This window comes from Kitasatospora sp. NPDC001095 (assembly GCF_053598615.1).
This window is the reverse complement of sequence record NZ_JBSFKQ010000002.1, coordinates 57,002-113,837: the sequence shown is the minus strand read 5'-3', so window position 1 is coordinate 113,837 and position 56,836 is coordinate 57,002. Positions and strand designations below refer to the sequence as shown.

47 protein-coding genes, 2 tRNA genes and 1 pseudogene (2 of these 50 cut by a window edge) are annotated in these 56,836 nt (G+C 73.2%); 23 read left to right on the top strand and 27 right to left on the bottom strand.

The genetic code is table 11. The annotated features are described in order from the left end of the window. Together ACWDBB_RS02390 and ACWDBB_RS02385 are read right to left on the bottom strand one after the other, a co-directional pair. On the bottom strand, positions 1-181 hold the 5' end (the start) of the coding sequence (locus ACWDBB_RS02390; RefSeq protein WP_449787858.1) for a hypothetical protein. The gene continues 755 nt to the left of window position 1, outside the view; 181 of the gene's 936 nt are visible here — the first part of the coding sequence; the start codon lies at positions 179-181; its stop codon lies beyond the left edge, outside the window. 214 nt (positions 182-395) lie between these two features. Beyond that, positions 396-1,292, bottom strand: coding sequence for a hypothetical protein (locus ACWDBB_RS02385; protein ID WP_449787857.1), 897 nt, complete (start codon positions 1,290-1,292; stop codon positions 396-398). A gap of 364 nt (positions 1,293-1,656) precedes the next feature. Here ACWDBB_RS02385 and ACWDBB_RS02380 point away from each other — a divergent pair, with 364 nt between their 5' ends. Together ACWDBB_RS02380 and ACWDBB_RS02375 are read left to right on the top strand one after the other, a co-directional pair. Continuing rightward, positions 1,657-2,889, top strand: a complete 1,233-nt coding sequence (locus tag ACWDBB_RS02380; protein WP_449787856.1) for a M64 family metallopeptidase — start codon at positions 1,657-1,659, stop codon at positions 2,887-2,889. Between the two features lie 191 nt (positions 2,890-3,080). Then, complete coding sequence (locus ACWDBB_RS02375) at positions 3,081-4,388, top strand: MFS transporter (protein WP_449787855.1); 1,308 nt, start codon at positions 3,081-3,083, stop codon at positions 4,386-4,388. Positions 4,389-4,436: 48 nt separating this feature from the next. Here ACWDBB_RS02375 and ACWDBB_RS02370 read toward each other — a convergent pair whose 3' ends face one another. Then, on the bottom strand, positions 4,437-5,258 hold the full coding sequence (locus ACWDBB_RS02370; protein WP_449787854.1) for a maleylpyruvate isomerase family mycothiol-dependent enzyme: 822 nt from the start codon (positions 5,256-5,258) through the stop codon (positions 4,437-4,439). Positions 5,259-5,432: 174 nt separating this feature from the next. On the opposite strand from ACWDBB_RS02370, the gene ACWDBB_RS02365 reads away from it, so the two are divergent. From ACWDBB_RS02365 to ACWDBB_RS02355, 3 genes are all read left to right on the top strand, one after another. Further along, positions 5,433-6,230, top strand: a complete 798-nt coding sequence (locus ACWDBB_RS02365) for a carbon-nitrogen family hydrolase (protein ID WP_392868598.1) — start codon at positions 5,433-5,435, stop codon at positions 6,228-6,230. Positions 6,231-6,380: 150 nt separating this feature from the next. Beyond that, a complete protein-coding gene (locus ACWDBB_RS02360) occupies positions 6,381-7,340 on the top strand; it encodes a GntR family transcriptional regulator (RefSeq protein ID WP_449787853.1) in 960 nt (319 codons plus the stop codon). 230 nt (positions 7,341-7,570) lie between these two features. Then, on the top strand, positions 7,571-8,218 hold the full coding sequence (locus ACWDBB_RS02355) for a hypothetical protein (RefSeq protein WP_392868594.1): 648 nt from the start codon (positions 7,571-7,573) through the stop codon (positions 8,216-8,218). Positions 8,219-8,303: 85 nt separating this feature from the next. Here the strand turns inward: ACWDBB_RS02355 and ACWDBB_RS02350 are convergent, their stop codons facing one another. Continuing rightward, on the bottom strand, positions 8,304-9,089 hold the full coding sequence (locus ACWDBB_RS02350) for an SLATT domain-containing protein (protein ID WP_449787852.1): 786 nt from the start codon (positions 9,087-9,089) through the stop codon (positions 8,304-8,306). A 367-nt stretch (positions 9,090-9,456) separates the two neighbouring features. Between ACWDBB_RS02350 and purD the strand changes: the two genes are divergently transcribed. The 4 genes from purD (at position 9,457) to ACWDBB_RS02330 (ending at position 15,741) form a co-directional block, all read left to right on the top strand. Next, positions 9,457-10,704 (top strand): phosphoribosylamine--glycine ligase, encoded by a 1,248-nt coding sequence (gene purD / locus ACWDBB_RS02345; protein ID WP_449787851.1) that lies wholly within the window; start codon positions 9,457-9,459, stop codon positions 10,702-10,704. A 632-nt stretch (positions 10,705-11,336) separates the two neighbouring features. Next, positions 11,337-12,929, top strand: a complete 1,593-nt coding sequence (locus ACWDBB_RS02340; RefSeq protein ID WP_449787850.1) for a hypothetical protein — start codon at positions 11,337-11,339, stop codon at positions 12,927-12,929. 228 nt (positions 12,930-13,157) lie between these two features. Further along, entirely contained in the window at positions 13,158-14,696 is a 1,539-nt protein-coding gene (locus ACWDBB_RS02335; protein WP_449787849.1) for a N,N-dimethylformamidase beta subunit family domain-containing protein, read from the top strand. Positions 14,697-14,841: 145 nt separating this feature from the next. Continuing rightward, positions 14,842-15,741: a phosphoribosylaminoimidazolesuccinocarboxamide synthase gene (locus tag ACWDBB_RS02330; protein ID WP_449787848.1), complete on the top strand. Its 900-nt coding sequence runs from the start codon at positions 14,842-14,844 to the stop codon at positions 15,739-15,741. 35 nt (positions 15,742-15,776) lie between these two features. On the opposite strand, the gene ACWDBB_RS02325 is transcribed toward ACWDBB_RS02330, so the two are convergent. The 7 genes from ACWDBB_RS02325 to ACWDBB_RS02295 form a co-directional block, all read right to left on the bottom strand. After that, a complete protein-coding gene (locus ACWDBB_RS02325; protein ID WP_449787847.1) occupies positions 15,777-16,400 on the bottom strand; it encodes a response regulator in 624 nt (207 codons plus the stop codon). Between the two features lie 14 nt (positions 16,401-16,414). After that, positions 16,415-17,644 (bottom strand): sensor histidine kinase, encoded by a 1,230-nt coding sequence (locus ACWDBB_RS02320; RefSeq protein ID WP_449787846.1) that lies wholly within the window; start codon positions 17,642-17,644, stop codon positions 16,415-16,417. Between the two features lie 112 nt (positions 17,645-17,756). Then, on the bottom strand, positions 17,757-18,596 hold the full coding sequence (locus ACWDBB_RS02315; protein WP_449787845.1) for an ABC transporter permease: 840 nt from the start codon (positions 18,594-18,596) through the stop codon (positions 17,757-17,759). Continuing rightward, positions 18,593-19,600 carry an ABC transporter ATP-binding protein gene (locus ACWDBB_RS02310; protein ID WP_449787844.1) on the bottom strand — a complete coding sequence of 336 codons (1,008 nt, stop codon included), beginning with the start codon at positions 19,598-19,600 and terminating at the stop codon, positions 18,593-18,595. The genes ACWDBB_RS02315 and ACWDBB_RS02310 overlap by 4 nt, the downstream gene beginning before the upstream one ends. 153 nt (positions 19,601-19,753) lie before the next feature. After that, positions 19,754-19,826, bottom strand: a tRNA-Gly gene (locus ACWDBB_RS02305). Between the two features lie 39 nt (positions 19,827-19,865). Beyond that, positions 19,866-19,938: transfer RNA gene (locus ACWDBB_RS02300), tRNA-Gly, on the bottom strand. Between the two features lie 144 nt (positions 19,939-20,082). After that, on the bottom strand, positions 20,083-20,400 hold the full coding sequence (locus ACWDBB_RS02295) for a histone-like nucleoid-structuring protein Lsr2 (protein WP_030056585.1): 318 nt from the start codon (positions 20,398-20,400) through the stop codon (positions 20,083-20,085). A gap of 466 nt (positions 20,401-20,866) precedes the next feature. Between ACWDBB_RS02295 and purS the strand changes: the two genes are divergently transcribed. From purS to ACWDBB_RS02275, 4 genes are all read left to right on the top strand, one after another. Then, positions 20,867-21,121, top strand: coding sequence for a phosphoribosylformylglycinamidine synthase subunit PurS (gene purS, locus ACWDBB_RS02290; RefSeq protein WP_049654013.1), 255 nt, complete (start codon positions 20,867-20,869; stop codon positions 21,119-21,121). Next, positions 21,118-21,795 carry a phosphoribosylformylglycinamidine synthase subunit PurQ gene (gene purQ, locus ACWDBB_RS02285; RefSeq protein ID WP_392868575.1) on the top strand — a complete coding sequence of 226 codons (678 nt, stop codon included), beginning with the start codon at positions 21,118-21,120 and terminating at the stop codon, positions 21,793-21,795. Before purS ends, purQ begins: the two co-directional genes overlap by 4 nt. Next, complete coding sequence (purL, locus tag ACWDBB_RS02280) at positions 21,795-24,050, top strand: phosphoribosylformylglycinamidine synthase subunit PurL (RefSeq protein WP_449787843.1); 2,256 nt, start codon at positions 21,795-21,797, stop codon at positions 24,048-24,050. Before purQ ends, purL begins: the two co-directional genes overlap by 1 nt. 67 nt (positions 24,051-24,117) lie before the next feature. Next, a complete protein-coding gene (locus ACWDBB_RS02275) occupies positions 24,118-24,933 on the top strand; it encodes a sterol carrier family protein (protein ID WP_449787842.1) in 816 nt (271 codons plus the stop codon). Positions 24,934-24,963: 30 nt separating this feature from the next. Here ACWDBB_RS02275 and ACWDBB_RS02270 read toward each other — a convergent pair whose 3' ends face one another. Continuing rightward, positions 24,964-25,743: a DUF3152 domain-containing protein gene (locus tag ACWDBB_RS02270; RefSeq protein ID WP_449787841.1), complete on the bottom strand. Its 780-nt coding sequence runs from the start codon at positions 25,741-25,743 to the stop codon at positions 24,964-24,966. A gap of 222 nt (positions 25,744-25,965) precedes the next feature. On the opposite strand from ACWDBB_RS02270, the gene ACWDBB_RS02265 reads away from it, so the two are divergent. Further along, positions 25,966-26,385, top strand: coding sequence for a DUF3151 domain-containing protein (locus ACWDBB_RS02265; RefSeq protein WP_449787840.1), 420 nt, complete (start codon positions 25,966-25,968; stop codon positions 26,383-26,385). Positions 26,386-26,502: 117 nt separating this feature from the next. On the opposite strand, the gene fbaA is transcribed toward ACWDBB_RS02265, so the two are convergent. After that, positions 26,503-27,525 carry a class II fructose-bisphosphate aldolase gene (fbaA, locus tag ACWDBB_RS02260; RefSeq protein ID WP_392868566.1) on the bottom strand — a complete coding sequence of 341 codons (1,023 nt, stop codon included), beginning with the start codon at positions 27,523-27,525 and terminating at the stop codon, positions 26,503-26,505. Between the two features lie 372 nt (positions 27,526-27,897). Between fbaA and ACWDBB_RS02255 the strand changes: the two genes are divergently transcribed. Continuing rightward, positions 27,898-28,617: a DedA family protein gene (locus tag ACWDBB_RS02255; protein ID WP_449787839.1), complete on the top strand. Its 720-nt coding sequence runs from the start codon at positions 27,898-27,900 to the stop codon at positions 28,615-28,617. 115 nt (positions 28,618-28,732) lie between these two features. On the opposite strand, the gene pyrE is transcribed toward ACWDBB_RS02255, so the two are convergent. From pyrE to ACWDBB_RS02225, 6 genes are all read right to left on the bottom strand, one after another. Then, entirely contained in the window at positions 28,733-29,269 is a 537-nt protein-coding gene (pyrE, locus tag ACWDBB_RS02250; protein ID WP_392868562.1) for an orotate phosphoribosyltransferase, read from the bottom strand. Positions 29,270-29,313: 44 nt separating this feature from the next. Beyond that, complete coding sequence (locus tag ACWDBB_RS02245) at positions 29,314-30,312, bottom strand: CoxG family protein (RefSeq protein ID WP_449787838.1); 999 nt, start codon at positions 30,310-30,312, stop codon at positions 29,314-29,316. A 213-nt stretch (positions 30,313-30,525) separates the two neighbouring features. Next, positions 30,526-32,172: a polyamine aminopropyltransferase gene (locus ACWDBB_RS02240; RefSeq protein WP_449787837.1), complete on the bottom strand. Its 1,647-nt coding sequence runs from the start codon at positions 32,170-32,172 to the stop codon at positions 30,526-30,528. Positions 32,173-32,326: 154 nt separating this feature from the next. Further along, the gene (locus tag ACWDBB_RS02235) at positions 32,327-32,857 is read right to left on the bottom strand and encodes a DUF2617 family protein (RefSeq protein WP_449787836.1); all 531 of its coding nucleotides are present in this window, start codon (positions 32,855-32,857) and stop codon (positions 32,327-32,329) included. Positions 32,858-33,358: 501 nt separating this feature from the next. Next, on the bottom strand, positions 33,359-34,519 hold the full coding sequence (locus tag ACWDBB_RS02230; protein ID WP_449787835.1) for a pyridoxal phosphate-dependent aminotransferase: 1,161 nt from the start codon (positions 34,517-34,519) through the stop codon (positions 33,359-33,361). A 120-nt stretch (positions 34,520-34,639) separates the two neighbouring features. Next, a complete protein-coding gene (locus tag ACWDBB_RS02225; RefSeq protein WP_449787834.1) occupies positions 34,640-35,197 on the bottom strand; it encodes a YbjN domain-containing protein in 558 nt (185 codons plus the stop codon). A gap of 427 nt (positions 35,198-35,624) precedes the next feature. Between ACWDBB_RS02225 and ACWDBB_RS02220 the strand changes: the two genes are divergently transcribed. Then, positions 35,625-35,903, top strand: coding sequence for a helix-turn-helix domain-containing protein (locus ACWDBB_RS02220; protein WP_449787833.1), 279 nt, complete (start codon positions 35,625-35,627; stop codon positions 35,901-35,903). Between the two features lie 106 nt (positions 35,904-36,009). Here ACWDBB_RS02220 and clpB read toward each other — a convergent pair whose 3' ends face one another. Together clpB and ACWDBB_RS02210 are read right to left on the bottom strand one after the other, a co-directional pair. Next, the gene (gene clpB, locus ACWDBB_RS02215) at positions 36,010-38,616 is read right to left on the bottom strand and encodes an ATP-dependent chaperone ClpB (protein ID WP_449787832.1); all 2,607 of its coding nucleotides are present in this window, start codon (positions 38,614-38,616) and stop codon (positions 36,010-36,012) included. A 72-nt stretch (positions 38,617-38,688) separates the two neighbouring features. Further along, positions 38,689-39,621: a LysR family transcriptional regulator gene (locus tag ACWDBB_RS02210; protein WP_392923073.1), complete on the bottom strand. Its 933-nt coding sequence runs from the start codon at positions 39,619-39,621 to the stop codon at positions 38,689-38,691. A gap of 70 nt (positions 39,622-39,691) precedes the next feature. Between ACWDBB_RS02210 and ACWDBB_RS02205 the strand changes: the two genes are divergently transcribed. The 3 genes from ACWDBB_RS02205 to ACWDBB_RS02195 all read left to right on the top strand — a co-directional run bounded on the left by ACWDBB_RS02205 (position 39,692) and on the right by ACWDBB_RS02195 (position 43,470). Then, positions 39,692-40,807 carry a TDT family transporter gene (locus tag ACWDBB_RS02205; protein ID WP_449787831.1) on the top strand — a complete coding sequence of 372 codons (1,116 nt, stop codon included), beginning with the start codon at positions 39,692-39,694 and terminating at the stop codon, positions 40,805-40,807. 730 nt (positions 40,808-41,537) lie between these two features. Continuing rightward, a complete protein-coding gene (locus ACWDBB_RS02200; protein WP_449787830.1) occupies positions 41,538-42,524 on the top strand; it encodes a LuxR C-terminal-related transcriptional regulator in 987 nt (328 codons plus the stop codon). After that, the gene (locus tag ACWDBB_RS02195; protein ID WP_449787829.1) at positions 42,514-43,470 is read left to right on the top strand and encodes a LuxR C-terminal-related transcriptional regulator; all 957 of its coding nucleotides are present in this window, start codon (positions 42,514-42,516) and stop codon (positions 43,468-43,470) included. The genes ACWDBB_RS02200 and ACWDBB_RS02195 overlap by 11 nt, the downstream gene beginning before the upstream one ends. Positions 43,471-43,963: 493 nt before the next feature. On the opposite strand, the gene ACWDBB_RS02190 is transcribed toward ACWDBB_RS02195, so the two are convergent. The 6 genes from ACWDBB_RS02190 to dnaK all read right to left on the bottom strand — a co-directional run bounded on the left by ACWDBB_RS02190 (position 43,964) and on the right by dnaK (position 50,720). After that, positions 43,964-44,581, bottom strand: a complete 618-nt coding sequence (locus ACWDBB_RS02190; protein ID WP_449787828.1) for a hypothetical protein — start codon at positions 44,579-44,581, stop codon at positions 43,964-43,966. A gap of 574 nt (positions 44,582-45,155) precedes the next feature. After that, entirely contained in the window at positions 45,156-46,148 is a 993-nt protein-coding gene (locus tag ACWDBB_RS02185) for a hypothetical protein (protein ID WP_449787827.1), read from the bottom strand. 194 nt (positions 46,149-46,342) lie between these two features. After that, complete coding sequence (locus tag ACWDBB_RS02180) at positions 46,343-46,873, bottom strand: heat shock protein transcriptional repressor HspR (RefSeq protein WP_449787826.1); 531 nt, start codon at positions 46,871-46,873, stop codon at positions 46,343-46,345. A gap of 7 nt (positions 46,874-46,880) precedes the next feature. Beyond that, positions 46,881-48,041 carry a molecular chaperone DnaJ gene (dnaJ, locus tag ACWDBB_RS02175; protein ID WP_449787825.1) on the bottom strand — a complete coding sequence of 387 codons (1,161 nt, stop codon included), beginning with the start codon at positions 48,039-48,041 and terminating at the stop codon, positions 46,881-46,883. A 223-nt stretch (positions 48,042-48,264) separates the two neighbouring features. After that, the gene (gene grpE / locus ACWDBB_RS02170) at positions 48,265-48,882 is read right to left on the bottom strand and encodes a nucleotide exchange factor GrpE (RefSeq protein WP_449787824.1); all 618 of its coding nucleotides are present in this window, start codon (positions 48,880-48,882) and stop codon (positions 48,265-48,267) included. Further along, positions 48,879-50,720, bottom strand: coding sequence for a molecular chaperone DnaK (gene dnaK, locus ACWDBB_RS02165; RefSeq protein ID WP_449787823.1), 1,842 nt, complete (start codon positions 50,718-50,720; stop codon positions 48,879-48,881). The genes grpE and dnaK overlap by 4 nt, the downstream gene beginning before the upstream one ends. Positions 50,721-51,065: 345 nt before the next feature. Between dnaK and ACWDBB_RS02160 the strand changes: the two genes are divergently transcribed. The 4 genes and pseudogenes from ACWDBB_RS02160 to ACWDBB_RS02145 form a co-directional block, all read left to right on the top strand. Then, positions 51,066-53,291, top strand: a complete 2,226-nt coding sequence (locus ACWDBB_RS02160) for a heterodisulfide reductase-related iron-sulfur binding cluster (protein WP_449787822.1) — start codon at positions 51,066-51,068, stop codon at positions 53,289-53,291. A gap of 342 nt (positions 53,292-53,633) precedes the next feature. Then, positions 53,634-54,707, top strand: a pseudogene (locus ACWDBB_RS02155) (sugar phosphate nucleotidyltransferase); the annotation flags it as partial. A gap of 197 nt (positions 54,708-54,904) precedes the next feature. Beyond that, positions 54,905-56,023 (top strand): YIP1 family protein, encoded by a 1,119-nt coding sequence (locus tag ACWDBB_RS02150; RefSeq protein ID WP_449787821.1) that lies wholly within the window; start codon positions 54,905-54,907, stop codon positions 56,021-56,023. Between the two features lie 94 nt (positions 56,024-56,117). Then, on the top strand, positions 56,118-56,836 hold the 5' portion of the coding sequence (locus ACWDBB_RS02145; RefSeq protein WP_449787820.1) for a metal-dependent hydrolase. Its footprint extends 172 nt past the window's final position; the window shows 719 of its 891 coding nt (coding positions 1-719); the start codon lies at positions 56,118-56,120; its stop codon lies beyond the right edge, outside the window.

Below are 56,836 nucleotides of genomic sequence, written 5' to 3'. Positions count from 1 at the left end.
CGTCGGTCGGGGCGTGGTACGCGCCGGAGATCCGGTGGTCCCCGCAGGCCCAGGCGGTGTCGGTGGCGAGGAACTGGACGCCGCCGGCGAGGACCGTGGTGGCGGCGAGGACGGCGATGCGGCGGCGGCCGGAGAGCGCGCGCTCGTTCTTCGCGAAACGGGTGATAACGGACGTACGCATGACGTGACTCCCCAGGGTCATGGTGCTGACGGTGTGAGTGGGTGAAGACGACCGGCTCCGCTCCTCCTGGGCGGAAGCGCCCCCCGGCTCTGCCGGTCTCGCTCTCCGTGCCTTCACCTGTATGGACGCGCATCCCCGTCGGGGGTTGCGGGTGGGTTTCGAGAAATTTTCGCCCGGTGGGGCCGAGGGCCGCTCGGCCCTACCGGGCGGCCGGTCAGCGCTGGTGGCGGAGCCGGCGGACGGCGATCAGGACGCCGGCTCCGAGGGCGAGGAAGAGGGCGGAGCTGAGGGCGAGGAAGGTGTCGGTGGCGGAGGAGCCGGTCTGGGCCAGCTCGGCGGTGGCGGTCGGCGCGGTGGCGGCCGGGGCGGCGTCCTTGGCCCGGTCCGCGGCCGGTTCGACGGCCGTGGTGGGCGCGGCCGTGGCGGGCGCGGGCTTGGCGAGGGTGGTCGGCTTGGCGGTCTTGGCGGGCTTGGCGCCCGGGCGGACGACCTTGACGGTGGTGCTCGCCGACTTGCCGGTGGCGGCCTCCCCGCTCCACGCGTTGGTGGTGAGCGTCACCGAGGCGAGGTCCTTCGGGGCCCCGGCCGCCAGGGTGATCCGGAACAGCGCGCGGCCGGCGTGGCCGTCCGCCAGCGGCTGGAGCAGCGGGGAGGTGTCGACGCGGACGGCCTCGCCGGCGCAGCCGTTGTCGGTGCCGAGCTTCGTCCAGGAGCCGCCGCGCATGACCTCGACCGTCACGTCCTTGGGGAGGAGGTGGGTCTTGCCGCCGGTCGCCTTCAGGGTGAGGCCCGGGGCCACCTCGTCGAACGCGGCCCCGGTGAAGTTGGCGAACTCCACGCCGAACTCGGTCTTCTCGCCGGCGGTCAGCGAGGTCGCGACCGGGGCGATGAAGGCGCTGACCGGGGTCCCGCTGTGCTGCCGGGCCATGGCCGCCTCGGAGACGACCGGGTTGTTCGCGGAATACGGGCCGTCGCAGGCCCAGGCGGTGTCGGTGGCGAGGAACTGGACGCCGCCGGCGAGGACCGTGGTGGCGGCGAGGACGGCGATGCGGCGGCGGCCGGAGAGCGCGCGCTCGCTCTGCGCGAAACGGGTGATAACGGACAGGCGCATGACGTGACTCCCCAGGGTCATGGTGCTGACGGTGTGAGTGGGTGAAGACGACCGGCCCCGCTCCTCCCGAGCGGAAGCGCCCCCCGGCTCTGCCGGTCTCGCTCTCCGTGCCTTCACCTGTATGGACGCGCATCCCCACGAGGGGTTGCAGACGGGTTCCGAGAAATTCTGGGTTCTGTCCGGCGGGCCTTCCAAGCCTCTCGCGTGAAGGTTGGTATGACCAGAATGGTCCGGAAAGTGCGGATCGTTCGGCCAGGTCGGTGACTTTCTCGCGGCCGTATAGGGGAGTCCCGGCCGCCCGGGTACGTCTCCGCTCCACCACCCGGGCGACGCCGGGTGACCGGATCCGGGAGGACGCACCCGTATGGCGCCTGGCAACCCTGGCCGTCTCGTCCGGAGTCTGGCCGCCCTCGTGCTGCTGTCCTCCGCCGCCCTCCCGGGCGCCCTGGAGCTGGCCGGCCCCTCGCCGTTCGCCGTGATCGGCCCGGGGTCCCCGGCCGACCGCGCGGTGCCCCCGCACACGGCCCTCCAGGCCGACCGGCGGGCATTCGCGGCCGCCCCGACCGTCGAGATACGCCGCACCGGCGACCCGGCCAACCGGATCACCCTGGTGCTGCTCGGCGACGGCTACACGGCCGCCGAGCAGGACCTCTTCCGGCAGCAGGCCGACAAGGCCTGGCACGCGCTGATGGACATCGAGCCCTTCCGCACCTACCAGGGCTTCTTCAACATCCGGCGGGTCGAGGTGGTCTCCCCGGTCTCCGGGATCGCCGAGACCGAGAGCCGCGGCCGCAAGCCCGCCACCCCGCTCGGCATGCACTTCTGGTGCGAGGGCACCGCCCGGCTGCTCTGCGCCGACGAGGCCGCCACCGCCCGGTACGCGGGGGACGGGGCCGGGCCCCAGTACCTGATAGCGCTGGCCAACTCCACCGAGTACGGCGGCGCCGGCGGCACCGGGGTGACCACCCTGGCGGGCGGCAGCCCGGACGCCGGGCGGATCATCCAGCACGAGATCGGGCACACCGTGGGCGACCTCGGCGACGAGTACGACAGCGCCCCGGACGACGCCGACTACCCGAACCTCGCCACCCTCAACGCCGACGACATGCGCAGGAAGCAGACCAAGTGGTGGCGCTGGCTGGGCGCCGAGTCCCCGGACGGGGCCGGCGTGATCGGGGCGTACCGCAGCGCCAACGGCCTCTACCGGCCGACCCGGGACTCGGTGATGCGCACCCTGGGCAGCGCGTACAACCTCCCCTCGCGCGAGGCGATCATCGAGGAGCTGTACCGCAGGGTCCGGCCGACCGACACCCCGGTGCCGCCACCCGGCGAGGTGTCCGGGCGGCCCCGGCTCGACGTCCGGCCGCTGCCGCTGAACGGCCCGCGGCAGCTGAAGGTGGAGTGGAAGGTGGACGGCGTCCCGGTGGCGCCGCAGTCCGCCGACGGCGCCTGGCTGGACACCGCCCGGCTGGAGCTGGCCCCGGGCCGGACGGTCACCGTGACGGCGACCGTCCGGGACACCACCGACTGGGTGCGGGACGAGGCCTTCCGGGAGCGCTACATGACCCGCTCGGTGTCCTGGACGCTGACCGGCTGAGGCGGGGCCGGGGCTGCGGCCGGGGCGCACGGGCCCCTGGTCCGAGCATCCGATCATGGGATGACTAGGCTGGTCGGACTATGACCGTGGAGCCCGCTCGTTCAGCCCCGTCCCCGACCGTCCCCGCTCCCCGGCCCACCGCCGAGCCCCCGGCCGCGCCCGCATCCGCTCGCAGCTCCGCGCTCGGCTCCGTGCCCGCGCCCGTGGCCGCGCCCGCTCCCGTGGCCGCGCCCGCTCCCGGGCTCGTACCGCCCGGCGGCCGGGCGGCCTGGCTGGCCTGGTCCGTCGGCGTCAGCGTCTACATCCTGGCCGTCATCCACCGCACCAGCCTCGGCGTGGCCGGACTGGACGCCGCCGACCGCTTCGGCATCGGCGCCTCGGCGCTCTCCACCTTCTCGATCCTCCAGGTGCTGGTCTACGCGGCCATGCAGATCCCGGTCGGCCTGCTGGTCGACCGGTTCGGGCCGCGGCGGGTGCTGATGCTCGGCGTCGTGTTGCTGAGCGCCGGCCAGCTGGCCTTCGCCTTCAGCTCGGCGTTCGGCCCCGCGCTGGCCTCCCGCGCGGTGCTCGGCTGCGGCGACGCGATGACCTTCATCAGCGTGCTGCGGATCGCCGCCTGGTGGTTCCCGGCGGCCCGGAACCCGTTCGTGGCCCAGCTGACCGGCCTGGCCGGGATGGGCGGCAACCTGGTCACCACCGTGGTGCTCGCCCGGGCGCTGCACAGCGAGGGCTGGACGCCGACCTTCACAGCGATCGCGCTGCTGGGCGTGGCGGTGTTCGCGCTGGTCGCGCTCCTCCTCCGGGACGCGCCGCCGCAGGCCGCCGTCCGGCCGGGGGCGCCCGGGGCGCGGCCGAAGGTCGGCCGGCAGGTGCTCGCCTGCTGGCGGGAGCCGGGTACCCGGCTCGGGCTCTGGATCCACTTCACCACCCAGTTCCCCGGCAACGCCTTCGGCCTGCTCTGGGGCCTGCCCTACCTGGTGCAGGCGCAGGGGATGTCCCGGGCCGGGGCCGGCGGGCTGCTGACCCTGCTGGTGCTCAGCAACATGACCTTCGGCTTCGTCTTCGGCCGGCTGCTCTCCGCCTCGGCGCGGGCCCGGATGCCGATCGTGCTGACCGTCGTCGGGAGCACCGCGCTCGGCTGGGCGCTGGTGCTGGCCTGGCCCGGCGGCCACCCGCCGACCTGGCTGCTGGTCGGGATCATCCTGGTGATGGGCAGCAACGGCCCGGCCTCGCTGGTCGGCCTCGACTACGCGCGCGCCCGCAACCCCGTCGAGCGGCTGGGCACCGCCTCCGGGATCGTGAACATGGGCGGGTTCATCGGGACGATGATCACCCTGTTCGGGATCGGCGTGCTGCTGGACGCGCTCTCCCCGGCCGGCGCCGGCGCGTACTCGGCCGCCGCCTTCCGCTGGGCGTTCTGCTGGCAGTTCGTCCCGCTGGCGGTGGGCACGGCGATGGTCCTGCGGCTGCGCCGCAGGGTCGCGGCGCAGCCGGGCTGAGCCCGGGGCCCGGGCTCAGCCCGGATCGCGGGCTTCGGGCTTCGGGCCTCAGATGGTGACCGAGAAGTTGGCCAGCACCCGTTCGGCCAGCTCCCGGTCGCCGTCGACGGTGACCGGGCCGGGGCGGCCGCGGCCGCAGGCGAGCCGCAGGTAGGTCTCCCAGTCCATGGTGAGCTGGACGTCCGGGGCCAGGCTGATCGACTCGTCCACGGTGCAGCGGCCGGTGGCGTCCACCCGGACGGTGCGCAGGAACTCCACCGGACCGGTGACGTCCAGCACCAGCACCGTCCCGGCCGGGGCCCCCGCCCTGTCGGTGACGGCCTTGGGCAGCAGCTCCAGCAGCAGGTCCCGGGTGATCAGGGCGGCCGGGGCGTCCAGGTTGCCCGGGACCTCCAGGGCCCGGCGCAGGTCCTGCTCGTGCACCCAGACGTCGAAGACCCGCATCCGCAGCAGCTCGTGGTACGGGAAGTCCCTGGCCAGCGGCCCGGCCGGCCAGCGCACCAGCTCCTCGGGCGTCTGCTTGGCGTTCCGCAGCGCCCGGGAGCGGCGGATGATCGTGTACTCCAGCTCGCTGGTCATCTCCAGCGCGGTGTGGCAGCGGCGCTTGTCCACCGGCAGTTCGATGTAGCGGGCGAACTCGGTCGTCACGTGACGGAGGTCACGCGGCAGCGAATGGATCGGGCGGGGGTCGCCGAGCAGGTCGGACTCGACCGCGATCACGTGCGAGACGATGTCCCGGACGGACCAGCCGGGACACTCGGTGGCCCGGTTCCAGGAGCCCTCGGGAAGGGGGGCGACCAGCTCCGATATGGACTCGATGCTCTGGGTCCACGCTTCGGTGTAAGCCTGCACGGTCTGGTTGTCCGTCACGGGAATCTCCGGCCCTCCGTCAGCTTCCTTGCCGCCTGTGCCCCGCTGTCACGGCCGACCGGGATGGTCCGGCTTTCCGGGCGCACACGCTAACCGCACGTTACGCTGCCGGGTGACAGCTGGGCAGCGCTTTCGGGTGACGATCGTAGGACTCTTGCCGTGGACGGTGGTACTGTGCGCGCTTCATTGATCCAAATCGCGGTCTCCGACGCGGAGCCGCCCGCCGAGCGGAGGGCTCGGGCGGCGGCCCTGGTGCGGGCGCAGCAGGGCGCCGATCTGGTGGTGCTCCCAGAGCTGTGGCCGCTCGGCGGCTTCGCCCACGACCTCTGGTCGGACGGCGCGGAGACCCTGGACGGGCCCACCTCGGACGCGATGTCGGCCGCCGCCCGGGCCGCCGGGGTCTGGCTGCACGCCGGTTCGATCGTCGAACGCGATCCGGACGGGCCGATCTACAACACCTCGCTGCTGTTCTCCCCGGACGGCGAGCTGGTGCACACGTACCGCAAGATCCACCGCTTCGGCTTCGACAGCGGCGAGGCGGTGGTGATGGGCGCCGGGCAGGAGATCGTCACCGCGCCCACCGACTTCGCCACGCTGGGCCTGGCCACCTGCTACGACCTGCGCTTCCCCGAGCTGTTCCGGGCGCTGCTGGACGCCGGCGCGCAGCTGCTGGTGGTCCCGGCGGCCTGGCCGGCGCGGCGGCGCGAGCACTGGACGCTGCTGGCCCGGGCCCGGGCGGTGGAGGAGCAGGCCTTCGTGCTGGCCTGCAACACCGCGGGGACGCACGCCGGGGTCGAGCAGGCCGGGCACAGCATCGTGGTGGACCCGTGGGGCCGGGTGCTGGCCGAGGCGGGGGCGGACGAGGAGGTCCTGACGGTCGAGTTCGACCCGGCCGAGGTGGCGAAGGCGCGCGAGGAGTTCCCGGTGCTGCGGGACCGCCTGCTGGGGATCCCGGCACCGGTCCAGCGCTGAGCGGGGGCGGGGCCGGGGCGCGGTGGAGGGCGTTCCGGGAGGGTTGGTTCGTACCTGGGTCGGTCGGGTTTGAGAAGATGAGCACTCGTCGTGTTCCCCGCCGGCCCGTACGAGGGCCGGCACGGTAGGCCGCCCGAGGAGATCGCGCCCATGCCTGACGACGGCGCAGGCGACACCCCCCGCCCCGTCATCCACCGCAACAGCCTGCGCGAGCAGATCGCCGGCGCGCTGCGCGAGGAGATGATGGCCGGCCGACTCGCGGCCGGCCGCAACTTCACGGTCAAGGAGATCGCCGAGCTGTACGGCGTCTCCGCGACCCCGGCCCGCGAGGCCCTGGTCGACCTCGGGGCGCAGGGACTGCTGCGGGCCGAGCACCACCGCGGCTTCACCGTGCCCGAGCTGGGGTGGGACGACTTCCTGGAGATCTTCGAGTCCCGGGTGCTGATCACCGACAGCTTCCACCGCCAGTACGCCAGCCGCCGGGCGCTGCCCGACCTCAGCCGGCTGCCCTCGCTGCACCGCCGGGCCGACGCCGCGGTGCGGGCCGCCCGGGCGGGGAACCTGGACGTGATGGTGGGCTGCGACCGCAGGTTCTGGCAGGAGGTCGGCGGGCTGCTCGGCAACCGCCGGATCGCCGACTACCTGGACTGGCTGCGGGTGCAGTCCTGGATGTTCGCCGCGCGCTACCTGCGGGAGCTGCCCGCGCTGGGCGGGATCTGCTGGGAGCGCCACTGCGACCTGGTCGAGGCGATCGAGGCCCGCGACTCGCTCGGCGCGCACCGGATCATCTGCGAGTACAACCTGTACACCGTCCGGCTGCTCGCCGGGCTGGCCGGGCAGCCGCTGGAGTCGGTGACCGTCCTGGAGCTGCTCACCGAGTTCACCGGGGAGGACCCGCCGCCGGTGCCGGTCGAGCCCCCGCCCGCGCCGCCGGTGCCGGACGCGCCGTCGGAGCCGGCCACCGGGCCCGGCGCCGACCCCGGTGCCGAGCGGAGCCGCCGCGGCGACGAGGTGGGCCGGGAACTCGGCCGTGAGCTGGGCCTCGGCCTCGGACTGGTGCCGCAGCCGCGCACGATCCCGCACGGTCGGTTCGGCCGACGACTTCCGTAGGGCGTGTCCGATCCCGAAGGGCGTGTCCGACGATTCGCGCCGGGCGGGCGTTGTCGGACACGCCTGGATCGGCACGCGAGGAGGGCCCGAGTCGCCCGCGGCGCCGGGCCGGTAGGGTGGGCGGTCATCGGACCGGGCGCCTGGTGAAAGGGCCGTCCGGGTACCGACCCAACCCCGTCGTCGCCCCGTCTCCGCGGGCGATCCACGCCTCCGGAGAGGAACTGCCGGCCATGGCCTGCGACCTCTGGCTCGTCCCGCTGGTGGACGTGCTGAGCCACAGCCCCGACAACCCCTTCCGGGACGACCTCGCGCTCTACAACTCGGTGCTGGCCTCGCGCGGGCTGCCCGAGGTGCCGGTCTACCGTTTCGTCCCGGGCATCAGCGGTGCGGTCGAGCCGATAGCCGCCTTCGACTACGACTCGCTGCACTTCCTGCGCCGCGCCTACCTGTTGGGCCTCACCGGCCTGGACATCACCCCGGTCGACGCGCTCGGCGGCGACTACGAGCAGCTGCTGGAGATGTTCGAGAGCAGCGCCGAACAGTCGCACCTGGTCTGGCACTTCGACCACGCGGGGGCGTACGTGCCGGTCGAGTTCGCGGCGCCGCTGGTGGACGACACGCTGCTCGCCTCCGGCGGACCGCTCGGCTCCAGCCACGGGCTGCTACGCGAACTCCAGGCCGTCGCACCGGCGCTGGGCATCGACCCGTTCAACCCGCCGGGCCCGACCCGGCCGCTCGGCCCGACCGGCCTGGAGCAGCCGTTCGGGCCGCCGATCGACGACGTCCACCCCTTCGCCAGGGAGCGGCACGCCTGGTCGGGCCTGTACGCGGCGGCGACCAGGAGCGTCTCCCAGGGCTCGATGATCGTCTTCGCCTGACTCCGACCCCGCCCCCGGCTCCGATCCGGCACCCGTCCGGGACCCCGCCCCTGTCCGGGCACTTGACCCTCCGTATCCCCGATCACTACCGCAGCGGCCCCTCCGGCGGCCGCTGGCGCGGCATGGTGGGCCGGGTGCCCGGCGGCGGCAGCACCCGCACCTGGGCACCCACCCCGGGCTCGCTGCGCCCGCCCCAGGCCCCGCCGGACTGGGTGGGCAGCTGGGTCATCGAGGCGCGGAACTCCAGCATCCACTCCGAGGTCTCGGAGCGGACCATGTCCGAGACGTCCTCGCAGAACCGGCGCAGCACGCCCAGGCAGCGCTCGGCGGCCTCGCCCGCGGTGCCCTCGGTCGGGCCGAGCACCTCGCGCACGCACTCCGACGCCCAGTCGAACTGGAACGCCTCCAGGCGGCGTTGCAGCGCCTGCCCGGTGGAGACGTCCCGCATCCAGCCGGAGGTGAGCCCGAAGACCCGGTCGGCGGCCAGGCTCGCGGCGGAGAGCGCGAAGCCGACGTAGCCCCAGCCGGTGCCGTGCGGGAAGGCTCCGGCCAGGCCGAGCAGCGGGGCGGTCACCCCGCCCACCGCGAAGCCGGCCGCGGCGAACCGCAGCAGGCGCGCCCAGCGGCGCTTCCAGACCCGGTCCCGGCGGTACCACTCGATCGCCTCGACCGCCCGCTCCTCGGACCACCGGTAGAGCTCCTCCAGCCGTTCGGCGGGCTCGCCCCAGTCTCCGAGCGGGAACTGGCGGGTGCTCAGATCGGCTCGGTGTCGGGTGGAGGCGCGTCGGACGACGGCGGCGACGGGCTGGTCCTCCTCACCGATCTCCTTGCCCCAGGCACTCTCCTCGGGCTGCATTTCCGGCTGGCTCACCTGTGGGGCTCCCTGTGGCGGGCGGACTGCTGGTTCTGTCGGCGCAACGGCTGACGTGGTGTCCGCCGGTGGTTCTCCAACAGCACTTCTTACCGCCAAATGGCTGACCGTGGGGGCGCTTCTCCGGTGATCGTTACCGGTTTCGGCCAACGGAACCCGAGGTGGGCCGGTTGCGGGAGGCGGCGAGATTTCACCCGTCCGAGCGAGGGTCCGGTTACCCGCCGTCGTGACCCGGCCACCGACCGCCGAACCGCCTCCGCCGCACTTGGAGGATCCTCCGACGCGCCCGGCGTACGGAGCCCTCCGCCTGGACGATCCGACGGGACCGGAGAGCGGCCGGAACAGGCCACCGACTACGCTGCCAGGCGTGAAGGTCCTCGTCATCGGCGGCGGCGCCCGCGAACACGCCCTGTGCCGCTCCCTGTCCCAAGATCCTGCAGTGACCGAACTGCACTGTGCCCCCGGCAACGCCGGGATCGCGCAGATCGCGACGGTCCACCCGGTCGACCAGCTGGACGGCGCGCAGGTCGCCGCGCTGGCCGGCCGGCTCGGCGCCGCCCTGGTCGTGGTCGGTCCGGAGGCCCCGCTGGTGGCCGGCGTCGCGGACGCCGTGCGCGCCGCCGGCATCCCGGTGTTCGGCCCGTCCGCCGCGGCCGCGCAGCTGGAGGGCTCGAAGGCCTTCGCCAAGGACGTGATGGCCGCGGCCGGCGTCCCCACCGCGCGCTCCTACGTCTGCACCACCGCCGCCGAGGCCGCCGAGGCGCTGGACGCCTTCGGCGCCCCGTACGTGGTGAAGGACGACGGCCTGGCCGCCGGCAAGGGCGTCGTGGTCACCTCCGACCGCGAGGCCGCGCTGGCGCACGCCGCCGCCTGCGAGCGCGTGGTCATCGAGGAGTACCTGGACGGCCCCGAGGTCTCGCTGTTCGCGATCACCGACGGCACCACCGTCGTCCCGCTCCAGCCCGCCCAGGACTTCAAGCGCGCGCTGGACGGCGACGAGGGCCCCAACACCGGCGGCATGGGCGCCTACTCGCCGCTGCCGTGGGCGCCGGCCGGGCTGGTCGAGGAGGTCCTGGAGACCGTCCTCCAGCCGACCGTGGACGAGCTGCGCCGCCGCGGCACCGAGTTCTCCGGCCTGCTGTACGCGGGCCTGGCGCTCACCTCGCGCGGCACCCGGGTGATCGAGTTCAACGCCCGCTTCGGCGACCCGGAGACCCAGGTCGTGCTGGCCCGGCTGCGCACCCCGCTGGCGGGCGTGCTGCTGGCCGCCGCCGAGGGGACCCTGGACCAGCTGGAGCCGCTGCGCTGGGACGAGGGCGCGGCCGTCACCGTGGTCGTCGCCTCCGAGGGCTACCCGGCCGCCCCGCGCACCGGAGACCCGATCGAGGGACTGGCCGAGGCCGAGGCGGACGGCACCGCGTTCGTGCTGCACGCCGGGACGAAGGCGGACGAGGACGGTCGGGTGCTCAGCGCCGGCGGCCGCGTCCTGTCGGTCACCGCGACCGGCGCCGACCTGGCCGAGGCGCGCGAGCGCGCGTACGCCGCGGTGGGCCGGATCTCCCTCAAGGGCGGCCGGTACCGCACCGACATCGCGCTGAAGGCGGCCACCGCCTGAGGCGGGCCCGTCCACGCCCTCCGCGGCCCCCGTGCGAACCGCTCGCACGGGGGCCGCGGTGCGCGGGAGCAGGCGGTGCGCGGGGCGGCCCCGGCGGGGGCGGGCCGGCTCCGGACGAGCGGGTCCGCCGGTCAACCCCAAGGGCGCAGCCTCCCGGGCGTTTCGCGGCTGGAGCGGCCGCGGGGGCGGACGTACCGTTCGGCCGACGGATTCCAGCCCATCGGGTGACAGCACCCGCATCCGGCTGACGCGACCGGCCGCCCGGCCTTATGGTGCGCTGGATCGCGGTGCGCGGGGCCCGCGCGCCGGGGTCGCCGCCGGGTAGCGGTGCTCCCACGGGGGGATGCTGGACGGCGTCCGGCCGGGCGGTCGTCCGGGTGCTTCGCACCGGACCGGTCGCCGGCGGCCGGGCGGCGTCACCGGAACAACCGGGCGGTGTCACCGGGACGAGTGGAAACCGGGGTGATCCGGAACATCCACCCGGACCGGGGCGTCGAAAATGTCAGTAGCGCCACGCAGCATGCACTACCGGGGATCGGACACCTCCGCTTCCCGGTCGGAACTGATCGTTTCGAGTCGGCTCAGGGCCCGAAGCCGGGCGCCCGAGGGCTCCGAAGGGGGTGCCGCACCGTATGGCCGCAGTCGACACCGCGCGCGCTCACGCCCAGGCGGTCCTGCGGGTCCGAGGCCTCGCCCGGGCCGCCGCCGCCCTGCCCGCCGCCGTCGCGGTGGTCCTGCTCGCGGGCCGGTTCACCGGCCGGATCGGTGCGCCGGGGGCCGCCGACGCGGCGGGCTGGGACGCCGCACGCTGGGCGGTCTGCGCGATCGCCGCGCTGACCCTCCTGGTGGCCGGGTTCACCGCCCGCGCCCTGCGCCGGGCCGTCCCGCCGCGCACCCCGGCCGTCCCGCTGGACCGGGCCGAGGCCCCCGAGCTGTACCGGCTGATCGACGAGCTGGCGGACCGGCTGGCCGTGCCGGCGCCCTCGGCCGTCGCCCTCACCCCGGACTGCGACAGCTGGCTGGAGGACCTCCCGCAGGCCCGGCGGACGGCCGCACCGAGTCCGCCGAAGGGCGCCCCCGGGGCGCCCGCTCCCGTCCTGGTGCTCGGCTCGCCCTTCCTGTGGTGGATGCGGGCCGGCGAACTGCGCGCCCTGCTCGCCCCCGTGGTGGCCGGCACCGCCGCCTCCGCCGACCCGGAGATCGCCGCCGCCCGGCGCTTCCTGCGCAGCCTGGACGCCTGCCTGGACTCCGGCGGCGGCGCGGCCCCCGGCCTCGGCGGCGGCTCCCTGGCCGCCCCGCCCCGGCCGCCCCGGCGCGGTCCGGCCGCGTTCGCGGACCGGGTCGTCCGCCGGATCGTCCGCCGCCTGCTCGGTGCCTGCCGGGGCCACTCCGCCGAGCTGGAGCGCTCGGTCGCGAGCTGGGCCTCCGAGCATGCCAGGACGGTCGACTACGGCCTGCGGATCGCCGCCCAGGAACAGGTCGGCCTGGCCTACGCGGGCTGGGACCGGCTGCTCACCAGGGTGGCGCTGCCCGCCTGGCGGCTCGGCCGTCACCCGGCGCACCTCAACGCCGGCGTGGTCTCCGCGCTCACCGAGCTGTCCCGGCGCGACCGGCTGGCCGACGGCTACGGCAGCAGGCTCGGTGACCGCCCCGCCTGCGACCTGCTGGAGGAGCCCGGCACCGTCGACCGGGCGGTCTCCCGGCTCGCCGCCGAACTGTTCTTCGGCCACCCGGCGGCCGGCGTCTGGCACGAACTGGAGTGGGCCGACTACCCGGCCGAGGCGGTGGACGCCGGCTGGCGGGCGGGCGCCGCCGCCCTGCAGACCGCCCTGGACCGGCTCGCCCCGCAGGCCCGCCCCGGCGCCCCGACCCTCACCCGGCTGCTGGGCCGGCTCGCCGAGGGCGACGGCGAGCTGCTGGCCGCCGCGCTCGCCGCCCAGCTGGCCCGCACCACCGCCCCGGCCCCGCTGCTCGAACCCGAGCGCAGCGGCCGCGACCTGCTGGTCGAGCACGTCACCGCGATGGTCTGCTGCGCCGCCGTGGACACCGCGGGCGGCACCCCCGGCCTGGACTGGCTGGACGGCCCGGTGCTGCTGCTCGGCGGGGTGCGCCGCACCGACCTGGCCGGCCCGGTCGCCCAGGCCGTCGAACAGGGCCAGGACGGTCCGCTGCGCGCCTGGCTGGACGCCGCCGACGTCCGTCTCGAGAAGCCCGTCCGCCTCTGACGTCCCAGGCGTCCCGGGAGGGCGCTCGGCACTCCCGTACGCGCCCCCAAATGGGTCGGCCGCCGGGAGTCTTCGCAGGCCGGAGGCCCTGTCCGGGAGGCGCGCGAGATTCCCTGCACCAATCGCTACCGGAGGGTGACGTTGCGCCAGCAGTCTGTGGTGTATTAGACCGCACGCACATCCGGGGGGCACGTGCCAACCGGGCGGAAGTGCACCTGGGAGGGGCGCGTGGGGACCGAACTCAACGGCCGCTGGGAGTCGGGGACGCACGCCTACAGCGTCTCCGACCCCTTCGGCCAGGGCCCGCTGCCCTGGCTGCGCAGCCCGGACCAGTACCTGGCCGGGGCGGAGGGCGCCGTCCCCTGGTACGTCTCGGTGGACGCGCCGGGCCAACAGCCGCTGGCCGCGGGGGCCCGGCCCAAGCCCACGGTCGGCAGCCCCCAGGGCGCCAACGACGTGGACCAGCAGATCAAGGGCTTCGCCTCGGCCGGGGTGGTCCGCCCCGGCGGCTCGGTGGACTTCCGGGTCACGGTGAACCCGCCCCGCGAGTTCACCGTGGACGTCTTCCGGATCGGCCACTACGGCGGCGACAACGCCCGCCACATGACGTCCAGCCCGCTGATCTCCGGCCTCGCCCAGCCCGCCCCGCTGGTGGTCGACCGGACGGTCTCCTGCCACCACTGGTGGCACTCCTGGCGGCTCCAGATCCCGGTGCACTGGAAGCCCGGCTCGTACGTCGCCGTGCTGACCACCGCCGACATGCTGCACCGCAGCCACATCCCGTTCACCGTCCGGGACTTCGAGGACCGGGCGCACACCGCCGAACTGCTCCTGGTGCTCCCGGACGTGACCTGGCAGGCGTACAACCTGTTCCCCGAGGACGGCCGCACCGGCGCCAGCCTCTACCACGCCTGGGACGGCCGGGGCGGCCTGGTCGGGGAGCCGGAGGCGGCCGTCACCGTCTCCTTCGACCGCCCGCACGCCACCGCCGGACTGCCGCTGCACGTCGGCCACGCGTACGACTTCATCCGCTGGGCCGAGCGCTACGGCTACGACCTCTCGTACGCGACCGCCACCGACCTGCACGCCGGCCTGGTGGACCCGTCCCGGCACCGGGCGCTGGTCTTCCCCGGCCACGACGAGTACTGGTCCGAGCCGATGCGCCGGGCCGCCGAGCGGGCCAGGGACGGCGGCACCTCGCTGGTGTTCCTCTCCGCCAACACCATGTACTGGCGGGTAGAACTGTCCGCCGCCGCTTCCGGCGAGCCCAACCGGCTGCTCAACTGCCGCAAGCGGCAGAAGGTCCCTCCCGGCAGCCCGGCCGCCGGGGCGCCCGGCGCGGCCAGCGCGCTGTGGCGGGACGCGGGCGAGCCCGAGCAGCAGCTGCTCGGGGTGCAGTACTCGGGGCGGGTCGCCGCGCCCGTCCCGCTGGTCGCCCGGCACACCGCGCACTGGCTCTGGGACGGCACCGGTCTCCAGGAGGGCGACGAACTGCCCGGGCTGGTGGCCGGTGAGGCCGACCGCTACTACCCCAAGGTGGCCCTGCCGGACCACATCGAGCGGGTGCTGCTGGCACACTCGCCCTATCAGGACCTGTCCGGCCGCACCCGCTTCCAGGAGACCTCGCTGTACCGGGCGCCCAGCGGCGCGTACGTCTTCGCGGCCGGCACCTTCGCCTGGTCGCCCGCGCTGGGGCGCCCCGGCCTGACCGACGAACGGATCCAGCGGGCCACCGCCAACCTGCTGGACCGGCTCTGCAAGAACTAGCGCGGCGGCCGGGGAACCGGTGGCCCGGGAACCGGCGGACGGTGGCCGGGGAACCGGTGTTCGGCGGCCGTGAAAGACTGCGGGGGCAGTGACCTCCCCTTTCGCGGTGCCCCCGCCCGCGAACGACCCCTGAGGACTGAACACCTTGAGCGGATTTGTCACCAAGCCCGAGCCGGTCCAGGTACCCGGCCTGGTCCACCTGCACACCGGCAAGGTGCGCGACCTCTACCGCACCGAGTCGGGTGAACTGGTCATGGTGGCCAGCGACCGGACGTCCGCCCACGACTGGGTGCTGCCGAACGAGATCCCGGACAAGGGCCGCATCCTCACCCAGCTGTCGCTGTGGTGGTTCGAGCGGATCGCCGACATCGTCCCCAACCACGTGATCTCCACCGAGGTCCCGGTCGGCGCCCCGGCCGACTGGAAGGGCCGCACGCTGGTCTGCCGCAGCCTGGAGATGGTCCCGGTCGAGGCGGTCGCCCGCGGCTACCTGGCCGGCTCCGGCCTGGCCGAGTACAACGAGAGCCGCACGGTCTGCGGCATCGCGCTGCCGGAGGGCCTGGAGAACAGCTCCGAGCTGCCCGGCCCGATCTACACCCCGGCGCTCAAGGCCGAGGTCGGCGAGCACGACGAGAACGTCTCCTACGAGGAGACCGCCCGCCGGATCGGCGCCGAGCTGGCCGCCCAGCTGCGCCGCACCACCCTGGACGTCTACGCCCGGGCCCGGGACATCGCCCGCGAGCGCGGCATCATCCTGGCCGACACCAAGTTCGAGTTCGGCCTGCTGGACGGCGAGCTGGTGATCGGCGACGAGGTGCTCACCCCGGACTCCTCCCGCTACTGGCCGGCCGACGACTACCAGCCGGGCCGCTCGCAGTCGTCCTTCGACAAGCAGCTGATCCGCGACTGGCTGGTCTCCCCGGCCTCCGGCTGGGACCGCCACAGCGAGCAGCCGCCGCCCGCGCTGCCAGCCGAGATCGTCGAGCGGACCCGCGCCAAGTACATCGAGGTGTACGAGCGGCTCACCGGGACCACCTGGGCCTGAGTCCGTCCGGACCGCCCGCGAGCGCCGGGGATCCCTCAGATCCAGCCGTGTTCGCGGGCGATCCGCACCGCCGCGTGCCGGTTCTCCGCGCCCAGCTTGGTGGCCGCCGAGGACAGGTAGTTGCGCACGGTGCCCTGGGAGAGCGAGGCCCGCTCGGCGATCCCGGCGATCGTGGTGCCGTCGGCGGCCAGCTCCAGGACGTCCGTCTCGCGCGGGGTCAGCGGGCTCTCGCCGGCGCTGATCGCGTCCGCCGCCAGCTCCGGATCCACGTACCGGCCGCCGGAGCGCACGGTGCGGATGATGCCGGCCAGGTCCGCCGCCGAGACGGTCTTCGGCAGGAAGCCGCGGATCCCGACCTCCAGCGCCCGCTTCAGGTAGCCCGGGCGGCCGTGGCCGGTGACGATCATGCAGCGGCAGTCCGGCAGCACCACGCGCAGCTGGGCGGCCACCTCGATGCCGTCCTTGCCCGGCATCTGGAGGTCCAGCACCGCGACGTCCGGGCGGTGCGCCAGCGCCATCGCCAGCGCCTCCGGACCGGAGCCGGCCTGGGCGACCACCTCGATGTCGTCCTCCAGCGAGAGCAGCGCGGCCAGCGCGCCCCGGATCAGGTGCTCGTCGTCGGCGAGCAGGACACGGACGGGCGCGGCGTTCTCGGTCATCGGGCGGGCCTTCCTCAGCGGGGGAGCGGGACGGTGGCGAGCATCCGGAAGACGCCCGCCTCGGCGGCCGGTACGGTCAGCTCGCCGTCGTGGGCGGCGAGCCGCTCGCGCAGCCCGCGCAGCCCGGTGCCGCTGCCCTGGGAGGGGAGCGGGACGTCGGGCACCCCGTCATTCTCCAGTTCCAGCACGGCCCGTCCGTCCTCGGTCCGCAGCCGGATCAGGCAGCGGCCGGCCTCGCTGTGCCGCAGCACGTTGGTGGTGGCCTCGCGGATCACCCAGCCGAACACCGACTGGACCGGGGGCGGCAGCTCGTCGGCGTGCTCGCCGAGGTCGATCTCACAGGCGACGTCGGCCGAGCGCAGCACCGCCCGGGCGCCGATCGCCTCGGCGTGCAGGTCGGCGGTGCGGTAGCCGCGGATGACGTCCCGGACCTCGCGCTGCGACTCCTGGGCGATCTTCTGCACCTCGACCATCTGGTCGGCGGCCTCCTCGCGCCCCCGGCGGGCGAGCTGGACGGCGAGCTCGCTCTTGAGCGCGATGGTGGTGAGGTTGCGGCCCATCACGTCGTGCAGGTCGCGGGAGAAGCGCAGCCGCTCCTCGGCGACGGCCAGCCGGGACTGGGCCTCGCGGGCGGCGTCCAGCTCCCAGACCACCGAGGTCAGCCAGGCGAAGCTGCGGCAGGTCCCGCCGAGGATGGGCAGCATGACCAGGCAGCCGATCAGCAGCCCGGCGGTACCGGCGAGGCCGTACCCGGCCAGCACCATCGCCGGCGCGGTCAGCAGGAACCCGCCGAGGGCGGCCAGCGAGGCCTGGGCGATCGACAGTCCGATGGACGCCGGGCCGAAGGCGACGGCGAGCAGGAGGGCCGCCATCGTGGAGGTGAACGCCATCCCGGACCGGCCGTCCGCCCCGTCGGCGTGCGTTCCGAGCAGCAGGACGGCCCAGGAGCCGGCCACCGCGAACGCACCGTTGACGGCCAGCCACCGCAGGTGGTCGGTGGGGCGCTTCAGGTAGTGGTCGAGCGAGGTGCGGCAGGCCCGCAGGCCCAGCAGCGTCGACGCGAGCGAGACCAGCAGGGCGATCCGGACCGTCCCGACGGAGTCCGGCAGGTCGGCCCGGGCCCCGGCGGAGAGCAGGGTGATCGGGAGCAGCAGCAGCGGCAGCGTGTAGAGCGACCAGCGGAAGTACAGCTCGGTGCGCCGGGGCTTGCTCAGGCTCGTCCAGCTGCGAAGCGGTGACCGCATTCTCAATTCTTCCGCCCCAGTTCGATCACGATCTTGCCGGTGTCTTCATATCAGAGGCACGGAAGGCGTTCATCCGTCGGATGAACGCCTTCCGTGCGTGGTGCCCTTCGGGTCAGCGGCGCGGCTCCCAGTGGAAGTAGCGCACCGCGCCCCAGACGGCCAGGCCCAGCCAGATGGTCCCGGTGACCAGGTGCGAGCCGGCGGCGCCCCAGGAGCCGGCGAAGCCGGTCGCGGCGGCCGAGCCGTCGGTGCCGAACCAGCCGACCCGGATCAGCTGGAAGGCGGGGGTGGTCGGCAGCAGGCGGCAGATGTCGGCCAGCTGCTTGGGCATGACCTCCAGCGGGACGAACAGGCCGGAGCCGAGCTGCATCACCAGCATGATCGGCAGGGTGGTGATGCCCGAGCTCTCCACGGTCTTGGTGAAGGCGCTGGACAGCGCGGCCAGGGCGATCATGGTGGCCAGTGCCAGCAGCAGGCCGACCAGCATCAGCACCGGGTTGACCGGCACGGCCAGGTGCAGGCCGAGGCTGCCGCCGATCCCGATCAGGGCGGCCATCATCAGGCCGAGCGCGAGCGAGGGGACGGCGGTGCCGAGCAGGATCTCGATGTCCCGGGCCTCGCCGGTGCGCAGCCGCTTGAGGACCAGCTCACCGCGCCGCCCGACGTACGCGGCGGTCAGGTTGTAGTACACGACGAAGGCCAGGATCATCCCGACCGAGCCGTAGACCAGCAGCGAGTCGACGTCCAGCCCGGGGTTGGACTCGGCCTGCTTCGACAGCACGCCCTGGAGGGTGAAGACCAGCACCAGCGGCAGCACCAGGGCGGTGAACAGGGCCGTGCGGTTGCGCATCAGCAGGGTGGCCTCGGCCCGGCCGAGGGCGAGCAGTCGACGGACGGTGGTGCTCTGCGGACCGGCGGTGGCGGTGGCGGCGGAGGGGGCGGCGGTGGTCATCGGGCGGATCCGATCAGGCGGCGGCGGGCGGGGCGGGTGGCGGCGGGCGCCTGCGGGGGGTTCTGGTGGGCGGCCTCGGAGGCGATCGCGAGGAAGGCCTCCTCCAGCGAGGCGCTGCGGGCGTCCAGGGCGCCGAGCGCGATCCCGTGCTGCCGGGCCCAGCCGAGCAGGTCGGTCAGGGTGTCCTGGAGCCCGAGGGTCTGCACGGTGACCCTGCGGCCCTCGACGCCGATCTCGGCCCCGGCCAGGACGGGCAGTGCCGTCCCGGCGAAGTCGGGGAGCTCGAAGCTGATCCGGGCGGGTCGGCCGGCGATCACCTCGGCGACGGTGCCGGAGGTGACGACCCGGCCGCCGTGCATGATGGCCAGCCGGTCGGCCAGCTCCTCGGCCTCCTCCAGGTAGTGCGTGGTGAGCAGCACCGTGGTGCCCTGGGCGCGCAGCTCGCGGACCAGCTGCCAGACGGCGGCGCGCGCCTCCGGGTCGAGACCGGTGCTCGGCTCGTCCAGGAAGAGCACCTCGGGGCGGCCGAGCAGGGCCATCGCGAGGTCGAGCCGGCGCTTCTCGCCGCCGGACAGCTGCTTGACCCGGACGTTCGCGCGGTGGCCGAGGCCGACCAGCTCCAGCGCCTCCGCCACCGGGCGGGCGCCGCTGGTCATCCCGGCCCAGGCGCGGCCGGTCTCGGCGGCGGTGAGCTCGCCGGGGAAGCCGCCCTCCTGGAGCATGATGCCGATCCGCGGGCGGACGGCGGCGCGCTCCTTGAAGGGGTCCCGGCCGAGCACCCGGACGGTGCCGCCGGTGGGGGCGGCCAGGCCCTCGATGACCTCCATGGTGGAGGTCTTGCCGGCCCCGTTGGTGCCGAGCAGGGCGAACAGTTCGCCGCGGCGGACGGTCAGGTCGACGCCGCGCACGGCGTGGTACCCGGAGGTGCCGCCGCCGTAGTGGCGGTGCAGGTCGGTGACCTCGATCACGTCGTCGCTGGGGCGGGAGGGCCGGCTCGTTTCCATGCCTCAAGCCTTCCGCCGACCGGGCCGCGCGGGCAGTGCGCGCCGTCATGACATCGCGGTGCGGATGCACGGGTCGGCGATGACAAATGTCATGGGTCGTTTTGCCGGGGAATGCCGAAGGGCCCCCTCATCCGAGGGGGCCCTTCGTATCGGAGCGGACGACGAGATTCGAACTCGCGACCCTCACCTTGGCAAGGTGATGCTCTACCAACTGAGCCACGTCCGCAGGTCAAACTATTGAGTTGTGCTGTGCTCGCGCACTGCGAGCGGACGACGAGATTCGAACTCGCGACCCTCACCTTGGCAAGGTGATGCTCTACCAACTGAGCCACGTCCGCATGGTGCCTGGTGGGGCACCCGCCGCCTCTTCGGATCTCTCCGTTGCGGCGACGAGGAATACTCTACAGCATCTTTCGGGGTGGTCGCCCCACCCTTTCGGTCCGGGCGGGCGGGGCGACCGGGGAGCGGTGTCCCCGCGGGGCTCAGTTCGCCTCGGCGAACGCCTCGTACACGTGCTTGGGGATGCGGCCGCGGGCCGGCAGTTCCATCCCGCGGGACAGCGCCCAGGCGCGGACGGCGGCCGGGTCCGGGGTGAGGGCCGTGCGGCGGAAGGACTTTCCGGTGCGGCTCTGGCGGCGGCCGGCGGCGACGAACGGCGCGAGGGCCTCCCGCAGCTTTTCCGCGTTGTCCACGGACAGGTCGATCTCGTACGACTTCCCGTCGACGCCGAAGTGGACGGTTTCCGCGGCGGCGCCGCCGTCCAGGTCGTCGGAGAGCGTGACAACTACACGCTGAGCCATGGGTGTCAATCCTCTCGGGCAATTCGGCCGCCGGTCCGAGGGGGTACCGAGGCCTGATGTGCACCAACTCGCGCAAGCACGTACGGGCAGGCCGGGTGGCCCGCCTGATACGCAGCACTTGCCGCGACAGGTGGCCCCTATTCTGCACCCGAAGGGGGCCGAAATCGAAGAGTCCGGCATTTTTTTCCGGATATTCACGTCTCTTCGCGGGACTGCGGGATACCGATGTGCGGGACGGGCGGATCTGTCCCCAAGTGCCGTATTCGGGTGTTCTCCCGGCGGCGTCGTTCCGGGGCCCGAATCCGGGGAAACCGGTCGGCCCGGGTCGGTGGCGAGGGGCCTGGATCCCTTGCGGCGTAAGGGTCTGGAGTCTACGCGCGTCGCTATCCCCGGCCAGCAATCCTGCCCGAAACCACGGGTAGTCTGGGGTTCCCCCGCCTCACCGAAGACACCACCGGGAGTGCCAGTGGCACGCGTCGTAGTCGACGTCATGCTCAAGCCGGAGATCCTCGACCCCCAGGGACAGGCGGTGCAGCGCGCACTGCCCCGTCTCGGATTCACCGGGATCGCCGACGTCCGCCAGGGCAAGCGTTTCGAGCTGGATGTGGAGGGCCCGGTCGACGACGCGGCGCTCGCCCGTATCCGCGAAGCCGCCGAGACCTTTCTCGCCAACACCGTGATCGAGGACTTCACCGTCCGGGTCGAGGAGGAGGGCAAGTGACCACCCGCGTCGGCGTCGTCACTTTCCCCGGCTCCCTCGACGACCGCGACGCCCAGCGGGCGGTCCGTCTCGCCGGCGCCGAGCCGGTCGCCCTCTGGCACCGTGACAAGGATCTCCACCAGGTCGACGCCGTCGTCCTGCCGGGCGGATTCAGTTACGGCGACTATCTGCGCTGCGGTGCGATCTCCCGCTTCTCGCCGGTGATGGAGACCGTCATCGAGCAGGCGAAGCTCGGAATGCCGGTGCTCGGTATCTGCAACGGCTTCCAGGTGCTGTGCGAATCGCACCTGCTGCCCGGTGCGCTCCACCGGAACGACTCGCTGCACTTCATCTGCCGCGACCAGAAGCTGCGCATCGAGAACGCCGGCACCGCCTGGACCCGGGATTACTCGGCGGGCCAGGAAATCGTCGTCCCGCTGAAGAACGGCGAGGGCCGCTTCGTCGCCGACGAGCGGGTGCTGGACGAACTGGAGGCGGAGGGCCGGGTCGTCGCCCGTTACCTCGACGTCAACCCGAACGGTTCGTACCGCGACATCGCAGGCATCACCAACGCCGCCGGCAATGTCGTCGGCCTGATGCCGCACCCGGAGCACGCCGTGGAGCCGCTCACCGGTCCGACCACCGAGGGCCTGGGCTTCTTCACTTCCGTCCTGAAGCAGCTGGTGAACGCCTGATGAGCCTCGACACCGTCAAGATCGCCGAGCAGACCCCGGACGCCGCCCAGCCCTGGGCCGAACTCGGCCTCAAGCAGGACGAGTACGCCCGCATCCGGGAGATCCTCGGCCGCCGCCCGACCGGCGCCGAACTCGCCATGTACTCGGTCATGTGGTCGGAGCACTGTTCGTACAAGAGCAGCAAGGTCCACCTGAAGCAGTTCGGCGAGAAGAAGCCGGATTCGGACGCGATGCTCGTCGGCATCGGCGAGAACGCCGGCGTCGTCGACGTCGGCCAGGGCTACGCGGTCACCTTCAAGGTCGAGTCGCACAACCACCCGTCGTACATCGAGCCCTACCAGGGCGCGGCCACCGGCATCGGCGGCATCGTGCGCGACATCCTGGCGATGGGCGCCCGCCCGGTCGCCGTGATGGACCCGCTGCGCTTCGGTGCGGCCGACCACCCGGACACCCGGCGCGTGCTGCCCGGGATCGTCGCGGGCATCGGCGGCTACGGCAACTGCCTGGGCCTGCCGAACATCGGCGGCGAGGTCGTCTTCGACTCCTGCTACCAGGGCAACCCGCTGGTCAACGCGCTGTGCGTGGGCGTCATGAAGCACGAGGACATCCACCTCGCGCAGGCCTCCGGCGCCGGCAACAAGGTCATCCTGTACGGCGCCCGTACCGGTGGCGACGGCATCGGCGGCGTCTCGGTGCTCGCCTCCGAGACCTTCGACGACACCAAGCCGGCCAAGCGCCCGGCCGTCCAGGTCGGCGACCCGTTCCAGGAGAAGCTCCTGATCGAGTGCACCCTGGAGATCTTCCGGGAGAAGCTCGTCAAGGGCATCCAGGACCTCGGCGGGGCCGGCCTTTCCTGCGCCACCAGCGAGCTGGCCTCGGCCGGCTCCGGCGGCATGCGGATCGAGCTCGACACCGTGCACCTGCGCGACCACACGCTCTCGCCGGAGGAGATCCTCATGAGCGAGTCGCAGGAGCGCATGTGCGCGATCGTGGAGCCCGACAAGGTCGACCGCTTCCTGGAGATCTGCGAGAAGTGGGACGTCATCGCCAACGTCATCGGTGAGGTGACCGACGGCGAGCGCCTGGAGATCTACTGGCACGGCGAGCTCGTGGTGGACGTCCCGCCGCGCACCGTCGCCCACGAGGGCCCGACCTACCAGCGTCCGTACGCCCGTCCGAGCTGGCAGGACGCGCTGCAGGCCGACGCCCCGACCGCCGAGCGGCTGGCCCGCCCGACCACCGGCGAGGGCCTCAAGGCCGACCTGCTGAAGGTCACCAGCCACCCGAACCAGGCCTCCAAGTCCTGGATCACCAACCAGTACGACCGCTACGTGCTGGGCAACACGGTGCTCGCCTCCGGCGAGGACTCGGGCATGATCCGGATCGACGAGGAGACCAACCTCGGCGTCTCGGTCGCCACCGACGGCAACGGCCGCTTCGCCAAGCTGGACCCGTACACCGGCGCCCAGCTGGCTCTGGCCGAGGCGTACCGCAACGTCGCGGCCGGCGGTGCCAAGCCGCTCGCCGTCTCCGACTGCCTCAACTTCGGCTCCCCCGAGGACCCGGACGTGATGTGGCAGTTCGCCGAGGCCACCCGCGGCCTGGCCGACGCCTGCCTGGTGCTCGGCACCCCGGTCACCGGCGGCAACGTCTCGCTGTACAACCAGACCGGCGAGGTCGCCATCCACCCGACCCCGGTGGTCGCGGTGCTCGGCGTCATCGACGACGTCACCCGGCGCACCCCGCTGGCCTTCGCCGAGGAGGGGCAGCTGCTCTACCTGCTCGGCGACACGGCGGACGAGCTCGGCGGTTCGGCCTGGTCGCAGGCGGTCCACGACCACCTCGGCGGCCTGCCGCCCAAGGTGGACCTGGAGCGCGAGCGGCTGCTCGGCGAGATCCTGATCGCCGCCTCGCGCGACGGCATGATCGACGCCGCGCACGACCTGTCCGACGGCGGTCTCGGCCAGGCGCTGGTGGAGAGCTGCCTCAAGGGCGGTCACGGTGCGCGCATCGTCGTGCCCGAGGGCCAGGACCCGTTCGTCCTGCTGTTCTCGGAGTCGGCCGGCCGCGCCGTCGTGGCGGTGCCGCGCAGCGAGGAGCTCCGGTTCAACGACATGTGCACCGCGCGCGGCCTGCCGGCCACCCGGATCGGTGTCGTGGACGGCGACAGCCTGGACGTCCAGGGCCAGTTCAGCGTCTCGCTGGCGGAACTGACGGAGGCTCACACCGGCGTCATCGAGGCCCTGCTGGCCTGACGCACGGTTCCTGAGGGGCGGGCGGTTCTCTGGTGAACCACCCGCCCCTCGGCGTATGTTGACGCCCATGCCTGCCAAGTCCCGTACGTATCAGCCGCAGAAGGTGAGCGCCGCCTTGGTGGCGCAGAGCGAGGCGGTGCGCGATGTCGTGCACCGGCTGACGGATTCCGACCTCGACCGGACGACCCGGCTCGGCGCCTGGAAGGTGCGCGAGCTGGTGACCCACGTGAGCCTGGCGCTGAGCCAGCTGCTGGGCGTGCTGAACTCGCCGGAGCCGGACGGGCCGGCGCTCCCGCTGGCCGACTACGCGGCGATGGCCGCGACGATGGCCGAGTTCGTCGACAGCGCGACCACGGAGCACGCGGAGACCGGCTTCGCCGGCTCGGCCAAGGAGGTGGCCGCCGAGTTCGACCGGTCGCTCGACGCCGTGCGGGCGGTGCTCGACGGGCCGGCCGTGGCGGACCCGGAGCGGAAGGTCACCTTCCTGACCGGACATCCGATGCTCCTGACCGAGTACCTGGTGTCCCGGCTGGTCGAGGCCGTGGTGCACGCCGATGACCTGGCCGACGCGCTCGGCCTGGACGCCTTCCCGCACGACCCCCAGGCCCTCGCCGCCGTCTCCCGGATGCTGGCCGACGCCCTCGCCGGGCAGGTGCCCGGCGGCGCGGTCGAGCTGCGGGTCCCGCCGTACGCGGTGGTCCAGGCGGTGCCGGGGCCGAAGCACACCCGGGGCACCCCGCCCAACGTGGTGGAGACCGATCCGCTGACCTGGATCCGGCTGGCCACCGGCCGGCTCGACTGGGCGGCGGCGGTGGAGTCGGCCAAGGTGTTCGCCTCGGGGGAGCGCAGCGACCTGCGGGCCTACCTGCCGGTGCTCGGCTAGGACTTCGGCCGGCGGGCCGTCCGGATCCTGTCAGGGGACGGACGGCCCGCTGAGGTACACGCCCTCCGCCGAGTACGGCCAGGCGTTGGGCGCGCAGCCCTTGAGGCCGTAGATCTGCTGCATCATCGCGGGCGCGGGCTTGCCCTCGCCCGGGCAGCTCTCGTGGCCGTGGCCGATCCGGTGGCCCACCTCGTGGTTGACGATCAGCGCCCGGTACTCCTCCAGCGGTCCGCTGAACTGGGGTGAACCGGTGTTCCAGCGCTTGGAGTTGACGAGCACCTGGTTGCCGACGTTGCAGTTGACCTCGCCGTGGGTGTCCAGGCCGGAGGCGCCGCAGATCCGGTCCACGGTGGCCGGGGAGGCGATCTTCACGGTGAAGTCGTACGGGCCGCTCGCGACCAGCTGGAAGCCGTTCTTGTGGTCGTTGGTCCAGCCGCGCTTGTCGCCGAGGATGCCGTGGATCTGCGCGGCGGCGGTCGGGGCGTCGATGCCGATGCCGTCCTCGACCTCCACCCGGTAGCGGCGCACGTTGCCGCGCCCGACCGGTTTGGCGGTGGCGGGGGCGACGGTGAAGGTGCCCGCGCCCTTGGTGGGGCCGGGGTCGGGGCCGGCGGGGGCGGGCGGTGCCACGGGCGGCGGGGTGTCGTCCGGGGGCGGGGTCGGCTCCGGCGCGGCCGTGGCGGTCTGTTCGGCCGGCGGGGCGACCCGCGCCTGGGTGGTCGGGGTGGCGGCCGGGGTTCCCCCCGGGCGGTTCAGCACGACCGCCGTGGCACCCAGCACCAGCGCGGAGAGCACCAGCGCCATGAGCATGCCAGGACCGGGTCTGCGCCGCGGTCGGCGGCGTCGGCGACCGCCCTTCCGGGGCGGTGCGGTGCGCCTGCCGACGGATCGGGCTGCGGACATGATCTTCACACTGGCACGGCGAACGGGTGAATGTCTACGTGCCTGGTGGGAGAGGTTCGCCGCCCCGGGGGCGGTGCTCCGTCCGGGACGGCGGTTGACCCCTGCGTCTCGGGTGGCAGACTTCAGGGCATGGCGATTCACAGGAATCTTCTCGACGGTCCCGAACCGACCCTCCTCCCGGAGGAGGAGCGCCCCTACCGGATGCTCGCGGAGGAGTCGGCCTCCCCGACCCAGGTGGCGGCCGAGTTCCCGGCCTTCTGCCTGGCCTGGGCGATGCTCGCCGACGACGCCTTCGCGGCCGGCCGGTACGTCGAGTCGTACGCCTACGCCCGTACCGGCTACCACCGTGGCCTGGACGCGCTGCGGCGCAACGGCTGGAAGGGCCACGGCCCGGTGCCGTGGGAGCACCGCGGCAACCGCGGCTTCCTGCGCTGCCTGGCGGGGCTCGCCCGGGCGGCCGGCGCGATCAAGGAGACCGAGGAAGAGGCCCGCTGCTGGCAGTTCCTGAAGGACAGCAGTGCGGAGGCGTACGCGGAGCTCAAGCAGTAACGACCCCCGACGTGACGGGTGCCCCCGGCGGAGAAACCGCCGGGGGCACCCGTGTTTTCACGCTCGGGGCGCGGGTTCGCACGCTCGGGGCGCGCACTTCCGCGCTCGCGGCGCGGATCACTTCAGGCGCTTGCCCGCCGAACGCAGCTGCTCGGCGGCCTCGACCACACGGGCGGCCATGCCGGCCTCGGCCAGCTTGCCCCAGGTGCGCGGGTCGTAGGTGTTCTTCTTGCCGACCTCGCCGTCGACCTTCAGCACGCCGTCGTAGTTGGCGAACATGTGGCCGGCCACCGGGCGGGTGAAGGCGTACTGGGTGTCGGTGTCCAGGTTCATCTTCACGACGCCGTTCTCCAGCGCGGTGGCGATCTCCTCGGCGCTCGAGCCCGAGCCGCCGTGGAAGACGAAGTCGAACGGGTCGGTCTTGCCGTACTGCTTGCCGATCGCGTCCTGGAGCTCGCGCAGCAGCTCCGGCTTCAGCACGACGTTGCCCGGCTTGTACACGCCGTGCACGTTGCCGAAGGAGGCGGCCAGCAGGTAGCGGCCCTTCTCGCCCAGGCCCAGCGCCTCGGCGGTGCGCACGGCGTCGTTGACGGTGGTGTACAGCTCGTCGTTGATCTCGTGGGTGACGCCGTCCTCCTCGCCGCCGGTCGGGGTGATCTCGACCTCGAGGATGATCTTGGCGGCGGCGGCCTGGGCCAGCAGCTCCTGGGCGATGGCCAGGTTGTCGGAGAGGGTCTCGGCCGAGCCGTCCCACATGTGCGACTGGAACAGCGGGTTCCGGCCCTTGGCCACGCGCTCGGCGGAGACCGCCAGCAGCGGGCGGACGTAGCCGTCCAGCTTGTCCTTCGGGCAGTGGTCGGTGTGCAGCGCGACGGTGACGTCGTACTTGGCGGCGACGATGTGGGCGAACTCGGCGAGCGCGACGGCGCCGGTCACCATGTCCTTGTTGTGCTGGCCGCCCAGGAACTCCGCGCCACCGGTCGAGATCTGGATGATGCCGTCGCTCTCGGCCTCGGCGAAACCACGCAGCGCGGCGTGCAGGGTCTGCGACGACGTGACGTTGATGGCCGGGTAGGCGAACTTGCCCGCCTTGGCCCGGTCCAGCATCTCGTTGTAGACCTCGGGAGTTGCGATGGGCATGCGATCCGCTCCTGTCGGGTTGCGGCGTACGGACGGTGCTGTCCGACGCTGTGTACGCCTTCGTGACGACTCCGTGCCGGCCCGCCGACGCGCGGCGTTGCGGTGTGGCTCTCCGGCACGTTCGAGGCGACCTCCGCGGTACGGCCATGAGGGTGGTGTGCCGTTGCGGACCGGACGCCTGTGCCATCTTCCCAGACTCGTGCCCGCAGGTCAGCAGGAGCCCGGCATGCGGAACGGCGCACGGCACGGGCGCACGGCGGGCTCCGGGCGGGTCCCGGGCGGCCCCGACGGGGGCCGGGAGCGCTCCCGGCCGGGCACCGCAGGCGCGGTGCGCCCGCTTCGCCGGCAGGGTGCGCCCGCTATCCTGCGCCCGTGGACTACAACCAGCTGGCCGTCAACCTGCTCGACGCCAAATCCCTGATCTCGTCCCTCGGCGCCATCGGGCTGATCGCGATCATCTTCGCGGAGACCGGCCTGCTGGTCGGCTTCTTCTTCCCGGGCGACTCGCTGCTCATCCTCGCGGGTGTCGCCGCCTCGAACGCCGCCTCCTCGGTGCTCGGCGACGGCGCCAAGCTGCCGATCGCCGTGCTGCTGATCGGCTGCCCGATCGCGGCGATCGCCGGTGCCCAGCTCGGGCACCTGATCGGTGCCAAGGTCGGGCCGAAGATGTTCGACAAGCCCGATTCGAAGATCTTCCGCCGCGAGTACGTGGTGAAGGCGGAGGAGTACTTCAACAAGTTCGGCTCCGGCAAGGCCGTGGTGCTGGCCCGCTTCATGCCGATCATCCGCACCTTCCTGAACCCGGTCGCCGGCACCCTGGAGATGCCCGCCCGGACCTTCTTCGTCTGGAACGTGGTCGGCGGCGTGCTGTGGACCGAGTCCATGCTGCTGATCGGCTACTTCTTCGGTGACGCGCTCGCCCCGGTGATCGACAAGTACCTGATCCCGGCGGTGCTGCTGATCGTCCTGCTGTCGATCTCGCCGATCCTGGTCGAGGTCATGCGCGAGCGGAAGAAGAAGCGGGCCGGCGGTGCCGAGGCCGCCGGCGAGAGCCAGGTCCAGGTCGGCAACGGCCGGCACCGGCGGGGCTGAGTCCGACACCGGCCCCGGCGGGGCCGGGCGCCCGCCGCGCCGGACACGACGGAGGGCCGGTGCTGTTTCACGTGAAACAGCACCGGCCCTCCGTCGTTCGTCGTACCGGGCGGGGTCAGAGACCCAGGTCGTCCAGGGTGTACGCGGTCACGTACTCCAGGCCCTCGGCCTCGACGGCGGCTGCGCCGCCGCGCTCCACGATCACCGCGACGCCGACCACCTCGGCGCCCGCCTCACGCAGCGCCTCCACGGCGGTCAGCACCGAGCCGCCGGTGGTGGAGGTGTCCTCGACGGCCAGCACCCGGCGGCCCTTGACCTCCGGGCCCTCGATCCGGCGCTGGAGGCCGTGGGCCTTGCCGGTCTTGCGGACCACGAAGGCGTCCAGCTGCTGCCCGCGCGCGGCGGCGGCGTGCAGCATCGAGGCGGCCACCGGGTCGGCACCCAGGGTCAGACCGCCGACGGCGTCGTACTCCAGGTGCGAGGTCGCGTCCAGCATCACCCGGCCGACCAGCGGGGCGGCCACGCCGTCCAGCGTGATCCGGCGCAGGTCGACGTAGTAGTCGGCCTCCTTGCCGGAGGAGAGGGTGACCTTGCCGTGCACGACGGCCTTGTCCTTGATCTGTGCCAGCAGGGCGTCGCGGTCGTTGCTCATGAGCGTTCAGTCTAGGCCCTGGTGGTCCCGGCGGCTCTCCGGGCTCAGCGCCGGCGCAGCGCCCTGACCAGCACCACGGCACCGCCCAGCAGCGCCACCGAGCCGCCGATCACCCACGGCACCGCGCTGCGGCCGCCGGTGCCAGGCACCACGATCCCACCGGCCTCGCCGCCCCAGCGGGACGCCGCCCGGGCCCGCGCGCTGCGGGCGGGCAGCGCCGGGGCGTACGGGCCGCGCGGCGGGGCGTGGTCCACCTCCTCGGCGGACCGGCCGACGATGCTGCGGCGCACCGGGCCGGAGAGCACCGGCTCGTCCTCGTACGCGAAGAGCGGCTCGGCGGGGAGTTCCTCGGCGACGCCGTCCCGCTCGGCGGAGCCGTCCGCGCCCTCGCCGTCGACGTCGTCCTCGTCCTCGTCGTCGGCGGAACCGGTGGGCAGACCGAAGCGCTCGGCGTCGGCGTCGGAGAAGGCGATCAGGTCGGAGAGGTCGTCGTCCAGGTCGTCACCGGGCTGGTCCTGGCGCTCCTCGATGAAGACCACACCGGCGTCCGCCCCGGCGGGGGCGTCCTCCTCCTGGTCCTGGTCCTGCGGCTGCTCGTCCTCCGGGGCGACCAGCGCGGCGGCGAACCTGTCCAGCAGACGGCGGCCGGTGGCGTCGAGGGTCTCCTCGTCGAACTCGGTCAGCCGGCCGGTGGCGCTCAGGTCACCGGTGAAGCGGATCGCCGCGGTGCCGTCCCCGGGGCCGTCCGCGACGCTGACCCGGACCGTGGCGGTCGCCTCGCCGCTGCCCCGGGCCTCCTCGCCCTCGGCCAGCACCGTCAGCACGCCCTCCCGGCCCTCGATCAGCGACAGCACGCCCTTGTACGTGATCGTGGAGCCGCCGACCCGCAGCTTCAGCCGGCCGCTGATCTCCTCGGCCGCACCGGCGCCGACCGCGGCCGGCTCGGTGCTCAGCCCCGGCACACTCCGCGCCAGCAGCGCCGGATCCTGCAAGGCCTGCCGCACCAGCTCGGCGGACATCGGGACGACAACCTCATGCTCCATGCCACGGAGCCTACCGACTGCCCCCCGCCCGGTCCCTACCCACCACCATCCGACTTTCCCCACCCCGCCTGTTCCCCCGGCCGTCGCACCACCGCCCCGGCCCGGAGGCGGGGGTCGTGGCGCGGCCCGCCGCACCCGCGTGCCGGGAGCCCGTTCTCCTCCGCCCCGTCGCCGCTTCGGCGGGGCCGGAGCGGCGACGGCGTCGTGCGGCCCTCAGCGTGGGCCGAGGAGGGTGAGGGCGGCCGGGGGGTGGGTGGGGCGGAGGGCGGTGAGGCGGGCGGTGGTGGTGCGGAGGGTGTCGGGGGTGAGGGCGCGGGGTGGCGGGGCGTCGGGGGCGAGGGTGAGCCGGGGGCGGTCGGCGGCGGCGAGGAGGAAGTTCCGGGCATCGCCCGGCGGCCCGGGCCGGCAGGTGGCGGTGGGGCTGTCCTGGACGGCGTACGGGGCGGTCTGGAGGCCCGCCGCGCGCAGGCCGGACTCGACCTGCCAGAGGCCGTCCGGGTCGCTCCCGGCGCGGACGGCGATCCGCCCGCCGGGGGAGAGCAGCCGGGTGGCGAGGCCGTAGAACTCCTGGGAGTGGAACTTGACCGGCCCGCCGTCGGCCGGGGCCGGGAGGTCGGCGAGCACCACGTCGTACGGCCCGTCCCCGCCGGGGGCGTCGGCGCCGCGCAGCCAGGCGAGCGGGTCGGCCGCGGTGGTGCGGACCCGGGGGTCGTCCAGCGCGTGGCCGTCGAGGGCGGCGAGCCCGGGGTCGGTGCGGGCCAGTCGGGGGAGGACGGGGTCGGCGTCGACCAGCCGGACGGTGCGGACGCCCCGGTGCCGCAGCACCTCCCGCAGGGCCGTCCCGTCGCCGCCGCCGAGCAGCAGGACCCGGGTGTCCGGGCCGGCCGCCATGGCGGGGTGGACCAGGCCCTCGCTGCTCCGGTACTCGTCGGGCCCGCAGACCGCGAGCCGGCCGTCCAGGTAGAGCCGGAGGGGGCCCTCGGCGGGGCCGGTGAGCACGATCTCCTGGTGCCGGCTGCGGATCGCGTAGCGGACCTGGTCGCCGTACAGGGCGTGCCGGGCGGCGCGTTCGACGGCCTCGGAGCCGGCCGCGGCCGCCGCGAGCAGGCCGAGGACCAGCAGGCAGCCGCCCCACAGCAGCCGGCGCATCCGGGGGGCCGGTTCCTCGGGGAACAGCCAGAGCACCACGGCGGCCCCGGCGACGGCGTTGACGGCGCCGGTGAGCAACGCGCCGTCGCCCGGCCCGAGGGCGGGCAGGATCAGGAACGGGAAGGCGAGGCCGCCGATCAGCGCGCCCACGTAGTCGGCGGCGAACAGGTCGGCGACGGCCCGCCCGGCGTCCTCGCGCCGGATCCGCTGGATGAGGGTCATCAGCAGGGGGATCTCGGCGCCGATCAGGATGCCGATCAGGCAGGTGAGGCCGACCATGGCGGCCTGGTAGCGGCCGAGCCAGGCCCAGCAGGAGTAGAGCGCGAGGACGGAGAGTCCGCCGGTGAGCGCGAGCGCGCACTCGACGGCGGCGAAGGCGGTGGCGGGCCGGCTGGTGAGCCGTTTGGCGAGCAGTGAGCCGAGGCCCATCGCGAACACCATGACGGAGAGCACGACGGAGGTTTGGGTGACCGTGTCCCCGAGCAGGTAGTCGCCGAGCGCCACGAGTTCGAGCTCGTAGACGAGTCCGCAGGCCGCGCAGACGAACGCGGCCAGCAGGACGGCCAGGCGGGCGAGCCGGGGGCGGGAGCGCAGCCGGGATGGACGGCGGGCGGGCAGGAGTGGGGCGAGGCCTCGCCCGGGCCGGGGTGGGGCGCCGTCGTCGAGGTCCACTCGCGGGCGTGCGGGCGGACCGGCCGGATGGTTGATCACGAACAAACGCTAGGGGACGTGCGGGACGGATCGCTGCGCCCATCCGACGGACAGTGAGCGACGTCGGATTGACGAACCGTTCCTGCGTACGATTCGCAGGCCCGCGCTGGACGGCCTACGGCCGGATCGGTGTTCCGGTCCGGGCTTCGGGCGGTCATCCCCCGGACACCACCAGCGAGGAGCGGGTGCACACCAGCTGCCCCTCCTGCGGGTAGGCGTGCCAGGTGCGCCAGAGCAGCCGGTCCGCGCCGCCCTGGGTGACCAGCGCGGTGAAGGCGCTCGGATCGCCCGGGAAGACCCCGGCGAGGCCGCGCGGGTGCCCCTCGACGAGGGCCAGCAGCTCCTGGGCGCGGGCCGCGAAGTCGTGCGGCGGCAGCGCCTCGATGCGGGCGGCGAACTCGTACTCCCAGCCGCAGACCTGCTTGGCCACCCGGGCCGGCAGCGGGGTGCGGCGGCCGGGCAGGCAGGCGACGGTCTCCAGGCACCGGCCGGGGCCCGCGTCGATCACCACCTGGTGGGAGGCGCCCAGCAGGCGCAGCTGGAGGGTGCCGGACGGGCCCGGGCGGCCGCCTCCGTCGAGTCTCAGGTCGCGGACGGCGAGCGCGGGCAGTGGGTCGCCGCCGAGGCACCAGGCGAGGTCACCGGCGCGGGTGTCCGTGTAGGAGGTCTGCAGTGTGGTGAGCATGCTCGGCTCCGCGTTTCAGCTCCGTGCGCGCCCGCCGAGCAGCAGCGACTAGGCCTAGGCGATGGCGAGGCTGTTCGTGGCTGTGCGGCCCTGGGCGCGGCCGACCGTGGAAGGAAGGATTCCGGCTGGAGATTCAGCAGCAGAGAAGCACGAATACGCCGGGTCCGCCGGTGATTTACCCAACTTTGTCAAGCATTCACCGTTTAGAGCACATCTGCTTCCCGGGTCTGATCGAGTCCATGTGCGAGTTTGCACAGCGCGCGCCCCTATCACCGGATCGTGCGCCGTGCGCGCCGGGTGTGCGCTGTTCGGGTGCAGCACACACCGCCGCCCTCCGGGCGCGGGGCGTGGAGGGCGGCGGGGGAACGCCTGGCGGGGCGGCCAGGATGTCTCGATTGAGGCAAACAGGCAAGCCGATCAAGGAAGTTGATGATCCATCAGAACTGGTGTCGGGGCATGGATGTTTTTGTTCGAAGGGAGTGAAAGGGGGCGTGCGGCCCCTCACAGGCGCTGTAGACGGGTGACGGCCTCCCGAAGAACCTCGTCCTTTTTGCAGAAAGCGAAGCGGACCAGGCTACGGCCGGCGTCCACGTCGTCGTAGAACACCGCGTTCGGAATGGCGACGACGCCGCAACGGCCGGGCAGGGCGCGGCAGAACTCGATGCCGTCCTTCTCGCCGAGCGGGGTGATGTCGGTGGTGACGAAGTACGTGCCCTCGGGCGTGAAGGCGCGGAAGCCGGCCGCGCCGAGGCCGTCGACCAGCAGGTCGCGCTTGCGCAGCAGGTCGGCGCGGAGGGTGTCGAAGTAGGCGTCGGGCAGCCGCAGCGCCTCCGCGACGGCGTACTGGAAGGGGCCGGCGCTGACGTAGGTGAGGTACTGCTTCGCGGTGCGCACGGCCGCGACCAGGTCCGGGCTCGCGGTGACCCAGCCGACCTTCCAGCCGGTGAAGGAGAAGGTCTTGCCGGCCGAGGAGATGGTGACGGTGCGCTCGCGCATGCCGGGCAGTGCTGCGAGCGGGTGGTGGACGGTGCCGAAGACGAGGTGCTCGTAGACCTCGTCGGTGATGACCAACAGGTCGTGTTCGACGGCAAGTTCGGCGATGCCGCGCAGTTCCTCGGGGGTGAGGACGGTGCCGGTCGGGTTGTGCGGGGTGTTGATCAGCAGCAGCCGGGTGCGCGGGGTGATCAGGGCGCGCAGCTCGTCGAGGTCGGGGCGGAAGGTCGGGGCCCGCAGGGTGAGCGGGCGGCGGGTGGCGCCGGCCATGGCGATGCAGGCCGCGTAGGAGTCGTAGAAGGGTTCGAGGGCGATCACCTCGTCGCCGGGCTCCAGCAGGGCCAGCAGGGCGGCGGCGATGGCCTCGGTGGCGCCGGCGGTGACCAGCACCTCGGTGTCGGGGTCGTACGAGAGGCCGTGGAAGCGCTGCTGGTGCTCGGCGATCGCAGCGCGCAGTTCGGGGACGCCGGGGCCGGGCGGGTACTGGTTGCCGCGGCCCTCGCGCAGGGCCCGTACGGCCGCCTCGCGGACCTCCTCGGGCCCGTCGGTGTCCGGGAAGCCCTGGCCGAGGTTGATCGAGCCGGTGGCCGTGGCCAGCGCGGACATCTCGGCGAAGACCGTCGTGCCCATCCGGGCCAGTCGGCGGTTCAGCAGTGGCCTGGTACCCATCGGTGGCTCCTCGCGGCTCGTCGTCAGGGCCATCCTGGGACAGCCGGGAGCCGGGGACAAGAACGGCCCGCCACCGGCGCGGAGGCGGTGGCGGGCCGGACCGGAGTGCCGGGAGCGGGATCAGGCCTCGTCGGTGCCCTCGGTGCCCTCGCCGTCCTCGCCCTCGATCTCGTTCTGGAGGCCGAGGCGCTCGACGATCCACTGCTCGAAGCCGACCGCGGCCTGGGTCCAGTTGGCGGTGGTGGTGACGAAGTAGTCCAGGTTGACGCCGGTGCCGACGATCATCTGGGCCTCGCCGATCAGGCGGACCACGCCGTCCTCGTGGGTGTGGGTGTACACCTTGGGCCAGAGGGTCTCGCGGTTCCACTCGTCGATCAGGTCGAGGATCTCGCCCTTCTTCTCCAGCGGGTACGCGCGGTCGTAGAAGGCGCGGACCGCGAAGAGCTCCTTCTGCTCGCCGCGGAACATGTAGTAGACGCGGAAGCCCTCCCAGGGGGCGGTGAGGTCGCCCTCCTCGTCCACGACGTGCTTGAGCTGCATCTGGTCCAGCAGCTGGGTGACCAGGGCCTGGTCCGGGACGATGACCGGCGGCGGGCCGGCCGGCCGACCGCCCTGGCCGCCGGGCTGGCCGCCCTGGGGAACGCCGAAGGACGGGATGGACGACGGGTCGATGCTCATGGGGGTCCTCTTCCTCAGTGCACGTGGTGGCCGGCAATGAGAGGCCGCCCTTTCCACCTCCCATCCTGCCTCATTCGGGGCTTCGCTCACAGGGGCAGCCGGGGGTGTGTGGATCTTCGTCCGGTGTTCGTCCCCCCGTTCTTCCATCCGTTCTTCCCGGCGTTCTTCCCCCGGTTCTCCCGGGTGCCGTCCGGCGGTTCCGGCGGCGGGTTCAAGGGGTGGCGGTCACGCAGGGTGCGCGGGGCGGGGGGCGGGCCGTCCGCGCCGGGCGCGTGAGTCACGTCACGCGCCCGGCGCGCCGGTTCGGCTGCCGCGCCGGCCGGTTGCGGTTAGCGTGCGACGGCACTCGCTTCGATCAAATCCCGGCCGGACCGGGGGAGTTGGGCCGTCCTGGGGTGGACTGGCCGGAATTGAGGGGGGAACAGGCGTGGGTGGAGCGGCGACGGGGGACGGCGCATCGCTCGGGGCGCTGCTGCGGAGCATCCGGCTGGACCGGGGCATGACGCAGGAGCAGCTGGGCGAGGCGACCGGGCTGAGCGTGCGGTCGATCAGGGACCTGGAACGGGGGCTCTCCTGCCCGCGGGTGTCCACGCTCCGGCTGCTGACCCAGGCCTGGGGCCTGCCGGACGCCCAGGTGGCCGAGCTGCACCGGCTGGCGCGCAGCCGGCGGGACCGGACGCGGCGGCTGCGGCAGGCGGCGAAGTGACGCCCGCCGGGTGAGGCCGCCCGGGTGACGCCGGGCGCGGAAGCGGAACGGGCCGCCCCGCCGCCGGAGCGGAGGGAGCGGCCCGTGCGCCGGACGCCCGGCCGTACTACTTCTCCAGCGGCCCCCGGCCGCGGACGGTGAGGCGGTCGCCCTCCTCGTCCCGCTCGACCACGACGGTGTCCCCGTCGTGCACCGCGCCGGAGAGGATCGCCCGGGCGAGCTGGTCGCCGATCGCGGACTGCACCAGCCGGCGCAGCGGGCGGGCGCCGTACGCCGGGTCGTAGCCGGTGAGCGCCAGCCAGTCGCGGGCGGCCTCGGAGACCTCCAGGGTGAGCCGCCGCTCCTGCAGCCGCTCGCCCAGGCGGGCCACCTGGAGGTCGACGATCCGGCTGAGCTCGTTGGTGCCCAGCGGTTCGAAGACCACGATGTCGTCCAGCCGGTTGAGGAACTCCGGCTTGAACGCGGACCGGACGGCGCCCAGCACCAGTTCCCGCTTCTCCGCCTCCGGGGTGGTCGGGTCGACCAGGTACTGACTGCCCAGGTTGGAGGTGAGGATCAGGATGGCGTTGCGGAAGTCCACCGTGCGGCCCTGGCCGTCGGTGAGCCGGCCGTCGTCCAGCACCTGGAGCAGGACGTCGAAGACCTCCGGGTGGGCCTTCTCCACCTCGTCCAGCAGGACCACGCTGTACGGGCGGCGGCGGACGGCCTCGGTGAGCTGGCCGCCCTCCTCGTAGCCGACGTACCCGGGCGGGGCGCCGACCAGGCGGGAGACCGAGTGCTTCTCGCCGTACTCGCTCATGTCGATCCGGACCATCGCCCGCTCGTCGTCGAACAGGAAGTCGGCCAGGGCCTTGGCGAGTTCGGTCTTGCCGACGCCGGTCGGGCCGAGGAAGAGGAAGGAGCCGGTCGGGCGGTCCGGGTCGGCGATGCCGGAGCGGGTGCGCCGCACCGCGTCCGAGACGGCCTGCACGGCCTCCTTCTGGCCGATCAGGCGCCTGCCCAACTCCTCCTCCATGCGCAGGAGTTTGGCGCTCTCACCCTCCAGCAGCCGGCCGGCCGGGATGCCCGTCCAGGAGGCGACCACGTCGGCCACGTCGTCCGGGCCGACCTCCTCCTTGACCATCGAGGCGGAGGCGTCCTGGTCGGCGGCGCGCTCCTGGGCGTCGGTGAGCTCCTTCTCGGCGGCCGGGATCTCGGCGTACATCAGCTTGGACGCCCGCTCGAAGTCACCGTCCCGCTGGGCGCGTTCGAGCGCGCCGTGCAGGTCGTCCAGCCGCTCCTTGAGCTCGCCGACCCGGTTGAGGCTCTTCTTCTCCTGCTCCCAGCGCGCCGTCAGCACGCTCAACTGCTCGTTCCGGTCGGCGAGGTCGCGCCGCAGCCGGGCCAGCCGGTCCACCGAGGCCGGGTCCGACTCCTTGTCCAGGGCGAGCTCCTCCATCCGCAACCGGTCGACGGAGCGCTGGAGTTCGTCGATCTCGACCGGGGAGGAGTCGATCTCCATCCGCAGCCGGGAGGCCGCCTCGTCGACCAGGTCGATCGCCTTGTCGGGCAGGAAGCGGGAGGTGATGTAGCGGTTGGACAGGGTGGCCGCGGCGACCAGCGCGGCGTCCGAGATCTGCACCTTGTGGTGCGCCTCGTACCGGCCCTTGAGCCCGCGCAGGATGGCGATCGAGTCCTCCACGCTGGGCTCGCCGACCAGCACCTGCTGGAAGCGGCGCTCCAGGGCGGGGTCCTTCTCGATCCGCTCGCGGTACTCGTCCAGCGTGGTGGCGCCGACCATCCGCAGCTCGCCGCGGGCCAGCATCGGCTTGAGCATGTTGCCCGCGTCCATCGCGGAGTCGCCGCCGGCGCCCGCGCCGACCATGGTGTGCAGCTCGTCGATGAAGGTGACGACCTGGCCGTCGGAGGACTTGATGTCGTTGAGGACGGCCTTCAGCCGCTCCTCGAACTCGCCGCGGAACTTGGCGCCCGCGACCATCGCGCCGAGGTCCAGCGCGACCAGCCGCTTGCCGCGCAGCGACTCCGGCACGTCGCCGGCCACGATGCGCTGGGCCAGGCCCTCGACCACGGCGGTCTTGCCGACGCCGGGCTCGCCGATCAGCACCGGGTTGTTCTTCGTCCGGCGGGAGAGCACCTGGACCACCCGGCGGATCTCGTGGTCGCGGCCGATCACCGGGTCGAGCTTGCCGTCCCGGGCGGCCTGGGTGAGGTCGGTGCCGTACTTCTCCAGGGCCTTGTAGGTGCCCTCCGGGTCCGGTGAGGTGACCTTGCCGCTGCCCCGGACGTCCTTGAACGCCGCGAGCAGCGCCTTCGGCGTGGCGCCCTGGTGCACCAGCAGCTCGGCCACGGCGCCGCCCTCGGCGGCCAGGCCGACCATCAGGTGCTCGGTGGAGACGTACTGGTCGTCCAGGTCGTCCGCGCGCTTGCCGGCCTCGGTGAGCACCGCGATGGTGTCCCGGGCGAGCTGCGGCGCGGCGACCGTCGAGCCCATCGCGCTGGGCAGCGCGGCGGCCTGGCGGCGGGCCTCGGTGTCGACCCGGGCGACGTCCGCCCCGACCGCCTCCAGCAGGGGCCGGGCGATGCCCTCGGGCTGCTCCAGCAGGGCGATCAGGATGTGCACCGGCCTGACGTCCGGGTTGCCGGCCGTGCCCGCCTGCCGGATCGCGGCGGCCAGGGCGTCCTGCGTCTTGGTGGTGAACTTGCTGGCGTCCACTGCTGGGGAGTCCTCCCTCGTCGTCCTTCACTACTGCTACGTACAGCATGCACTATGTTGAGTCTATTCCGCTCAACTTTTGCTCGTCGGATTCCGGACGGCCGTCCGCCGGGTCAGCCCCAGCAGCTCCCGGGCCGGCCCGCCCGGCCGCTGCCCGGCCGGCCAGACCGCGCGCAGCGGCCGTCGCAGGTCCAGTTCCCGCGCCAGCGGCACCTCGACCAGCCGTCGGGTGGCCAGCTCCTCCGTCACCGCCAGCTCACTCAGGCAGACCGGCCCCGCCCCGGTCATCGCCGCCGCCTTCAGTGCGGTGGACGAGGCCAGCTCCATCCGGGGCCGCGCCACGCCCCCGTACGGCCGCAGGGCCGTCTCCAGCACCTCCCTGGTCCCCGAGCCGGGCTCGCGCAGCGTCAGTGGGGTGGCCGCCAGCTCGGCCCCGGTCAGCGGGGCGCGGCGCCGGGCCCAGGGATGGCCCGGCGCGACCACGACCACCAGCCGGTCCGCCGCGACCACGGCGCCGGCCAGCCCGGGCGGCGTGGACGGGCCCTCGACGAAGCCGAGGTCGGCGTCCCCGGCCAGGACGTGCCCGGCGACCTCCGCCGAGTTCGCCGTCCGCAGCGTCACCGCCGTCCCCGGGCTGGCCTCGGACAGGCTCAGCAGCCAGCCGGGCATCAGGTACTCGGCGACGGTCAGGCTGGCCACCACCCGCAGCTTGGCGTCCCGCCGCTCGCGCAGCGCGTCGATCCCGGCGTCCAGGGCCTGCGCCGCCTCCACCACCTGCCGGGCCCACTCGACCACCAGTCGGCCCGCCTCGGTCGGCCGGCTGCCCCGGGGCGAGCGGTCCAGCAGCGGGACGCCGATCTGCCGCTCCATGCCCTTGATCCGGGCGCTGGCGGTCGGCTGGCTGACGCCCAGCTCGGCCGCCGCCCGTCCGACGCTGCCCAGCCGGGCCACCGCGAGCAGCAGTTCCAGGGCGCCGAGTTCGGGGACGTGCGAGGAGAGGGCCATAGGTTCAGGCTATGCCCCCATAGGAGCCCCGGCGCTACCGGCCGCCCGGCCCACCGGCGACGGTAGGGGCATGTCCACTTTGGCCGGTATCCGCCCCCTCGCCCGCCCCGCCGCCGTCCGCCCCCGGCCGGACCTCGCCCAGCTCGGCCCCAACTGGTACGCCGCCGTGATGGGCACCGCGATCCTGGCGAACGGCGCCGCCGTCCTCCCGGTGCGGCTGCCCGGGCTGACCGGCTTCGGCGAGGTGATGTGGGCGCTCGCGCTGGCCGCCCTGCTGGTGCTGGTCGGGGCCCGGCTGGTCCACCTCACCCGGCACCGCGAGGCGGCCCGCGCCCAGCTGCTGGACAACCCGGCCACCGCGGTCTTCTACGGCTGCCCGCCGATGGCGCTGCTGGCGGTCGGACTGGGCACCCTGCTGCTCGGCTCCCGGGTCATCGGCACCGGCCCGGCGGTCGCCCTGGACGCGGTGCTGTGGACCCTCGGCACGGTGTACGCGCTCGCGGTGGCCGGCGGCATCCCGTACCTGATGATCACCCGGCACCCGGTCTCCGCCCTGGAGGCCAACCCGACCTGGCTGCTGCCGGTCGTCGCCCCGCTGGTCGGCTCCGCCTGCGGCCCCGCGCTCGTCCCCCACCTGCCGGCCGGGACGCCCCAGCAGGCCATGCTGTACGGCTGCTGGGCGCTGTTCGGGGTCGGCCTGCTGGCCACCCTGGTGCTGCTGCCGGTGGTGTTCACCGGGCTGTTCCACAGCAAGCTGCCCGCCCTGGCGCTCACCCCCTCGCTGTTCCTGGTGCTCGGCCCCCTCGGCCAGTCCGTCACCGCGGTCCACCAGCTCGCCGACGCCGCCCGCCCGGTGCTGCCCGCGCTGGCGCCCGCCATGGTCGACCTCGCCGAGCTGTACGGGGTGGCGGTGATCGGCGTCGCGATGCTCTGGCTGGCCGTCGCGCTCACCGCCAACCTGCGCGCCCGGCGGGCCGGGATGCCGTTCGCGATGACCTGGTGGGCGTACACCTTCCCGGTCGGCACCTGCGTCACCGGCGCCTCGGCGCTCGCCCGGCACACCGGCTTCGCGGGCTTCAGCGGGCTGGCCCTCGGCCTGTACCTGCTGCTGGCGCTCGCCTGGGTGCTCGCCGCGGGCGGCACCGCGGCCGGGCTGGCCCGGGGCCGGCTGCTCGGGCGGGTCTGACGGCCGGGGCGGGTCCGACGGCCGGGGCGGGTCCGACGGCCGGGGCGGGTCCGACGGCCGGGGTGGGTCCGAGGCCTCCCGCCGTCGCGCCCCGACGCACGGCCCGGGAACACGCCGCCGGTGCAGGAACGTGCAGCGCCGGGGCACCGCGCCCGGCCGCCCGGCGCGGCCGCCGGGGGCACCGACACCCCTCACCGGCCGCGATTCCCACCGGAGTCCGCCCCACCGCCCGGGGCGCCGAAGCCGGGCCGGCTGCAGATAGCTGCAATTGCGCGAACCTGCACTCGGGCGACACTTGTTCACCGGCCGTCACGCTGTGAGGGTGGAGGCACGCCAAGTCGTCCGGGCAACCGCAGCCCGATGACGGCGGCTGGCTCTTCATGCTGACCGCAGGTGCGACTCGCGCACCGGTGGAACGGGGGGGAAGAGCACCGGACCGGGGGCCATGTGTGGTGATGGCCTCCGGACCGGACCCGTCGAGGCGTTGCTGCTCCGCCTCGACGGGAGCGCTTGGGCTTGGCGTACCGATGGCGGCCCCCGGACGAACCGGCGTGCGACGGCACCCGGCCCGGGGGCCCGCCGCACCAACCGGTACCGTGACCGCCGGTTCCATGATCACGCCGTACCGGCCCACCGGTACCGCGGGCCCCCGGCCCGTCGGTGCCACGGCCCGCGCGGCGGGGAGCACGGGCAGTACCAGGGGACAGGCGTCCGGCAGGGAGAGTGCGACGTGACGGGGGACCCGGCGGCCACACCGCACCACGGGCCGGTGGGCGAGGAACCCGACGAGGCCGCCCGGCAGCTCTACCTGGCCATCATCGCCGAGGGCGGCCGCGTCCCCACCGCCGAGGTCGCGGACGTCGACCGGGGCGCGCTGCAACAGCTCATCGACATCGGCCTGTTGATGGTCAACCGGATGGACCGCTGCTACACCGCGGTCAGCCCGCGTTCGGTCAGCGACCGCCTCGGCGCCGAACTGCGCAGCGAGGCCACCCGGCTGCTGGTCCGCGCGGAGAACCTCCCGGGCGCCCTGGACGGCCTCACCAGGGCCTACGACGCGATGCCCCGACCGACCGACCGGGCCGGCGCCGCCGTGCACGTCGAGGGGCACGTCCACATCCGCCAGCGGATCTCCCAGCTGGTCTCCGACTGCCGCTCCGAGGTGCTCACCGCGCAGCCCGGCCACCGGCCCGCCGACACCCTCCAGGTCGCCCTCCTCCAGGACGTCCAACTGCTGCAGCGCGGCTGCTCGTTGCGCACCATCTACCAGCCGGTCGCGTTCGCCGACCCGCCCGCGCTCGCCTACGCCGAGGAGGTCACCCGGCACGGCTCGCTCATCCGCGTGCTCGACGAGCCCTTCCAGCGGCTGATCGTCTTCGACCGCTCCGTCGCCGTGATCTCCGCCAACGACGACAACAGCACCGCCGCCTTCATCACCGACCCGGCCACCATCACCTACCTGGTCGGCGGCTTCGAACGCGACTGGGCCCGCGCCGACACCGCCGGGGCCGCCCTCGGCCAGGGACCCGCCCGCACCGTCCCCGACCGGGTCGGCCGGCTGCTCGCCCGCGGCCTCACCCAGCGGGCCGTCGCCACCCGGCTGGGCCTGAGCGAGCGCACCGTCGCCGCCCACATCTCCCGGCTGCGCGACCGCTACGGCGCTCAGACCCTCTTCCAACTCGGCTGGCTGATGCGAGGCGCCCGCGATGACCGATGAACCGGGCCCGGCCGAGCGGGCCCTCTACCTCGTCGCCGTCCGGGGCGGCGGCCGGCTGCGCCCGGACGACCTCGCCCCCGCCGACCGCCCGGCCCTGGCCGCGCTCGTCGCCCGCGGCCTGCTCACCCCCACCGCCACCGGCTGGACCGCCGCCGGCCCGCGCGCCCTCGGCGACCGGATCGGCGTCGAACTGCGCACCCGCGCCCTGCGGCTGCTGCGGCACGCCGAGCGGCTCCCGGCCGTGCTCGGCCCGCTGGCCCGCGCCTACGACGAGGCCCGCCACCCGGTCGGAGCCCCGCCCCCGGGCCCCTCGGCCGCGCGCCCCGGGACCGGCGCCGTCCTCGACGCCGCCGAGGTCCGCGGGCGGATCAGCGAGCTCGTCTCGGAGTGCCGCGAGGAGGTGCTGGCCGCCCAGCCGGGGCTGCGTCCGCTCGAAGGGCTTCGGATGGCCCTCGCCCAGGACCTCTCGCTGCTCCGCCGCGGCTGCGCGCTGCGTACCGTCTACCAGTCGGTCACCCTCGCCGACCCCGCCGTGCGGAGCCAGGTGGCCCTGCGCACCGGACAGGGCGCCCAGGTCCGGGTCCTCGCCGAACCGTACGAGCGGGTGCTGGTCTTCGACCGGGTGGTGGCCGTCATCCCCGCCGCCGAGGACCGCAGCCGGGCCGTCTTCCTCACCGACCCCACCACCGTCGCCTTCCTGGTGGCCCAGTTCGAACGCGACTGGGCCCGCGCCACCCCCGCCGACGGCCACCTCGATCCGCCGTCCGTCACCACCGTCCGGATCGGCCGGCTGCTCGCCCGCGGCCTCACCCAGCGGGCCGTCGCCACCCGGCTGGGCGTCAGCGAGCGCACCGTCGCCGCCCACATCTCCCGGCTGCGCGACCGCTACGGCGCCCGCACCCTCTTCCACCTCGGCTGGCAGCTGCGGGGCGAGCACCGTGACTGACCCCGCCGCCACCGCGCTCCGCGCCGCCCACCTTCCGGATCCGCCGGAGGGCCGCGTCCGGGCCCACGACGCGGCGACGGCCACGGAAGCGGGCCCGCGGATCCGGGTCCCCGGCGCCGGCTCCGGCCGGACGCCGGTGCTCGACCGCGCCGTCGCCGTGATCCCGGCGACCCCGGACGACGGGGTCGCCGCCATGGTGGAGGATCCGGCGGCGGTCACGTACCTGCTGGGCGTCTTCGAGCGGCGCCGGCGGCAGGCCCAAGTCGTGGACCGGGTCGCGCTGTTCGACGGTGCGAGGGGGCCCGCCAGCCACGAGGAGGCCGGACGGCCGCGCGCTCGGGGGCTCACGCAGCGGGCGATCGCCGGCCGGACGGGGCTGGGCGGGCGCACCGTCGCCGGTCACCTCGCCCGGCTGCGTGAGCCGTACGACGCGGAGGCGCCGTTGCGACCGGGCCGGCGGACACGGGCAGCCGGGCCGGGACGTGACGGTCGCTCAGCCGGTGGCGGCGCCGGTCGGCCAGTAGCCGGGGACCGGGGGCTGCTGCCGGGGGACGTTGAACTGCTCGCCGGGGGCGGTCCAGAAGCCCTCGCGCAGGGAGAGCGCCATGCCCGCCCAGTCGAGTGCGGTCTCGACCGTGTGGTTGAGGGCCTCCTGCGACCAGGTGTCGTCGAAGACCAGCGGCAGGACGGGGGCGACCTGCTCGATGGTGGCGATCAGCGGGTTGTGGGTGATGGCCTCGTCGACCAGGAGGACGATGGGCTTGCGCAGCGCCGACGCCCAGCCGAGCTCCAGGCTCACGCCGGCCGAGAGGGGGGCCCCGACGTAGGCGAACACGAGGTCGGCGGACTGGAGGGCGCGGAAGTCGGAGGGGACGCGGGGCTCCGGCGCGCGGCCGGAGACGGTCCAGGCGTCACTGTGGTGCGCGCTGTACACGGCGGCGCCGCTGCGCAGCAGGGTGGTGCGGAGCGTCGTCAGCCGCGTCCGGCTGGCGAGCGTCACCACACTGTCGGCCGGCCCGGTCAGTCGCATCAGGGGGGCGGCCAGGAACACACGTGCACGCCGACCCTCAGGGGCCTGGCTGTCGTGGTGACGCAGGTAGGGCTCGGTCATGTCGACTCCGGGGAAAGGCCGACCGGGTGGTGATGTGGTGCCGGCGGGCGCTGAGGACAGTGGTTTTTGAGTCTGCGAGCGGAAGAGATCCGGCAGATATTTGACGGTACAGCGGCAAGTTCGCTATCTGTGCTGGACCATTGGGAGCGAACTGATCGTCTATCAGCGCGCGCGGCCGCGTCCAGCGTCCCGCCCTGTCATCTGGATGCCTGGCAGAGAGATGACGCTCCGGCCGGGGGGAGTGGGGATGGCACTCTCGCGGAAGGTGCGGCATCATGTGGACGCCAGTGCTATTGATTCGGTCCTAGGTGTTCGAGAGTTTGGAGGGTGGGTCCGTGTCTCTGCGTCGACTCGTCTGCAAGGCTGCGCTTCCGATCCTCATCGGCATGGCGGTTCTGACCGGAGTCTCCTTCCCGTCCGACGGCGGGCACGCGGCTGTGAGCACCAGTGCGCTGGCGGCTGTCGCCGACGACCTGCACTGGGGCTGAAATCCGGTTCCACGGCTCGATCGGGACGGGGCGGGCGTGAAGGCTGAGCCTTTCGCGCCGGGTGGGGCGGGATTCGGCGGCCGCCCTCAGCCCAGTTCCGGTCTCGTCGACCGGCCGAGCGCGTAGCCCAGCTGGAAGAGGGAGTCGACGTGGTACTCCTCCCTCAGTTCCGCGATGTGGCGCGCCAGGGTGCGCTCACTGATGCCCAGCCGTCGTGCGATGACCCGGTGGTTCGTCCCGGCGAGCATCAGGTCGATGATCGTCTGGCGCAGTCTGGAGACGACTTGTTGGGGGACGGAACGGTCCCCGTCGAATTCCAGGGCCCGGTTCCAACTCCGCTCGAAGACCTCCTCGATGAGGAAGCTGACGATGGCCGGATCGTGGATGAACGCCGCCAGGTCGTCGTCCACCACCGGAATCACGGCCAGCTTGCGGTCCACGATGATCAGCCGGGCGTACGGCTCGTCCAGGGTGCGGAACTGCCACCCTTCCTCGGTCAGCTTCGCGACGTAGTCCCGGGTCGCCTGGTGGTAGCGGGTGCTCGCGTTGTAAATGGTGCGCATCGACGCGCCGTGGCGGAGAATCTCCAGGTCGCGCGCCAGGAAAGACGTCAGCATTTCCGCCGGGCGGGGTCCGCCGGGCTGCATCGACAGGCCTTCCGTGACTCCCGCGGCGGCCGACTGCTGAAGTCTCTGATTTATCCGCGCTTTCCCGTGGATGTATTCGATGGCCCCACCCGTCGTGTCGGGGGCGTGAAATGCCTCGGCGAGTTCGCTGAGGTCGCCGGGCAGCGATACCGCTCTGGAGAGCAGATCGAGGGCCTGACGCTGCCAGGTGGAACTCAGACTGTCGGCGAGTTGGGCCGGATCGACCGCGAGCAAAGCGCCCGGATCGTCGCTGTCGGGTATGAGCAGTCCGAGTTTCAACAATTCATCGAGGGCCGGGACACTGGTGGCCGGACACGCGCTCCGGAAGAGACGACCGTTCTCGTTGACGGCCTGCAGGTAGAGCTTTCGGGCGTCCTCGGACAGGACGCGCGATCCGCTGAATGCAGCCCCCGCGTGCTCTCGCCCACTCATCTCGGCTCCTAGTGTTGACCGGGAAGTAGTCAACGCGACTGTCGTCTTCTGTGGCAAGAATCCTAGGTGGCGCTGACCGGGTGCCTTGCCGCCCGCAGATCGACCGTGCCGGCCCGATAGAGCACTCTCTCACCAACACCGAGCCGCCGGCACCCCCCGAGAGGAGGGGCCGGCGGCTCGGTGGATCCGTCAGGTCAGCGCTTGGGACGCCAGACGACGAGCGCGCTGGACTGCGGGGTGGGGGGCTGGTACGGGACGAGGTCGCGGCGGTAGGACGCGTGGACGGCGGCCTCGCGCTGCTGGAGGGCGGCGGCGGCGCCTTCCAGCGAGTCGACCAGCTCCGCGACGCGGGACCGGAGGGCGGTGACCTGGTTCTCCAGCTCGATGATCCGCTTGATCCCCGCCAGGTTGATGCCCTCGTCCTGGGAGAGCCGCTGGACCTCGCGCAGCTGCTGGATGTCGCGCGCGGAGTAGCGGCGGCCCCGGCCGGCGGTGCGGTCGGGGCAGACCAGGCCGAGGCGGTCGTACTGGCGCAGGGTCTGCGGGTGCAGACCGGACAGTTCGGCGGCCACGGAGATGACGTACACCGGGGTGTCCTCGGTGAGCACGTACGTCGGCGGGGCCGCGGCGGCCCGGCGGGTGCGGCGGGCGCCGGCGCCGGGCAGGCCCTCGCCGAGGCCGGAGCCGATCGGGGTGTCGGGGTCGATCGGGTTCATCGGGGACATCTGGTCGTCACGCTCCCTTCGCCGCCCTGAACAGGTCGGCTCGCGGATCGTCGGAGGCGGTGGCCTCGCGGTACTGCTCCAGGGCGCTCAGCGCGTCGCCGGTGACGTGCTGCGGCACCACGACCTCGACGGTGACGAGGAGGTCGCCGCGGGTGCCGTCCTTGCGGGTGGCGCCCTTGCCGCGGGCGCGCATGGTGAGGCCGTTGGCGCTGCCCGGGGGCAGCTTGAGCTTCACGGCCGGGCCGTTCAGCGTGGGCACCTCGATGGTCGCGCCGAGCGCCGCCTCGGGGAAGGCGACGGGGACGGTGACGGTGAGGTTGTCGCCCTTGCGGCCGAACACCGGGTGCGGGTCGACGTGCACGGTGACGTAGAGGTCGCCGGGCTGCCCGCCGCGCTCGCCCTGGGCGCCCTTGCCCTTGAGCCGGATGCGCTGGTCGGCCTGGACGCCGGCCGGGATCCGGACCTGCATGGTGCGGGCCGAGCTGGCGCGGCCGCTGCCGTGGCAGTCGGGGCACGGGTCGTCGACGATCATGCCCCGGCCGCGGCAGTCCTTGCACGGCTCGGAGAGCGCGAAGGCGCCCTGGCCGCGGCTGACGGTGCCCGCGCCGACGCAGGTCGGACAGACCCGCGGGGTGGTGCCGGCCTTGGCCCCGGTGCCGTTGCAGCCGCGGCAGGGGGCCTGGCTGGTCATCCGCAGCGGGACGGTCGCGCCGTCCACCGCCTCCTCGAAGGAGAGCGTCACCTCGGTCTCGACGTCGGCGCCGCGCCGGGGCTGGGCCTGGCGGGTGCCGCCGCGGTTGAAGAGGCCGCCGAAGACGTCCCCGAGGCCGCCGCCGCCACCGCCGCCGCCCTGGCTGCCGCTGAAGAGGTCGCCGAAGTCGAAGCTGTAGCTGCCCGTGCCGCCGGGGCCGCCGGCCCGGAAGCCGCCGTTGGCGAAGAGGGTGCGGGCCTCGTCGTACTCCTTGCGGCGCTTCTCGTCGGAGAGGACGTCGTACGCCTCGGAGATGTCCTTGAACCGCTCCTCGGACTTGGCGTCACCCTTGTTGGCGTCGGGGTGGAACTCGCGCGCGAGCTTGCGGTAGGTCTTCTTGATCTCGGTAGCGGTGGCGTCCTTGGGCACGCCGAGGACCTTGTAGTAGTCCTTCTCGACAAAGTCCTTGCCACTCATGCGTCCACCTCGCTGCGCTCGGCAGCCGCTGAGCGGTTCACGCGCCTCTCGATTGTTCGCTCGCTGCGCTCGCTCACGGCTTCCGCCACCTCCCGAGTTCCATCGTCACAGAGCTGTCAACAGCCGCTGGGTGTAAGACCGTTGACAGAGCGCTGCGGAGCCGGCCGCCGTACTGGCCGGCGTACGACTCCGCAGCGCACTGGTTGTCAGCTGTCACAGGTTGTCAGCTGTCCGAGCCACCGTCGGACTTGTCCTTGTCGGTGGACTTCGCCTCGGCGTCCGAGGGCGCCTGGCTGCCGGGCTGGGGCTCGGCGACGGCCACCATCGCCGGGCGGATGATCCGCTCGCCGATGCGGTAGCCGGGCTGGAGGATCTGCACGCAGGTGTCCTCGGTGACGTCCGAGGAGTAGCTGTGCATCAGCGCCTCGTGCATGGTCGGGTCGAAGGGCTCGCCCTCCTTGCCGAACTGCTGCAGGCCCAGCTTGGCGACGACCGTCTCCAGCGACTCGGCGACGGACTTGAAGCCGCCCGTGACCTCGCCGTGCTCGCGGGCGCGGCCGATGTCGTCCAGGACCGGGATCAGCGACTCCAGGATGTTGGAGACGGCGATCTCGCGGACGGTCAGCCGGTCGCGCTCGACCCGCTTGCGGTAGTTCTGGTACTCGGCCTGGAGGCGCTGGAGGTCGCCGGTGCGCTCGGCGAGCTCCCGCTTGGCGGCGGCGAGCTCCTCCGAACCGGAGTCCCCGGAGCCGGCCGAGGCGGCCTCCTCGGCAGCCTTGATCACGGCCTCTTCGGCGGCGGAGTCGTCGCCGGGCTTGCCGCCCTGCGGCTTGTCCGTCATGCCGCACCGCCCTTGGGCTTCTCGTCGTCCACGATCTCGGCGTCGACGACGTCGTCGTCCTTGGCCTGGGCGGAGTCACCGGAGCCGGCGGCACCGGCGGTGGCGTCGGCGTTGGCGTACAGCGCCTGGCCGAGCTTCTGCGCGGTGGTGGAGACCTTCTCCGAGGCCTCGCGGATCTTCGCGATGTCCTCGCCCTTCAGGGCCTCCTTGAGCTCGCCGATGGCGGTCTCGACCTCGGTCTTGACGTCGCCCGGCAGCTTGTCGGCGTTGTCGGCGATGAACTTCTCGGTCGAGTAGACGAGCTGCTCGGCGGAGTTGCGCGTCTCGACGGCCTCGCGGCGCTTGTGGTCGTCCTCGGCGTACTGCTCGGCCTCGCGGCGCATGCGGTCGACCTCGTCCTTCGGCAGCGAGGAGCCGCCGGTGACGGTCATCTTCTGCTCCTTGCCGGTGCCGAGGTCCTTGGCACCGACGTGCATGATGCCGTTGGCGTCGATGTCGAAGGTGACCTCGATCTGCGGCAGGCCGCGCGGCGCCGGCGGCAGGCCGGTCAGCTCGAACATGCCGAGCTTCTTGTTGTACGCGGCGATCTCGCGCTCGCCCTGGTAGACCTGGATCTGCACGGACGGCTGGTTGTCCTCGGCCGTGGTGAAGATCTCGGAACGCTTGGTCGGGATCGTGGTGTTGCGCTCGATCAGCTTGGTCATGATGCCGCCCTTGGTCTCGATGCCGAGGGACAGCGGGGTGACGTCGAGCAGCAGGACGTCCTTGACCTCGCCCTTCAGGACACCGGCCTGGAGCGCGGCGCCGATGGCGACGACCTCGTCCGGGTTGACGCCCTTGTTGGCGTCCTGGCCGCCGGTCAGCTCCTTGACGAGCTCGGCGACGGCCGGCATGCGGGTCGAGCCACCGACCAGGACGACGTGGTCGATCTCGGAGAGCGAGATGCCGGCGTCCTTGATCACGTTGTGGAACGGGACCTTGCAGCGCTCCAGCAGGTCCGCGGTCAGCTGCTGGAACTGGGCGCGGGTGAGCTTCTCGTCCAGGTGCAGCGGGCCCTCGGCGGAGGCCGTGATGTACGGCAGGTTGATCGAGGTCTCGGAGGACGAGGACAGCTCGATCTTCGCCTTCTCGGCGGCCTCGCGCAGACGCTGGAGGGCCATCTTGTCCTTGGACAGGTCGACGCCGTGGCCGGCCTGGAAGACCTTGACCAGGTGGTCGACGACGCGCTGGTCCCAGTCGTCACCACCGAGGTGGTTGTCACCGTTGGTGGCCTTCACCTCGACGACCCCGTCGCCGATCTCCAGCAGGGAGACGTCGAAGGTGCCGCCGCCGAGGTCGAAGACCAGGATGGTCTGGTCGTCCTTGTCGAGGCCGTACGCGAGGGCGGCCGCGGTCGGCTCGTTGACGATGCGCAGGACGTTCAGGCCCGCGATCTCGCCGGCCTCCTTGGTGGCCTGGCGCTCGGAGTCGTTGAAGTACGCCGGGACGGTGATGACGGCGTCGGTGACGGTCTCGCCCAGGTACGCCTCGGCGTCGCGCTTCAGCTTCTGCAGCACGAAGGCCGAGATCTGCTGGGGGTTGAAGTCCTTGCCGTCGATGTTGATCTTCCACCCGGTGCCCATGTGGCGCTTCACCGAGCGGATGGTGCGGTCGACGTTGGTGACCGCCTGGCGCTTGGCCACCTCGCCGACCAGGACTTCGCCGTTCTTGGCGAAGGCGACGACGGACGGCGTGGTCCGCGCACCCTCGGCGTTCGTGATGACGGTGGGCTCGCCACCCTCCAGAACGCTGACGACCGAGTTCGTCGTACCGAGGTCGATGCCGACCGCGCGTGCCATCGTAGATACCTCCACGGAAGAGTTGAGCTTTACGGGCTCAAGGATGCACGACCCGATGGGCGGCGTCAACAGGCATGAGTGCGAGACGCTCAACTTTGCTGAGCCGGAGCCTCGGCCGCGGGGCTCGGAGGTGGGCTCCGAGCCCCCGGGAGCCCCCGCCACGCCGTGGCGGGGGGTGCGCCCACGTGACTGCCGCCATAGCTTGGGAATCTTCTGGAGAACTGTTGCCCACCGGTAATGTCCGGGCCGTCGGCCCGGCAAGTTACCGACCAGTACACTCAGTTCCAAAGACCCTGAGAACCGCAGAGCCTGCTCAACCGCAAAGCCGCAGGAGACGGAGAGCCGATGCAGCTAGCAGCGATCGTCATCTCGCTGGTCACATTCGTGATCGGCACCGCGCTCGCCGCCCGTGCGGCGCTGTACATCTACAAGGTGGTCCGCACCGGTGCGGACGACTCCACCCGCTTCGGGCAGCCCGCCCAGCGGGTGAAGACCGTCGCGACCGAGTTCGTCGGCCACACCAGGATGAACCGCTGGGGGGTCGTCGGCGTCGCCCACTGGTTCGTCGCGGTCGGCTTCTTCAGCCTGGTGCTGACCATCGTCAACGCGTTCGGTCAGCTCTTCGACGCCGACTTCGCGCTGCCGATCATCGGCCACTGGATGATCTGGCAGCTCTTCGTCGAGCTGATCGGCACCCTGACCACGCTGGGCATCCTGGTCCTGATCGTGATCCGGCTGATGAGCCTGCCGTCCAGGTCCGGCCGCAAGTCCCGGTTCGCCGGCTCGATCGCCTGGCAGGCCTTCTACGTCGAGTACACGATCCTCGGCATCGGCCTCTGCATCCTGATGCTGCGCGGCCTTGAGGGCGCCCTCAACGGCGTCGACTCGTACGGGCCGGAGCACCTGGTCTCGTACCCGCTGGTCTCCGCGCTGAGCGGCCTGTCGCACGGCACGCTGGAGAACCTGATCTACCTGTTCGCGATGCTGAAGATCTGCATCTCGTTCGCGTGGGCGACCACCATCGGCCTCAACCCCTCGATGGGCGTGGCCTGGCACCGCTTCCTCGGCTTCTTCAACATCTACTTCAAGCGCGAGGAGGACGGCGGCACCGCGCTCGGCGCCCTCCGTCCGATGACCAGCAACGGTCAGCCGATCGACTTCGAGGACCCGGCCGACGACGCCGTCTTCGGCGTCTCCCAGGTCGAGCACTTCTCCTGGAAGGGCATCCTCGACTTCTCCACCTGCACCGAGTGCGGCCGCTGCCAGTCGCAGTGCCCGGCCTGGAACACCGGCAAGCCGCTCTCGCCGAAGCTGCTGATCATGAGCCTGCGCGAGCACGCCTACGGCAAGGCGCCGTACCTGCTGGCCGGCGGCGGCAAGGACATGGAGGGGGAGGAGAAGGCCACCTCAGAGCAGCTCAAGGACGTCCCGGCGGCCGCCCTGGCCGAGGCCGAGCGCCCGCTGATCGGCACCGCCGAGGAGAACGGCGTCATCGACCCGGACGTGCTGTGGTCCTGCACCACCTGCGGCGCCTGCGTCGAGCAGTGCCCGGTGGACATCGAGCACATCGACCACATCGTCGACATGCGCCGCTACCAGGTGATGATCGAGTCCTCGTTCCCGACCGAGGCCGGGACGATGCTCAAGAACCTGGAGAACAAGGGCAACCCGTGGGGCATGGCCACCAAGGCCCGCCTGGACTGGGTCAAGGAGCTCAAGAAGGAGACCGGCATCGAGGTGCCGGTGATCGGCGAGGACATCGACCCCGCCGAGGTCGAGTACCTCTACTGGGTCGGTTGCGCCGGCGCCCTGGAGGACCGCGCCAAGAAGACCACCAAGGCCTTCGCCGAGCTGCTGCACACCGCGGGCGTGAAGTTCGCGATCCTCGGCAAGGAGGAGTCCTGCACCGGTGACTCCGCCCGCCGCCTGGGCAACGAGTTCCTGTTCCAGATGCTCGGCGCGCAGAACGTGGAGACGCTGAACGCGGCCCTGGAGGACGCCCCGGTCAAGCGGATCGTGGCCACCTGCCCGCACTGCTTCAACACCATCGCCAACGAGTACCCGCAGCTGGGCGGCCACTTCGAGGTCATCCACCACACCCAGCTGCTGCAGCACCTGATCGACGAGGGCAAGCTCGTCCCGGTCAACCCGGTCGAGGGCCTGATCACCTACCACGACCCCTGCTACCTGGGCCGCCACAACAAGGTCTACAGCCCGCCGCGCGAGATCATGGACAAGGTCCCCGGTCTGCGCCAGCAGGAGATGCACCGGCACAAGGAACGCGGCTTCTGCTGCGGCGCCGGCGGTGCCCGGATGTGGATGGAGGAGCGCATCGGCAAGCGGATCAACACCGAGCGCGTGGACGAGGCGCTGTCGCTCAACCCGGACATCGTCTCCACCGCCTGCCCGTTCTGCCTGGTGATGCTCTCCGACTCGGTCAACGGCAAGAAGAACGAGGGCGCGGCCAAGGAGCACCTGAAGGTGGTCGACGTGGCCCAGCTGCTGCTCGACTCGGTGAAGGCCCAACCGCCGGCCGGGAGCGAGGAACAGCCCGCGACGGTGGACGCGTAACAGCCGCCGCTGAGCCCGCTGTTCGACAGTTCTGCTACAACTGCCCGGCCCGGTGGACGCCGTGAACGCGCCCGTCGGGCCGGGCTTTCGGTTGGCGCGGACGGCCCCCGCGGGTACGGCGGGCGTACGGCGGGTGACGGCAATCGCACAGGCGCCGGACGGGCATTCGGTCGGAAGCAAATACAGTAGGCCCGGACCGGCTTCGTGCCGGTCCACCCGTTCCGGACGGAAGCCCCGGACGGGTGGCGACCCGCGCCGGCCGGACGGCCGGGTCCAGACCGACGACGAGGTGTCGGCCCACCGGGCCGGGCCGCAGAGACCACAAGGGGAACAGCGCAGACCATGACCGAGGCGATCATGCTGGTCGGTGGTAAGGGCACGCGACTGCGTCCGCTGACCACCCACACCCCCAAGCCGATGCTGCCGGTGGCAGGCGTCCCGTTCATCGCGCACCAGTTGGCCCGCGCGGCCGCCGCCGGCGTCACCCGCGTCGTGCTGGCCACCTCGTACCTGGCCGAGGTGTTCGAGGACCACTTCCAGGACGGCACCCCGTACGGCATCGAGCTGGTCTACCTGACCGAGCGCGAGCCGCTGGGCACCGGCGGCGCCATCCGCAACGCCGCCTCCGGCCTGACCTGCGGCCCGGACGAGCCGGTCCTGGTCTTCAACGGCGACATCCTCTCCGGCGTCGACATCGCCGCCCTGCGCGACGGCCACGTGGCCGCCGGGGCCGACGTCACCCTGCACCTGACCCGGGTCGAGGACCCGCGCGCCTTCGGCCTCGTCCCGACCGACGAGGACGGGCGGGTGCTGGAGTTCCTGGAGAAGCCGGAGACCCCGGAACAGATCGTCACCGACCAGATCAACGCCGGCTGCTACGTCTTCACCCGGTCCGTGATCGACCGCATCCCGGCCGACCGCGAGGTGTCCGTCGAGCGCGAGACCTTCCCCGAGCTGCTGGCCACCGGTGCGCTGCTGCGCGGCGTCGTCGACACCTCGTACTGGCTGGACCTGGGCACCCCGGCGGCCTTCGTCCGCGGCTCGGCGGACCTGGTGCTCGGCAAGGTCGACTCCCCGGCCGTCCCCGGCCCGACCGGCGACGCCCTGCTGCTGCCCGGCGCCACCGTCCACCCGGGCGCGGTGCTCAGCGGCGGCACCGTGGTCGCCGAGGACGCGGTGGTCGAGGCCGGCGCGATCGTCGAGGGCAGCGTGATCCTGCCGGGCGCGGTCATCGGCCCGGACACCCTGGTCAAGGACTCGATCGTGGGCGCCTTCGCCACCGTCGGCGACCGCTCGGCGCTGGACGGCGCGGTGATCGGCGACGGCGCGATCGTGGAGTCGGACAACGAGCTGCCGAACGGCATCCGGATCGCCTGCGGCACCCTGCTGCCGGTCGGCGCCGTCCGCACCTCGGCCGGCCCGGGCGGCTGCCCGGCCGGCACCAGCGCGGCCGCGGCGGTGCACGGGCCGTCGGTCGGCGCGCAGCGGTAACGCCCGCGGGGGCCGGGGCGTCCGCGGGGGCCCTCGGTCCCGTTCGTCTCAGCCTCGCTGCAAACCGGCCCCGGGTCCGTCCCGGGCCGACGCGGGCCGGGCCGGGCGGGTACCTTCGGACCGTGGCTGGTAATCGATACGACAGCGGTCAGGGCGCGAACCGTCCGCACGGCGGATGGTCTGCCCCTCCGCCGCCGCCCGGGGGGCACGCGGCGACGGACGGGCCGGAGTACTTCACGGCCCCGCACCCGGCGGCGCCGGGTCGGTCCGGTGGTCCCGGCGGCACGCCCGGCGGGCCCACCGGTGGGCCGGGGCGCCCGGCGGCGGGGGACGGGTACGACCCGTACGCGGCGGACCGCCCCGGGAACACCAGGGCCTTCCCGGTCGGCGACCCGTACGCGGGCGGCGGCCCGTACCCGCAGCAGCCGCCCTACCAGGGGCACCCGGGCCAGGAGCACGGCTACTACGACGACGGCCACGGGCAGCAGCCGCCGTACGGGCCCGCGCAGGGCTACGGCCCCGACGGGGGCTACGGGCCGGACCAGGGTTACGGCCCGGCCGCGGGCTACCGGTCGGACCAGGGTTACGGCCCGGACGCGGGCTACGGGCCCGACGGGGGCTACGACCAGCAGCCGTACGGCCAAGACAACGTCGCCGTCTACCGGGCCGGCGGCCAGTCCGCCCCGCACGTCGCCGGGCCCCGGCCGCACTGGCGCGAGCTGTTCACCGGCCTGTTCCGCAGCCCGACCGCGATCTTCGACCGCACTCGCGACCACCAGGTCTGGCTGCCCGCCCTCACCGTCTCGCTGCTGTACGGCGCGCTCGCGGTGCTCGGCATAGGGCTGACCCACGACGACATCGTCAACTCGACCTTCACCGTGGCACTGACCGGCATCCTCGCCGCCGCCGTCTGCTTCACCGTGGCCGGGGCGCTCTTCGGCGGGGTCACCTACGCGCTGGCCCGCCAGCTGGGCGGCGACGGCCCGTGGAAGGCGACCGTCGGCCTGGCCGCGCTGATCGGCTGGCTCACCGACACGCCCCGGCTGCTGCTCGACCTGGTGCTGCCCTCAGGCAGCGTCGTCGTCCAGGTCGTCGGGTGGGCCACCTGGGCGCTCTGCGCCTACCTGCTGACCAGCATGGTCCGGCGGCTGCACGACCTGCCCTGGGGCAAGGCCGCGGCCGCCTCGGCGGTGCAGCTGGTCGCGCTGCTGGTGCTGATCAAGCTGCCGACGCTGGGCTGAGGCCCTCCACGGACGAGGGGCAGAATGGGGGCGGGCCGCGGCCGAGCGCCGGGCCCGCCCCACCCTCGTCGTCCTACCTCACCGGAGCCAGGCCATGACCCTCCCCACCACCCACGTCAGCTTCCCGGCCGGGGCGGTGACCGGCGAGTCCCCGGTGCTCGCGGTGCACCCGCTGGCCGACGGACGGTACGCCGTCGTCACCGAGGCGACCCCGTTCCACCCGCTCGACCACACCTGGCCCGACCAGCCGGCCGACCACGGCACCCTGACCGTGGACGGCACCGAACTGGCCGTGGTCGACTGCCTGACCGGCGCCGTCGGCCCCGAGGGCGGGGAGCTGCTGGTCGGCGCCGACATCCCGGTCCGGCGCGGCGACGAGGAGTGGTCCTGGCTGGTCCTCCACGTCCTGGACAGCGACCCCGGCGACATCGTCGGCCGCACCGCCGCGCTCGCCGTGGACGCCGAGCGCCGGGGCGCCCTCAGCGCCTCACACAGCGGCTGCCACCTGCTCGCCCTCGCCCTGAACGCCGCGCTCGCCCCGCGCTGGCGCAAGGATCCGGGCCGCTCGGACGCCTTCGGCCACCCGGACTTCGACAGCCTCGCCATGGCGAGCTCGGTGATGGACACCGCGGCCAGCACCGACACCTACCGGCTCGGCAAGTCGCTGAAGAAGAAGGGCTTCACGGCGGACGCCACCGAGGAGTTCCCGGCCCTCGCCGACGCCCTGCCGGCCCTCACCGAGGCCGTCAACGCCCGGCTCGCCGCCTGGGTCGCCGCCGACGCCCCGGTCCGCATCGAGGTGCCCGGCCCCGA

What these genes read in the sequence shown, in the direction of transcription:
- dnaJ (WP_449787825.1), bottom strand. Translation starts at nt 48,041, where the DNA reads ATGAGTGGCAAGGACTTTGTCGAGAAGGACTACTACAAGGTCCTCGGC.
- ACWDBB_RS02230 (WP_449787835.1), bottom strand. Translation starts at nt 34,519, where the DNA reads ATGGGTACCAGGCCACTGCTGAACCGCCGACTGGCCCGGATGGGCACG.
- ACWDBB_RS02205 (WP_449787831.1), top strand. Translation starts at nt 39,692, where the DNA reads ATGTCCACTTTGGCCGGTATCCGCCCCCTCGCCCGCCCCGCCGCCGTC.
- ACWDBB_RS02380 (WP_449787856.1), top strand. Translation starts at nt 1,657, where the DNA reads ATGGCGCCTGGCAACCCTGGCCGTCTCGTCCGGAGTCTGGCCGCCCTC.
- ACWDBB_RS02225 (WP_449787834.1), bottom strand. Translation starts at nt 35,197, where the DNA reads ATGAGCATCGACCCGTCGTCCATCCCGTCCTTCGGCGTTCCCCAGGGC.
- ACWDBB_RS02320 (WP_449787846.1), bottom strand. Translation starts at nt 17,644, where the DNA reads ATGCGGTCACCGCTTCGCAGCTGGACGAGCCTGAGCAAGCCCCGGCGC.
- pyrE (WP_392868562.1), bottom strand. Translation starts at nt 29,269, where the DNA reads ATGAGCAACGACCGCGACGCCCTGCTGGCACAGATCAAGGACAAGGCC.
- ACWDBB_RS02295 (WP_030056585.1), bottom strand. Translation starts at nt 20,400, where the DNA reads ATGGCTCAGCGTGTAGTTGTCACGCTCTCCGACGACCTGGACGGCGGC.
- ACWDBB_RS02195 (WP_449787829.1), top strand. Translation starts at nt 42,514, where the DNA reads ATGACCGATGAACCGGGCCCGGCCGAGCGGGCCCTCTACCTCGTCGCC.
- purL (WP_449787843.1), top strand. Translation starts at nt 21,795, where the DNA reads ATGAGCCTCGACACCGTCAAGATCGCCGAGCAGACCCCGGACGCCGCC.
- dnaK (WP_449787823.1), bottom strand. Translation starts at nt 50,720, where the DNA reads ATGGCACGCGCGGTCGGCATCGACCTCGGTACGACGAACTCGGTCGTC.
- ACWDBB_RS02235 (WP_449787836.1), bottom strand. Translation starts at nt 32,857, where the DNA reads ATGCTCACCACACTGCAGACCTCCTACACGGACACCCGCGCCGGTGAC.
- ACWDBB_RS02160 (WP_449787822.1), top strand. Translation starts at nt 51,066, where the DNA reads ATGCAGCTAGCAGCGATCGTCATCTCGCTGGTCACATTCGTGATCGGC.
- ACWDBB_RS02185 (WP_449787827.1), bottom strand. Translation starts at nt 46,148, where the DNA reads ATGAGTGGGCGAGAGCACGCGGGGGCTGCATTCAGCGGATCGCGCGTC.
- ACWDBB_RS02360 (WP_449787853.1), top strand. Translation starts at nt 6,381, where the DNA reads ATGCCTGACGACGGCGCAGGCGACACCCCCCGCCCCGTCATCCACCGC.
- ACWDBB_RS02190 (WP_449787828.1), bottom strand. Translation starts at nt 44,581, where the DNA reads ATGACCGAGCCCTACCTGCGTCACCACGACAGCCAGGCCCCTGAGGGT.
- ACWDBB_RS02325 (WP_449787847.1), bottom strand. Translation starts at nt 16,400, where the DNA reads ATGACCGAGAACGCCGCGCCCGTCCGTGTCCTGCTCGCCGACGACGAG.
- ACWDBB_RS02385 (WP_449787857.1), bottom strand. Translation starts at nt 1,292, where the DNA reads ATGCGCCTGTCCGTTATCACCCGTTTCGCGCAGAGCGAGCGCGCGCTC.
- ACWDBB_RS02310 (WP_449787844.1), bottom strand. Translation starts at nt 19,600, where the DNA reads ATGGAAACGAGCCGGCCCTCCCGCCCCAGCGACGACGTGATCGAGGTC.
- ACWDBB_RS02275 (WP_449787842.1), top strand. Translation starts at nt 24,118, where the DNA reads ATGCCTGCCAAGTCCCGTACGTATCAGCCGCAGAAGGTGAGCGCCGCC.
- grpE (WP_449787824.1), bottom strand. Translation starts at nt 48,882, where the DNA reads ATGACGGACAAGCCGCAGGGCGGCAAGCCCGGCGACGACTCCGCCGCC.
- ACWDBB_RS02245 (WP_449787838.1), bottom strand. Translation starts at nt 30,312, where the DNA reads ATGGAGCATGAGGTTGTCGTCCCGATGTCCGCCGAGCTGGTGCGGCAG.
- ACWDBB_RS02270 (WP_449787841.1), bottom strand. Translation starts at nt 25,743, where the DNA reads ATGCTCATGGCGCTGGTGCTCTCCGCGCTGGTGCTGGGTGCCACGGCG.
- ACWDBB_RS02340 (WP_449787850.1), top strand. Translation starts at nt 11,337, where the DNA reads ATGGCCGCAGTCGACACCGCGCGCGCTCACGCCCAGGCGGTCCTGCGG.
- fbaA (WP_392868566.1), bottom strand. Translation starts at nt 27,525, where the DNA reads ATGCCCATCGCAACTCCCGAGGTCTACAACGAGATGCTGGACCGGGCC.
- ACWDBB_RS02265 (WP_449787840.1), top strand. Translation starts at nt 25,966, where the DNA reads ATGGCGATTCACAGGAATCTTCTCGACGGTCCCGAACCGACCCTCCTC.
- ACWDBB_RS02355 (WP_392868594.1), top strand. Translation starts at nt 7,571, where the DNA reads ATGGCCTGCGACCTCTGGCTCGTCCCGCTGGTGGACGTGCTGAGCCAC.
- ACWDBB_RS02315 (WP_449787845.1), bottom strand. Translation starts at nt 18,596, where the DNA reads ATGACCACCGCCGCCCCCTCCGCCGCCACCGCCACCGCCGGTCCGCAG.
- ACWDBB_RS02210 (WP_392923073.1), bottom strand. Translation starts at nt 39,621, where the DNA reads ATGGCCCTCTCCTCGCACGTCCCCGAACTCGGCGCCCTGGAACTGCTG.
- ACWDBB_RS02180 (WP_449787826.1), bottom strand. Translation starts at nt 46,873, where the DNA reads ATGTCCCCGATGAACCCGATCGACCCCGACACCCCGATCGGCTCCGGC.